General features: G+C 67.1%; 49 protein-coding genes, 1 tRNA gene and 1 pseudogene (1 of these 51 only partly in view). 34 read left to right on the top strand and 17 right to left on the bottom strand.

Annotated features, from left to right (window positions below; translation table 11 throughout):
• The 3 genes and pseudogenes from ACYVJ8_RS02420 to ACYVJ8_RS02410 form a co-directional block, all read right to left on the bottom strand.
• Nucleotides 1-696: the 5' portion of a sulfurtransferase gene (locus ACYVJ8_RS02420; protein WP_460709300.1), read on the bottom strand. Its footprint begins 150 nt before the window's first position; only the first 696 of its 846 coding nucleotides appear in the window; its start codon is at nt 694-696; its stop codon lies beyond the left edge, outside the window.
• A gap of 49 nt (nt 697-745) precedes the next feature.
• Nucleotides 746-1548, bottom strand: a pseudogene (locus ACYVJ8_RS02415) (CoA pyrophosphatase).
• Between the two features lie 101 nt (nt 1549-1649).
• On the bottom strand, nt 1650-2333 hold the full coding sequence (locus ACYVJ8_RS02410) for an FKBP-type peptidyl-prolyl cis-trans isomerase N-terminal domain-containing protein (RefSeq protein ID WP_460709299.1): 684 nt from the start codon (nt 2331-2333) through the stop codon (nt 1650-1652).
• A gap of 191 nt (nt 2334-2524) precedes the next feature.
• On the opposite strand from ACYVJ8_RS02410, the gene ACYVJ8_RS02405 reads away from it, so the two are divergent.
• The 14 genes from ACYVJ8_RS02405 (at nt 2525) to rnt (ending at nt 15821) form a co-directional block, all read left to right on the top strand.
• The gene (locus tag ACYVJ8_RS02405; RefSeq protein ID WP_460709298.1) at nt 2525-3322 is read left to right on the top strand and encodes an enoyl-CoA hydratase/isomerase family protein; all 798 of its coding nucleotides are present in this window, start codon (nt 2525-2527) and stop codon (nt 3320-3322) included.
• 16 nt (nt 3323-3338) lie between these two features.
• The gene (locus ACYVJ8_RS02400) at nt 3339-3716 is read left to right on the top strand and encodes a hypothetical protein (protein ID WP_460709297.1); all 378 of its coding nucleotides are present in this window, start codon (nt 3339-3341) and stop codon (nt 3714-3716) included.
• A complete protein-coding gene (gene nth / locus ACYVJ8_RS02395) occupies nt 3713-4453 on the top strand; it encodes an endonuclease III (RefSeq protein ID WP_460709296.1) in 741 nt (246 codons plus the stop codon). Before ACYVJ8_RS02400 ends, nth begins: the two co-directional genes overlap by 4 nt.
• A gap of 293 nt (nt 4454-4746) precedes the next feature.
• Nucleotides 4747-6045, top strand: coding sequence for an OprO/OprP family phosphate-selective porin (locus ACYVJ8_RS02390; RefSeq protein WP_460709295.1), 1299 nt, complete (start codon nt 4747-4749; stop codon nt 6043-6045).
• A gap of 156 nt (nt 6046-6201) precedes the next feature.
• A complete protein-coding gene (pstS, locus tag ACYVJ8_RS02385) occupies nt 6202-7275 on the top strand; it encodes a phosphate ABC transporter substrate-binding protein PstS (protein WP_460709294.1) in 1074 nt (357 codons plus the stop codon).
• Nucleotides 7276-8022: 747 nt separating this feature from the next.
• The gene (gene pstS / locus ACYVJ8_RS02380) at nt 8023-9087 is read left to right on the top strand and encodes a phosphate ABC transporter substrate-binding protein PstS (protein ID WP_460709293.1); all 1065 of its coding nucleotides are present in this window, start codon (nt 8023-8025) and stop codon (nt 9085-9087) included.
• Between the two features lie 67 nt (nt 9088-9154).
• Nucleotides 9155-10123: a phosphate ABC transporter permease subunit PstC gene (gene pstC / locus ACYVJ8_RS02375; protein ID WP_460709292.1), complete on the top strand. Its 969-nt coding sequence runs from the start codon at nt 9155-9157 to the stop codon at nt 10121-10123.
• Nucleotides 10123-10998 carry a phosphate ABC transporter permease PstA gene (gene pstA / locus ACYVJ8_RS02370; protein WP_460709291.1) on the top strand — a complete coding sequence of 292 codons (876 nt, stop codon included), beginning with the start codon at nt 10123-10125 and terminating at the stop codon, nt 10996-10998. The genes pstC and pstA overlap by 1 nt, the downstream gene beginning before the upstream one ends.
• Before the next feature lie 61 nt (nt 10999-11059).
• Nucleotides 11060-11875, top strand: coding sequence for a phosphate ABC transporter ATP-binding protein PstB (gene pstB / locus ACYVJ8_RS02365; protein ID WP_460709290.1), 816 nt, complete (start codon nt 11060-11062; stop codon nt 11873-11875).
• A 33-nt stretch (nt 11876-11908) separates the two neighbouring features.
• Complete coding sequence (gene phoU / locus ACYVJ8_RS02360) at nt 11909-12613, top strand: phosphate signaling complex protein PhoU (protein ID WP_460709289.1); 705 nt, start codon at nt 11909-11911, stop codon at nt 12611-12613.
• A gap of 258 nt (nt 12614-12871) precedes the next feature.
• Nucleotides 12872-13420: an HvfA family oxazolone/thioamide-modified RiPP metallophore gene (locus tag ACYVJ8_RS02355; protein ID WP_460709288.1), complete on the top strand. Its 549-nt coding sequence runs from the start codon at nt 12872-12874 to the stop codon at nt 13418-13420.
• Between the two features lie 69 nt (nt 13421-13489).
• Nucleotides 13490-14347, top strand: coding sequence for an HvfB family MNIO-type RiPP peptide maturase (locus ACYVJ8_RS02350; protein WP_460709287.1), 858 nt, complete (start codon nt 13490-13492; stop codon nt 14345-14347).
• On the top strand, nt 14337-15107 hold the full coding sequence (locus tag ACYVJ8_RS02345; RefSeq protein ID WP_460709286.1) for an HvfC family RiPP maturation protein: 771 nt from the start codon (nt 14337-14339) through the stop codon (nt 15105-15107). Before ACYVJ8_RS02350 ends, ACYVJ8_RS02345 begins: the two co-directional genes overlap by 11 nt.
• A 63-nt stretch (nt 15108-15170) precedes the next feature.
• On the top strand, nt 15171-15821 hold the full coding sequence (gene rnt / locus ACYVJ8_RS02340; RefSeq protein WP_460709285.1) for a ribonuclease T: 651 nt from the start codon (nt 15171-15173) through the stop codon (nt 15819-15821).
• 190 nt (nt 15822-16011) lie between these two features.
• On the opposite strand, the gene sugE is transcribed toward rnt, so the two are convergent.
• The 3 genes from sugE to rnr form a co-directional block, all read right to left on the bottom strand.
• A complete protein-coding gene (gene sugE, locus ACYVJ8_RS02335; RefSeq protein ID WP_460709284.1) occupies nt 16012-16329 on the bottom strand; it encodes a quaternary ammonium compound efflux SMR transporter SugE in 318 nt (105 codons plus the stop codon).
• Nucleotides 16330-16484: 155 nt separating this feature from the next.
• Nucleotides 16485-17234 (bottom strand): 23S rRNA (guanosine(2251)-2'-O)-methyltransferase RlmB, encoded by a 750-nt coding sequence (gene rlmB, locus ACYVJ8_RS02330; RefSeq protein WP_460709283.1) that lies wholly within the window; start codon nt 17232-17234, stop codon nt 16485-16487.
• A gap of 82 nt (nt 17235-17316) precedes the next feature.
• Nucleotides 17317-19914 carry a ribonuclease R gene (gene rnr, locus ACYVJ8_RS02325; protein ID WP_460709282.1) on the bottom strand — a complete coding sequence of 866 codons (2598 nt, stop codon included), beginning with the start codon at nt 19912-19914 and terminating at the stop codon, nt 17317-17319.
• Between the two features lie 146 nt (nt 19915-20060).
• Here rnr and ACYVJ8_RS02320 point away from each other — a divergent pair.
• The 3 genes from ACYVJ8_RS02320 to ACYVJ8_RS02310 all read left to right on the top strand — a co-directional run bounded on the left by ACYVJ8_RS02320 (nt 20061) and on the right by ACYVJ8_RS02310 (nt 23283).
• A tRNA-Leu gene (locus ACYVJ8_RS02320) sits at nt 20061-20145 on the top strand.
• Nucleotides 20146-20379: 234 nt separating this feature from the next.
• Complete coding sequence (gene parC / locus ACYVJ8_RS02315; protein ID WP_460709281.1) at nt 20380-22623, top strand: DNA topoisomerase IV subunit A; 2244 nt, start codon at nt 20380-20382, stop codon at nt 22621-22623.
• Between the two features lie 3 nt (nt 22624-22626).
• Nucleotides 22627-23283: a thiopurine S-methyltransferase gene (locus ACYVJ8_RS02310; protein WP_460709280.1), complete on the top strand. Its 657-nt coding sequence runs from the start codon at nt 22627-22629 to the stop codon at nt 23281-23283.
• 40 nt (nt 23284-23323) lie between these two features.
• Here the strand turns inward: ACYVJ8_RS02310 and ACYVJ8_RS02305 are convergent, their stop codons facing one another.
• From ACYVJ8_RS02305 to ACYVJ8_RS02295, 3 genes are all read right to left on the bottom strand, one after another.
• Nucleotides 23324-26320 (bottom strand): bifunctional diguanylate cyclase/phosphodiesterase, encoded by a 2997-nt coding sequence (locus ACYVJ8_RS02305; RefSeq protein WP_460709279.1) that lies wholly within the window; start codon nt 26318-26320, stop codon nt 23324-23326.
• 79 nt (nt 26321-26399) lie between these two features.
• A complete protein-coding gene (asnB, locus tag ACYVJ8_RS02300) occupies nt 26400-28094 on the bottom strand; it encodes an asparagine synthase B (protein ID WP_460709278.1) in 1695 nt (564 codons plus the stop codon).
• Nucleotides 28095-28193: 99 nt separating this feature from the next.
• The gene (locus ACYVJ8_RS02295; protein WP_460709277.1) at nt 28194-28331 is read right to left on the bottom strand and encodes a hypothetical protein; all 138 of its coding nucleotides are present in this window, start codon (nt 28329-28331) and stop codon (nt 28194-28196) included.
• A 112-nt stretch (nt 28332-28443) separates the two neighbouring features.
• Between ACYVJ8_RS02295 and ACYVJ8_RS02290 the strand changes: the two genes are divergently transcribed.
• Complete coding sequence (locus ACYVJ8_RS02290; RefSeq protein WP_460709276.1) at nt 28444-30810, top strand: penicillin acylase family protein; 2367 nt, start codon at nt 28444-28446, stop codon at nt 30808-30810.
• Nucleotides 30811-30980: 170 nt separating this feature from the next.
• Here the strand turns inward: ACYVJ8_RS02290 and dapE are convergent, their stop codons facing one another.
• From dapE to map, 5 genes are read right to left on the bottom strand one after another with little or no spacing between them, the layout of a single operon-like run.
• Nucleotides 30981-32108, bottom strand: a complete 1128-nt coding sequence (dapE, locus tag ACYVJ8_RS02285; RefSeq protein WP_460709275.1) for a succinyl-diaminopimelate desuccinylase — start codon at nt 32106-32108, stop codon at nt 30981-30983.
• 10 nt (nt 32109-32118) lie between these two features.
• Nucleotides 32119-32478 (bottom strand): Spx/MgsR family RNA polymerase-binding regulatory protein, encoded by a 360-nt coding sequence (locus tag ACYVJ8_RS02280; RefSeq protein ID WP_460709274.1) that lies wholly within the window; start codon nt 32476-32478, stop codon nt 32119-32121.
• 4 nt (nt 32479-32482) lie between these two features.
• The gene (dapD, locus tag ACYVJ8_RS02275; RefSeq protein ID WP_460710998.1) at nt 32483-33394 is read right to left on the bottom strand and encodes a 2,3,4,5-tetrahydropyridine-2,6-dicarboxylate N-succinyltransferase; all 912 of its coding nucleotides are present in this window, start codon (nt 33392-33394) and stop codon (nt 32483-32485) included.
• Nucleotides 33370-35985: a [protein-PII] uridylyltransferase gene (gene glnD / locus ACYVJ8_RS02270; protein WP_460709273.1), complete on the bottom strand. Its 2616-nt coding sequence runs from the start codon at nt 35983-35985 to the stop codon at nt 33370-33372. The genes dapD and glnD overlap by 25 nt, the downstream gene beginning before the upstream one ends.
• Nucleotides 35982-36758 (bottom strand): type I methionyl aminopeptidase, encoded by a 777-nt coding sequence (gene map / locus ACYVJ8_RS02265; RefSeq protein WP_460709272.1) that lies wholly within the window; start codon nt 36756-36758, stop codon nt 35982-35984. The genes glnD and map overlap by 4 nt, the downstream gene beginning before the upstream one ends.
• Nucleotides 36759-37531: 773 nt before the next feature.
• Between map and rpsB the strand changes: the two genes are divergently transcribed.
• Nucleotides 37532-38332, top strand: a complete 801-nt coding sequence (gene rpsB / locus ACYVJ8_RS02260; protein ID WP_460709271.1) for a 30S ribosomal protein S2 — start codon at nt 37532-37534, stop codon at nt 38330-38332.
• A gap of 140 nt (nt 38333-38472) precedes the next feature.
• The gene (gene tsf / locus ACYVJ8_RS02255; protein ID WP_460709270.1) at nt 38473-39351 is read left to right on the top strand and encodes a translation elongation factor Ts; all 879 of its coding nucleotides are present in this window, start codon (nt 38473-38475) and stop codon (nt 39349-39351) included.
• A gap of 102 nt (nt 39352-39453) precedes the next feature.
• Here the strand turns inward: tsf and ACYVJ8_RS02250 are convergent, their stop codons facing one another.
• Nucleotides 39454-40146, bottom strand: coding sequence for an AIM24 family protein (locus ACYVJ8_RS02250; RefSeq protein WP_460709269.1), 693 nt, complete (start codon nt 40144-40146; stop codon nt 39454-39456).
• A 151-nt stretch (nt 40147-40297) separates the two neighbouring features.
• Between ACYVJ8_RS02250 and pyrH the strand changes: the two genes are divergently transcribed.
• The 13 genes from pyrH (at nt 40298) to ACYVJ8_RS02185 (ending at nt 54133) form a co-directional block, all read left to right on the top strand.
• Nucleotides 40298-41029 carry a UMP kinase gene (gene pyrH / locus ACYVJ8_RS02245; RefSeq protein ID WP_460709268.1) on the top strand — a complete coding sequence of 244 codons (732 nt, stop codon included), beginning with the start codon at nt 40298-40300 and terminating at the stop codon, nt 41027-41029.
• A 65-nt stretch (nt 41030-41094) separates the two neighbouring features.
• Complete coding sequence (locus tag ACYVJ8_RS02240; RefSeq protein WP_460709267.1) at nt 41095-42108, top strand: cation diffusion facilitator family transporter; 1014 nt, start codon at nt 41095-41097, stop codon at nt 42106-42108.
• Between the two features lie 132 nt (nt 42109-42240).
• Nucleotides 42241-42798, top strand: a complete 558-nt coding sequence (gene frr / locus ACYVJ8_RS02235) for a ribosome recycling factor (protein WP_460709266.1) — start codon at nt 42241-42243, stop codon at nt 42796-42798.
• Nucleotides 42799-42854: 56 nt separating this feature from the next.
• Complete coding sequence (gene uppS / locus ACYVJ8_RS02230; RefSeq protein ID WP_460709265.1) at nt 42855-43619, top strand: polyprenyl diphosphate synthase; 765 nt, start codon at nt 42855-42857, stop codon at nt 43617-43619.
• Nucleotides 43616-44467 (top strand): phosphatidate cytidylyltransferase, encoded by an 852-nt coding sequence (locus ACYVJ8_RS02225; RefSeq protein WP_460709264.1) that lies wholly within the window; start codon nt 43616-43618, stop codon nt 44465-44467. The genes uppS and ACYVJ8_RS02225 overlap by 4 nt, the downstream gene beginning before the upstream one ends.
• Nucleotides 44468-44523: 56 nt before the next feature.
• Nucleotides 44524-45696, top strand: coding sequence for a 1-deoxy-D-xylulose-5-phosphate reductoisomerase (locus tag ACYVJ8_RS02220; RefSeq protein WP_460709263.1), 1173 nt, complete (start codon nt 44524-44526; stop codon nt 45694-45696).
• 30 nt (nt 45697-45726) lie between these two features.
• Nucleotides 45727-47106 carry an RIP metalloprotease RseP gene (rseP, locus tag ACYVJ8_RS02215; protein WP_460709262.1) on the top strand — a complete coding sequence of 460 codons (1380 nt, stop codon included), beginning with the start codon at nt 45727-45729 and terminating at the stop codon, nt 47104-47106.
• 121 nt (nt 47107-47227) lie between these two features.
• Nucleotides 47228-49753 carry an outer membrane protein assembly factor BamA gene (gene bamA / locus ACYVJ8_RS02210; RefSeq protein ID WP_460709261.1) on the top strand — a complete coding sequence of 842 codons (2526 nt, stop codon included), beginning with the start codon at nt 47228-47230 and terminating at the stop codon, nt 49751-49753.
• A gap of 16 nt (nt 49754-49769) precedes the next feature.
• The gene (gene lpxD / locus ACYVJ8_RS02205; RefSeq protein WP_460709260.1) at nt 49770-50795 is read left to right on the top strand and encodes a UDP-3-O-(3-hydroxymyristoyl)glucosamine N-acyltransferase; all 1026 of its coding nucleotides are present in this window, start codon (nt 49770-49772) and stop codon (nt 50793-50795) included.
• A 183-nt stretch (nt 50796-50978) separates the two neighbouring features.
• Nucleotides 50979-51437 (top strand): 3-hydroxyacyl-ACP dehydratase FabZ, encoded by a 459-nt coding sequence (fabZ, locus tag ACYVJ8_RS02200; protein ID WP_460709259.1) that lies wholly within the window; start codon nt 50979-50981, stop codon nt 51435-51437.
• An 8-nt stretch (nt 51438-51445) separates the two neighbouring features.
• Nucleotides 51446-52231: an acyl-ACP--UDP-N-acetylglucosamine O-acyltransferase gene (gene lpxA, locus ACYVJ8_RS02195; RefSeq protein WP_460710996.1), complete on the top strand. Its 786-nt coding sequence runs from the start codon at nt 51446-51448 to the stop codon at nt 52229-52231.
• A 10-nt stretch (nt 52232-52241) separates the two neighbouring features.
• Nucleotides 52242-53411 carry a lipid-A-disaccharide synthase gene (lpxB, locus tag ACYVJ8_RS02190; RefSeq protein ID WP_460709258.1) on the top strand — a complete coding sequence of 390 codons (1170 nt, stop codon included), beginning with the start codon at nt 52242-52244 and terminating at the stop codon, nt 53409-53411.
• Nucleotides 53412-53461: 50 nt separating this feature from the next.
• Nucleotides 53462-54133 (top strand): ribonuclease HII, encoded by a 672-nt coding sequence (locus ACYVJ8_RS02185; RefSeq protein WP_460709257.1) that lies wholly within the window; start codon nt 53462-53464, stop codon nt 54131-54133.
• A 3-nt stretch (nt 54134-54136) separates the two neighbouring features.
• On the opposite strand, the gene ACYVJ8_RS02180 is transcribed toward ACYVJ8_RS02185, so the two are convergent.
• Together ACYVJ8_RS02180 and ACYVJ8_RS02175 are read right to left on the bottom strand one after the other, a co-directional pair.
• The gene (locus tag ACYVJ8_RS02180) at nt 54137-54514 is read right to left on the bottom strand and encodes a hypothetical protein (protein ID WP_460709256.1); all 378 of its coding nucleotides are present in this window, start codon (nt 54512-54514) and stop codon (nt 54137-54139) included.
• Between the two features lie 42 nt (nt 54515-54556).
• On the bottom strand, nt 54557-56797 hold the full coding sequence (locus ACYVJ8_RS02175) for a tetratricopeptide repeat protein (RefSeq protein ID WP_460709255.1): 2241 nt from the start codon (nt 56795-56797) through the stop codon (nt 54557-54559).
• 144 nt (nt 56798-56941) lie between these two features.
• Between ACYVJ8_RS02175 and ACYVJ8_RS02170 the strand changes: the two genes are divergently transcribed.
• A complete protein-coding gene (locus ACYVJ8_RS02170; RefSeq protein ID WP_460709254.1) occupies nt 56942-57586 on the top strand; it encodes a hypothetical protein in 645 nt (214 codons plus the stop codon).
• Nucleotides 57587-57671: the final 85 nt, after the last annotated feature.

The raw sequence follows: 57671 nt of genomic DNA, 5'->3' as shown, positions 1-57671 counted from the left end.
TGGCGGGCGCCCTTCCAGGACGGCACGAAACTCGTCGGCCAGTTCCGCAGCCGGCTTGAAGCGTCCGTCGCGCAGATTCTGCGCAAGGGGACGGCTCACTGCGCCGGGCACGTGGCCGTGGACACGGTCCATGAGGTCGTTTTCGCCGCGGAAGCGATCCGCCGGACGCGCATCCAACAGCAACTCGCCGGCATCCAGCGCGGCCTGCACCTGCCCGGCATCAAGCAGGCGCGACGCATCGAACTGCGCCGTGTAGGTCGTCTCACGGCGCCGTACCTGTTCGAAATTCACCGGCAGCCGCAGCTTGTTCCACTGCGTGAAGCCACCATCGAGCACGGCCACCTTCTCGTGCCCCAGCGCGCGCATCAGGAACCAGAAGCGCGCGGCCATGGAACCGTCGCCATCGTCATAGGCGACGATCTGATGATGCGGCGCGATGCCCCAGTGCCCAAGCTTCGCGGTGAAGGTCTCCGCGTCCGGCCAGGGGTGGCGACCATTGCCACTACCGCGCCGGCTCATGTCGGACAGGTCGCGATCCAAGTGCGCATACACCGCACCGGGCAGATGCGAGTGCTCGTAGGCGTATTCGCCCGCCCCGGGGTTGGCCGAGGAATAGCGGCAATCCACGATCACCAGATCCGGGCGATCCAGGGCGGTGGCGAGCGTTTCAGCGGGAACCAGCGTGTTCCAACCCATCGCGAATCCTCCTCAGGAGCGAACGATTGTAGGCCTGGCGCGCGCGGGCTCAGGAGACGGCAGCGAGCCGTTCGCGCAGATTGAGCAGTATGGAGGCGGTGACGCCCCAGATGCGTTGCTCGGGATAGCTGAACTCCCACACCTGGCGCACGCGGCCGCGATGCTCCAGCGAACGGCTGCCGAGGTTGGCCGGATCGAGCAGGAAGGCCAGGGGCACTTCGAAGACCTCGGCCACTTCGTTGGGATCCGGGTGCGCGACGTAGTCGCCGGCGATCGTTCCGACCACGGGCACGACGCGAAAGCCGGTGATCGTGGTGAACGGATCCAGATAGCCCAGCGGCTGCACCTGCGCCGGTTCGACCCCGACCTCCTCGAAGGTCTCACGTAGGGCGGCGGCCACGGTATCGGCGTCCTCCGTCTCCAATCGTCCACCGGGAAAACTCACCTGCCCGGCGTGATGGCGCAGTGCATCCGTACGCCGCGTGAGCAGGACCTGCATGCCGCCCGTGCGCTGGACCAGGCCGACGAGTACCGCCGCTTCGACCAACTCTCGTCCCTCGGGCAACAGATCCACGATGTCCTCGTGGTTCCAGCCTTCACCGGTCGGCATGTCGGCCAGCGGATGCAGCGCCGCGATGATGTGTGCGAGCGGGACGCCGATGTCGGTCACGCTCGCCGCGACTCGCGCTCTGGCAATACCGATTCCATCAGCTGCAGGCGCTCGTCGTCGTTCATCTGCGACCAGCGCGCGATCTCGGCAGTGGTGCGATGGCAGCCATCGCACAGGCCATCCTCGCCCAGCGAGCAGACACCGACACAGGGGCTCAGGACGGCACGGAAATAAGTCGTCATCGTGGCGAGTCTACCGGTGCTTTCGCGGCGCTGGAACGCATTGCGCCGGCTCGAGGCCGGCGCAATGGGTCGAACGCTGGAAAAGACAGCGATCGGACTGATTACTTCACGCTGACCAGCTTGATCTCGAACTGCACCGCCACGTTCGGGGGGAAGCCGGTGCGCGGGTCGGCGCCCATGTACTTGTCGGCAGGCAGGGTGACTTCCCACTTGGAGCCGGCCGGCATCTGCTGCAGCACTTCGCGCATCGCCGCCACTTCGATTTCGCTGACCTTGATGCCCGGGACCTGGCCGGCCGGACGTGCCTGCGTCGGACGCTCGCCGAATGCAAACGGACCGGCCACTTCCAGCTGCACGGTGTTCGCCATGGTCGGCTTGGCGCCGGTACCGGTTTCGAGCACGCGGTACTGCACGCCGCTCGGCAGCGCCTTCACGCCCGTCTTGGCCTTGTTGGCCGCGATGAAGCTGTCGCTCTTGGTCTTGTTGGCGGCGGCGGCCTTCTCCCACTCGGCCTTGGCCTTCTCCTGCTGGCGCTTCTGCATGTTCTGCACGGCGGTGCGCAGCTGGTCGACCGGCACCGACGGCGGCTTCTTCGCGTAGCCGTCCTGCAGGCCCTTGATGATGGTGTTGACGTCGACCTGCTCGCCACTTTCCATGGCGTTGCGGCCCAGGTCGTAGCCCAGCGCATAGCTCAGCTTGCCCTTCTCGGTCGAGGTGTCCTGGGCGACAGCATTGCCGGCGAGGAACAGAGCCGCGACAGCGGCAGCGATCAAACGCAACTTCATTCGTTGAAACCTCATCATGAAAGAAAGCGGCTACGCCGCCCGGCAGTGAAATTCCCTTTTTGCCAACCATGCCGGTTGACCCCGAGGGCGCGCTAGGATAACGGCGCCAGGGCTTAACCGCCACTGACGCCTCCCCTCAGACCCCGATGCCCTCGCGGAGTTCCGCGCGGGCTGCAAATTCCAGCAAATACATGTCCGCAACCACCTCTCAAGCAGCCCCCGTCAGCATCGCCGACCGCGGATCCATTCGTATCATCACGGTCGACCGGCCGGACAAGCTGAATGCCCTCAATGCCGCCACGCTCGACGCCCTTCACGCCGCCTTCGATGCGGCGGCCGGCGATCCGGCCGTGCGCGTGGTCGTGCTGACCGGCGCTGGCCCGAAGGCCTTCGTCGCCGGCGCGGACATCGCGGAAATGAATTCGCTCACGCCGGTGCAGGGTCGCGACTTCTCGCTGCGCGGCACGCGCATGATGCGGCGTGTCGAACGCATGCCCAAGCCGGTGATCGCGATGGTCAACGGCTTCGCGCTCGGCGGCGGACTGGAGCTGGCGATGTGCTGCCATCTGCGCATCGCTGCCGACACGGCGAAGGTCGGGCAGCCGGAGATCAACCTCGGCCTGATTCCCGGCTTCGGCGGCACGCAGCGATTGCTGCGCCTGGCCGGACGCGCCGCGACGTTGGAACTGTGCCTGACCGGCGCCCCCATCGATGCCGCGCGTGCATTGCAGCTGGGGATCGTCAACCGCGTGGTCGCCGCCGCGGAACTGGAAGCGGAAACCATGAAGCTGGCCGAGCAACTCGCGAATTCCGCACCGCTTGCGCTGCGCGGCATGATCGACTGCATCAACATCGGCGGCGAATGCGGGATCGAAGAAGGCCTGGAATACGAATCGGCGCAGTTCGGCCTGGTGTTCTCGACGCAGGACATGCGCGAAGGTACGGCCGCCTTCCTCGAACGGCGCAAGCCGGAATTCAAGGGCGCGTGATCGGCATTCCAGCACGATGATCAGCACTGTCTGCCCCGTGTGTCGGTGCGACGCGCAGTCGCCGCAGCATGCGATCGTCGCCGCACTGTCGGCCGACGATCTGGACGCCGCTATCGAAGCCGGTCTATTGACGGCCGTCGCCTGTGACGGCTGTAGTGCCGCGTGCACGGCACTGGTCGCGAACGCCCGCGACGCGCGACTGCGCGCCTTGGCTGCGCGCGAACGCTACCGCGCGCGACAGGCGCGCCTGCTGCGCCGCGCACAGGAGCGTGCCGCGGCGAGTGCGTTGCCGGCAAGCGCCGCTGAGGTCGATACCAAGCCTGCATTGCCGTCGGCCGCCGCTGCGGCGCTGGCGCGCGCCAAGGCACGCGCTGCGGATCGACGCAAACCATGACGGCGGCGAAGAAGGCCGTCGCAAAACGCGCGCGCAAGAAGACGCCTGCCAAGGCAGCGAAGCCGCGCGGCGGCAAGCGGCTCTCGCCCGCCGAAATCGAGGAACTGTTCGCGCGTCTGGCCGAGCTCAATCCGAAACCGACGACCGAGCTCGAATATTCCACACCGTATGAATTGCTGGTCGCGGTGACGTTGTCGGCACAAGCCACCGACGTCGGCGTCAACAAGGCCACGCGCAAATTGTTTCCGGTCGCCAATACGCCCGAGCGGATCGCCGCACTGGGTGTCGAAGGTCTGAAGCCCTACATCGCCACGATCGGACTGTTCAACACCAAGGCCGCCAACGTCGTGGCCATGGCCCATCAGCTGCTGGAGAAGCACGGCGGACAGGTGCCGCGCGATCGCGCTGCGCTGGAGGCCCTGCCCGGCGTCGGCCGCAAGACCGCGAACGTGGTGTTGAACACCGCTTTTGGCGAGCCGACGATCGCGGTCGACACGCATATCTTTCGTGTCGCCAACCGCACCGGCCTGGCGCCGGGCAAGGACGTGCGGGCGGTGGAAGCCGGCCTGGAGCAGGTCGTGCCCAAGCGCTACCTGCATGACGCCCACCATTGGCTGATCCTGCACGGCCGCTATGTCTGCAAGGCGCGCAAGCCGGACTGCCCGCATTGCGCGATCCGCGATCTGTGCCGGTATCCGGACAAGACGCCGGGGGAGCCGGTGGCGGCTACGCGCTGAGCGGTTTCGCGCTCACCTCCCCTCACCCTGCGTTGCTTCGCAACGCTGTCCCTCTCCCCGCAAGCGGGGCGAGGGATGTCCCTTCTCCTCATGCAGTTCCTTCTCCCCGCTTGCGGGGAGAAGGTGCCCGCAGGGCGGATGAGGGGCGGCGGCGAAGCCGCCACTAGGATCGTGCAAGGCATCCACCCGTCACCCAACGGTAACCCCGAAGAAATAAGTCAGCCCTGTCACATTTACGCAATCTTCACTACTTAGCCTGCGCGGGTCCTCTCCACGCCCTAAGGGCTATTGCCATGAAACTCTCCCGCAGCACCCTGTCCGTTGCTCTGCTGGCCGCGCTGGCGGCGCCGGCAGCCCACGCCGAAGTCGCGCTCGACGTCATCGGCGGTTCGGAAGTCTCGTTCGAAGGCCTCTTCCAGGCCGAAGGCAACTGGTACGACAACGATATCGTCGACCTCAACTCGGCCGGCACCGGCGGCACGGCTGCCAGCGCTGGCGCCAACGGCGACGACAAGGAATTCGGCATTCGCCGCGCCGAGCTGATCCTCAAGGGCAAGGGCCCGGGCAATTACGAATGGGTGATCGGCTACGACGCCAGCTCCCAGAAGTCGGTCACGGTGGCCAATCCGTCGAACAACGGCGCCACCAACCCCACCTCGACCGTCGCGTCCAGCGGCAAGTGGCTTGACGTCAACGTCAAGTACAAGATCGGCGGCGACGCGAACCATTACCTGCAGGTGGGCCAGTTCAAGCAGCCCAACAGCATGGAAGAGCTGTCCAGCACCCGCTTCAACGACTTCATCTCCAAGGCTGCCGTGACCAATACGTACGCCGTGGCGCGCCGCACCGGCGTCGCCTACAGCTACGGTGACGTCAACTGGAGCATCACCGGCAGCTACTTCGGTCGCGAACTCACCCGCAACCTCGCCCACGGCTCGGGCTACGGCGTGCGCGGCACCTGGGCGCCGATCAACGAGACCGGCAACATCCTGCATGTCGGCCTGGCCTACGTCGATTACGACACCGACGCCGATACGTTCCGCCTGCGTTCGCGTCCGGACGCCGACCTCGCCACCCAGCGCCTGGTCGACAGCGGCAACCTGACCGATACCGACAACGTCGGCATCGCCAGCGTCGAAGGCCTGTGGGTGCACGGTCCGATCAAGGTGCAGGGCGAGTACTACACCGCCAACGTGAATCGTTACGGCACGGGCCATGGCGACTACAAGAGCGACGGTGCCTACATCAGCGGCGTCTGGAACATCACCGGCGAGACCTGGGGCTACAAGGCCGGCGTGCCGGTCACCCTGCTGCCGGAAGAACCGGGCCTGGGCATGTTCCAGCTCGGCCTGCGCTACGACACGCTCGACCTGAACGACGGTTCCGGCAACCCGACGACGGGCGCTGTGGCTGGCGTGCTGGGCGGCAAGCAGAACATCTGGACCGCGGGCGTGAACTGGTACTGGCGCTCGAACTTCAAGTTCGCTCTGAACTACGTGATGGTCGACACCACCAAGTGGTCGACCGCCGCACGCCGCGAAGTCGACGACAACCCGAACATCGTCGAAGGCCGCATCCAGTTCTACTGGTAAGCGAGTCACTCTCTCCCTGGAATGCACTTGGGGCGCGGTGAAAACCGCGCCCCTTTCTTTTGCCTGATGCGCGGCCGCCGCCTGAACGAATGGCCTGCACGCCGCCCCTGTCACTCAACTGAAATATTTCAGACGCCGGGCTGTCATCGAATCGTTATGGAATGCGCAGCGAACGGGCCTCGCCCGTCGTATCTCTCCAGGAGCCCATCCGTGTTCAAGACCCTCAAGTTCCGCGTCGCCGCTCTGGCCCTCGCCACGACCTTCGCGGCCAATGCATTCGCTGCCGACGTCACCGGCGCCGGTGCTTCGTTCGTCTACCCCATCATGTCGAAGTGGTCGGCCGAGTACGCCAAGACCACCGGCAAGAAGGTCAACTACCAGTCGATCGGCTCGGGCGGCGGCATCGCCCAGATCAAGGCGGCGACGGTGGACTTCGGCTCGTCCGACGCCCCGATGAAGCCCGATGAGCTGGCCAAGTTCGGCCTGGCCCAGTTCCCGTCGGTGATCGGCGGCGTGGTGCCGGTCATCAACGTTCCGGGCGTGGCTTCCGGCGCGATGAAGCTGGACGGCGAGACCCTCGCCAACATCTTCCTCGGCAAGATCACCAAGTGGAACGACCCGGCGATCGTCGCCCTCAACAGCGGCGTGCAGCTGCCCGACGCCAAGATCACGGTCGTGCACCGTTCGGACGGTTCGGGCACCACCTTCAACTTCGTCAACTTCCTGTCGAAGGTCAGCCCGGAGTGGAAGTCCTCGGTCGGTGAAGGCACCGCGGTCAAGTGGCCGACCGGCATCGGCGGCAAGGGCAATGAAGGCGTCGCCGCTTATGTGAAGCAGATCAAGGGCGGCATCGGCTACGTCGAGCTGTCGTACGCGCTGCAGAACAAGATGGCCTACTCGCGCATGAAGAACGCCGCCGGCAACTTCGTGCTGCCGTCGGACGAAAGCTTCGCCGCCGCCGCCGCGAACGCCGACTGGGCCAACGCTAAGGACTTCTACCTGGTGATGACGAATGCTCCGGGCGAGAAGTCCTGGCCGATCACCGCGACCAACTTCATCCTGATGTACAAGCAGCCGAAGAACGCCACTGGCGCCAAGAACGCCAAGGACTTCTTCACCTGGGCCTACGCCAACGGCGACGCTCAGGCTAAGGCTCTGGACTACGTGCCGCTGCCGGACGCGCTGGTACAGCAGATCCAGGCCTACTGGGCTCAGAACATGAAGTTCTGATCCGGGAGGGATTCCGGAAGACAGAAAAGCGGGCCTTCTGGCCCGCTTTTTCTTTTGAGCATCCATACCAGATCCCCGGCCGGGCAGGCGGCGCCGGTGCGGTCTGCGTGACACGCCGTGAATAGCCCCATCGTTCACCACAGACACGCGCTGCGGCGCGTTCCTCCCTATCGCAACTGCGTTTCACGGGGGCGCGGCTTGGTCGGCGGCATCCATGCCGCCGACAGTCACGCAGAGCCCACCGGCACCGCCTGCCCTCCCACACATAGCTGGCGCATCTACGAAGAAGCAAAGGCAGCTCGCTGCGCTCGCCTCCCCTCATCTGCCCTCCGGGCATCTTCTCCCCGCACGCGGGGAGAAGAAGAGCGCGTGGGCCGAAGCCACGAACTTCACGTTCGCGATTAGCGCTGCCCGCCGGGATGGGGGTGGCGGAGAGCGGACCAGGGATGGTCCGCGGCCCGACTAAAGGCAGGACTGCCGTCCGGAGGGTCGCAGCCACCCCCATCCCGGCGGGTAGCGCGTCCTTCCGAAGCCGACCGCCCGCAGCCGACGTACCAAAAGCAAAGTCCCTGGATCCCCGCCTTCACGGGGATGACGAAGGGAGCTCCGGCCGCTCGACCGGCCGAAACCGCCCCGCAGCGGCCCGCATGACGTTGCCGTTACAGGCCCATGTCATTCCCCTGTAACAAAAACATCATTTCATACCGGCATCGGTGGGCGCCCCACGCCTGCTCATGGACCGTGCCCATGAAGTCCCCTGCCCCCCGCCTCGCCCTGCTCGCCCTGGCCGCCGCCCTGGCGCTGGCCGCATGCAAGCCGGCGAACGCGCCCGCGGGCAAGGACACGGCCGCCGAGGACCCGGCCGGCGCAACGATCCTCGGAGCCGGCGCCAGCTTCGTCTATCCGCTGATGTCGAAGTGGTCGGCCGACTACCACAAGGCCACGGGCGTCAAGATCAACTACCAGTCCATCGGCTCCGGCGGCGGTATCGCGCAGATCAAGGCCGGCACGGTGGACTTCGGCTCGACCGACAAGCCGCTACCTCCCGATGAACTGGCCGCGGCCGGCCTGGGCCAATTCCCCTCCGCCATCGGCGGCGTGGTTCCGGTCGTGCACCTCAAGGGCATCGAGGCAGGAAAGCTGCGCCTCACCGGCCCGCTGCTCGCCGACATGTACCTGGGCAAGATCACCGCCTGGAACGACCCGGCCATCGCCCAGGCCAATCCGGGAGTAACGCTGCCGGCGACCAAGATCAGCGTGGTGCATCGCTCCGACGGTTCCGGCACCACCTTCAACCTCACCAACTATCTGTCGAAGGTCAGCCCGGAATGGCAGGGCAAGGCCGGCGAAGGCACCACGGTCAACTGGCCGGTCGGCATCGGCGGCAAGGGCAACGAAGGCGTCGCCGCCTATGTGCAGCAGATCGACGGCTCGCTGGGCTACGTCGAGTTGGCCTACGCGCTGCAGAACAAGATGAGCTACACCGCACTGCAGAACGCCGCGGGGCAATTCGTGCTTCCTTCCGCCGCGACCTTCTCGGCCGCCGCCGCGAGCGCCGACTGGAAGTCGGCCCAGGACTTCCACCTGGTCATGACCAATGCGACCGGCGCCAACGCCTGGCCGATCACCGCGACCAACTTCATCCTGATGTACAAGCAGCCGCGCGATCGCAAGCGCAGCGCCGACACGCGGGCGTTCTTCAAGTGGGCGTTCGAAAACGGACAGGCGCAGGCCCAATCGCTCGATTACGTCCCACTGCCGCCGCAACTGGTCGCGCAGATCGAGACGTACTGGTCGGTCGAGTTCAAGTGACCCAACAAATGGATCCCGGCTTGCGCCGGGATGACGAGCAGAAGCCAAGAGCGAACAGTCCCACCCCATGAGCGCTACCGCCCTCCCCACCGTGCCGAGCAGCAGCCGCGACGTCGCCGACGCGCGCAACGACAAGCTGTTCCGCTGGATCCTCACCGGCACCGCGCTGTTCGTGCTGATCGCGCTCGCCGGCGCGGCCCTGTCGATGCTGTGGGGCGGCCGCGCCGCGCTGCAGGTGCAGGGCCTGAGCTTCTTCTTCTCCAGCGACTGGAATCCGGTCGAGGACAAGTACGGCGCGCTCGTACCGATCTACGGCACCGTGGTGACGGCGATCATCGCCATGCTCATCGCGGTGCCGGTCAGCTTCGGCATCGCCTTCTTCCTCACCGAAGTCGCGCCGCGCTGGCTGCGCGGCCCGGTCAGCTCGGCGATCGAACTGCTGGCCGGCGTGCCCTCGATCATCTACGGCATGTGGGGCTTCTTCGTGCTGATGCCGGTGATGCGCGAAACCATCGTGCCCTGGCTCAACGACCACGTCGGCACCTGGCCGGTGATCGGACCGCTGTTCCAGGGCCCGCCGATCGGCGCGGGCATGCTCACCTCGGGCGTCGTGCTGTCGATCATGGTGATCCCCTTCATCTCCTCGGTGATGCGCGAGGTGTTCCTCACCGTGCCGACACGCCTGAAGGAATCGGCTTACGCGCTGGGCTCGACCAAGTGGGAAGTGAGCTGGGACATCGTCCTGCCCTACACCCGTTCGGCGGTGATCGGCGGCGTGTTCCTCGGACTGGGCCGCGCGCTCGGCGAGACGATGGCCGTCGCGTTCGTGATCGGCAACAGCGTCGACTTCACCAAATCGCTGCTCGAACCGAGCACCACCATCGCCGCGCTGATCGCCAACGACTTCGGCGAGGCGACGGAAACCTACCGCTCCGCGCTACTGCTGCTCGGCTTCGTCCTCTTCATCGTGACCTTCGTCGTGCTCGCCATCGCCCGCCTGATGCTGGCGCAGCTGTCCCGCAAGGAGGGCAACTGATGAGCGCTCTGATCTCCTCCGCTTCCAGCGGCCTGTACCTGCGCCGCCGCATCGCGAATGTCGTCGCGATCGTGCTGGCCACGGCCGCGGCACTGTTCGGCCTGTTCTTCCTGGGCTGGATCCTGTGGACGCTGATCGCCAAGGGCATCGGCGGCGTCAACTGGGCCTTGTTCACCCAGAACCAGCCGCCGCCGATGGAAGCAGGCGGTCTGAAAAACGCCTTCTTCGGCAGCTTCGTGATGTGCGCACTGGGCATCCTGATCGGCACGCCGCTCGGCATCGCCGCGGGCACCTGGCTGGCCGAATACGGCAACAACCGCAAGCTCGGCACTGCCGTGCGCTTCGTCAACGACATCCTGCTGTCGGCCCCCTCGATCGTGCTGGGCCTGTTCGTCTACGCGGTGTTCGTGATGCAGACCGGCGGCCGGTTCTCCGCGCTTGCCGGTGCGCTCGCGCTCGCTTTCATCGTGCTGCCGGTGGTGGTGCGCACCACCGACGAGATGCTGCGGCTGGTGCCCGCGCAAATGCGCGAGGCGGCGCTGTCCTTGGGCGTTCCGCAGTGGAAGGTGATCGTGCAGGTGCTGTATCGCAGCGCTTCGGCCGGCATCGTGACCGGCATCCTGCTGGCGCTGGCGCGTATTTCCGGCGAAACCGCGCCGCTGCTGTTCACCGCCTTCGGCAACGAGTTCTGGAGCACCGACCTGTCGGGCGCGATGGCCGCGGTACCGCTGGTCATGTACAAGTTCGCCGGCAGCGGCTTCGCCAACTGGGAAGCGATCGCCTGGGCCGGTGCGCTGGTGCTCACGCTGTTCGTGCTCGCCGTCAGCCTGTTCGCGCGCACCTTCCTGCTGCGCAACAAGATCACTCATGACTGAGGACGCCATGGACGTGCTTTCCCCAGCCCCCTCTCCCGTCACCCTTCGAAATACCGCCGCCATGAACGATGCCCGTCTCAATGTAGCCATGCCCGACCGCATCGGGACGGCACCGGCTGCCACGCAGGTGAAGCTCGCAGCGCGCGGGCTGGATTTCTACTACGACAAGTTCCATGCCTTGAAGAGCATCAACCTGGAGATACCGGAAAAGCGCGTAACCGCGCTGATCGGCCCCTCCGGTTGCGGCAAGTCGACGCTGCTGCGCATCTTCAACCGCATCTACGCGCTGTATCCGAAGCTGCAGGCCAAGGGCGAGGTGCTGCTGGACGGGGAGAACATCCTCGACCCGAAGTACCCGATGAACCGCCTACGCAGCAAGGTCGGCATGGTGTTCCAGAAGCCGGTGCCGTTCCCGATGACCATCTTCGAGAACGTCGCCTACGGCATCCGTCACCACGAGAAGCTGTCGAAGTCGGAAATGACCGATCGCGTCGAAAGTGCGCTGCGCCAGGGCGCGCTGTGGGACGAAGTGAAGGACAAGCTGGGCCAGAGCGCCCTGGGCCTGTCCGGTGGCCAGCAGCAGCGCCTGTGCATCGCGCGCGCGGTCGCGCTGAAGCCCGACGTGCTGCTACTCGACGAGCCGACCTCGGCGCTGGATCCGATCTCCACCAGCCGCATCGAGCAGCTGGTCGAAGAGCTGAAGAAGGACTACACGATCGCCATCGTGACCCACAACATGCAGCAGGCCGCGCGCGTGTCCGATTTCACCGCCTTCATGTACCTGGGCGATCTGGTCGAGCACGGTCCGACCGAGACGATCTTTTCGCAGCCGACCAAGCAGCAGACTGAAGATTACATTACGGGTAGGTTCGGGTAAGAAACCGCACCTAGAAGGAAACAGAGAACAGCCATGGGCACCAACATGCACGACCACATCGTTAAGAGCTACGACGACGAACAGCAGCGCCTGCTCGCCGAAACCCTGCGCATGGGCGAGATGGCCGCCGCGCAGCTGGAAGCCGCACTCGACGTGGTCCAGCGCCGCGACGACAAGGCCGCCGAGCGCATCATCGCCAACGACGAAGCGATCGACGCGCTGGAAAGCGAGGTCAGCCACGACGTAATGAAGCTCGCGCTGCGCGGCCCGATGGCGCGCGACCTGCGCCAGATCCTCGCCGCGATCCGCATCGCCGCCGACATCGAACGCATCGGCGACCTGGCGGCCAACGTCGCCAAGCGCTCGCGCGCGCTCAACCTCGCTCCGCCGCTGCCGCACATCGCCGGGCTGCATGCGCTGGGCACGCTGGCCGTGCAGCAGGTCCGCGATGCGATGGCCGCCTACAAGGACAGCGACATCGAACAGGCCCAGCGCGTGCGCGCCCGCGACGCCGAGATCGACATCGCCTACACCGGCCTGTTCCGCGAACTGCTCACTTACATGATGGAAGACGCGCGCAGCATCACCGGCTGCACCCACCTGCTGTTCATGGCGAAGAACATGGAGCGCGTGGGCGACCACGCTACTAACATCGCCGAGAACGTGTGGTTCCTGGTCAAGGGCGACGAGCCCCTGCCGCCGCGCGAGAAGCGCGACGAGTCGATCGCCACGCGCTAACCCTCGCGACTGACCTTTGTTGGCGTCAGGCCGGCGCCAGGCGGCCCCGGGGCTAAATTCCAGCTGAATATGGGCGTGAAGGGCTCCTTCACGCCCTCATCTTTTCTGCCTGCCACCCACTCTTGGGATATGCGCGCACCCGGTCCACCGCGCATTCTTTCGCGACATCCATTTCCAAGGCCGTTGCGTACATACTCGGCCGGCTCGAACCTGCGGCACCGCCCGCCATCCACCCCGCACCCACCAGGAGCGTTGACCATGTCCACCAAGCAGACCAACAAACCGCTAGCCCTCGCCGTCGGCGCCGCCCTTGCCGGTGGCATCGCATTTTCGGGCGCTGCCTTCGCCATGAACGATCTGGCCAGCGGCTACATGGTGAGCGCCAGCCACGCCGCCAGCGAAGCCAAGGCCGCCGACAAGAAGGCCGAAGCCAACTGCGGCGCCGACAAGAAGGCTGCGGAAGCCAACTGTGGCGCTGACAAGAAGGCCGCGGAAGCCAAGTGCGGCGCCGACAAGAAAGCGGCCGAGGGCAAGTGCGGCGAAGGCAAGTGCGGCATGGACGTGATGGACGCGGACAAGGACGGCAAGATTTCGTCCGCCGAATTCGCCGCCAAGCACGACGGCGACAACAGCAAGTTCGCCGCGCACGACACCAACAACGACGGCTTCATCGACGCCAGCGAGATGAAGGCGCACATGGATGGCAAGGGCGGCGAAGCCAAGTGCGGCGCCGACAAGAAGCCCGCCGACGAGAAGGCCAAGATGGAAGGCAAGTGCGGCGAAGGCAAGTGCGGCGGCATGGCCTGATGTGACCCGCGACGGGAGAGTCCTGCACTCTCCCGTCGCAACTTTCTTCGATCGACGCGACGCTTTCCGATGCGCTCCCTTTCGCCACGAAGTGCCGGCCTGGGCCTGCGGCGTGCGCTGCTCGATGCATTGCGATCCGCGCCCGCGGGCGACTTCGACTTCCTCGAATGCGCGCCTGAGAACTGGATCGGCGTGGGCGGCCGCTATGGCGACGCCCTCGAGGAACTCACGGCGAAGCACCCGCTCGTCTGCCATGGCCTCTCGCTCTCGCTAGGCGGCTTCGCACCGCTGGACGAAACCTTTCTTTCGCGCGTGCGGCGCTTCCTCGACCGCCACCACGTCGCGCTGTACAGCGAACACCTGAGCTACTGCGCCGACGACGGCCAGCTCTACGACCTGCTGCCGATTCCTTTCACCGAGGAAGCCGTGCATCACGTCGCCGCGCGCATCCGCCAGACCCAGGACATCGTCGGACGCCGCATCGCCGTGGAGAACGTGTCGTACTACGCCGCACCCCATCAGGCGATGCGCGAGATCGACTTCATCAACGCCGTGCTCACCGAAGCCGACTGCGACCTGTTGCTGGACGTCAACAACATCTACGTCAACGCGATCAACCATCGCTACGACGCCGAAGATTTCCTGGCCCGGCTTCCCACGCAGCGGGTCGCCTACATCCACGTCGCCGGCCACTACGACGAAGCCGAAGATCTGAAGGTCGACACGCACGGCGCGCCGGTGAAAGACGCGGTCTGGAAACTGCTCGGCTCCGCCTATGCGCGCATCGGCGCACGGCCTACGCTGCTCGAGCGGGATTTCAACATTCCGCCCTATGCCGAGCTGCTGGGCGAGCTTGGCACCGTTCGCGCCGTCATGGATGCGCACACGGGCGCACCGATCGAAACGCAAAGCCGCCATGCCCGCTGAGTCCGGCTCCGCACCCGCGCGCCTACGCGAGCAGCAACTCGAGCTCACCCGCCACCTGCGCGATCCCGAGCACGTCGCGGCGCCAAGCGGCATCGAGGATCGCCGCCTCGCGATTTACCGCGAGCTGCTGTTCAACAACATCGAAAGCCTGCTGTCCGGCAACTTCCCGGTGATCCGCACGCTGCTGGGCACGACACGCTGGAAAGCGCTGGTGCGCGATTTCTATCGCGATCACCGCAGCCAGACGCCGCTGTTCCCGGAGATCGCGCGGGAGTTCCTGCGCTATCTCGAATCGTTGCCACAGCTGGACCCACCCTTCCTCGGCGAACTCGCGCATTACGAGTGGGTGGAACTGGCGCTGCAGATTTCCGAAGCGACGACCGCCGAGGTCGCGCACGATCCCGAAGGCGATCTCCTTGCCGACTCGCCGCTGGTCTCGCCTCTGGCCTGGCCGCTGGCCTATCGCTGGCCCGTGCACCGCCTGGCGCCGGACTATCAGCCGGCGACGCCGCCCGAGCGGCCGACGCTGCTGCTGTTGCGCCGCGAAGCCGATGGCAACGTGCGCTTCTCCGAACTGAGCGCGCTGGCGTTCCGCCTGCTGGCCCGATTCGACGAAAGCCCGGCGTTGAACGGCCGCGAACAGCTTCGCGCCCTGGCCGCGGAAGCCGGCGTGGAGGCGGACGAGGCCTTCATGGCGCAGGGGGCGAGCCTGCTGGAGCAGATGTGCGCGAACGGCACGCTGCTGGGCACGCGGCGGTAATCGTTCCGCACGGCTTGCGCAATTGGGCGACGAGACGCCGTCCGGCCCGGCTAAACTGCGTGGATGCAAGAAGCCGCGAAATCCTCCGCCTCACCCCTCTCTACCCGTTTCCGCGGCTTTCTCCCGGTCGTAGTCGACGTCGAGACCGGCGGCTTCGACTGGAACCGGCACGCCCTGCTCGAGATCGCGGTGGCGCCCATCGATATCGACGAGAACGGACAGTTGTTCGTCGGTGGCGTCACCAGCAGCCACGTCATTCCCGCGACGGGCATGGATATCGATCCCAAGTCGCTGGAAATCACCGGGATCATCCTCGACCATCCGTTCCGCGATGCGAAGCCGGAACGGGCCGCACTCGACCTGGTCTTCGCTCCGGTACGCGAGGCCATGCGCAAGCACGGTTGCCAGCGCGCGATCCTGGTCGGACACAACGCCCATTTCGATCTCAACTTCCTCAATGCGGCGATCGCGCGCGTGGGCCACAAGCGCAGCCCGTTCCATCCCTTCAGCGTGTTCGACACGGTGACCCTGGCGGGCGTGGCCTACGGCCAGACCGTCCTGTCCCGCGCGGTGCAGGCGGCGGGACTGGAATGGCGCAATGAAGATGCGCACTCGGCCTTCTACGACACGGAGCGGACGGCGCAGCTGTTCTGCAAGATCGTCAACAGTTGGCCGATGCTGAAGCTGCCTGCGGCGGGGCAGGCATCGCCGTAAGCGGGCGGACGAGTGGCATAGGCTCGATGAGTTGAAGCAGCGCTTATGCAGCGCTGCTTCGCTCGCCCCCCATCCGCCCCTTCGGGGCACCTTCTCCCCGCGCGCGGGGAGAAGGAGTAGCTACCCCTCGCCCCGCTTGCGGGGAGAGGGACCGCGTCGCGCAGCGACGCAGGGTGAGGGGACGTGCGAACTACGGCGTCGCCAGCTTCAACCCGATCAATCCAAGCACGATCAACACCACACTGCCGACCCGCAACGCATTGAGCGGCTCATCGAACAGCACGATCCCCAAAATCACCGTACCGACGGCGCCCACGCCCACCCACACGGCATAGGCCGTACCGACGGGTAGCGACTTCATCGCGACACCCAGCAATCCCAGGCTAACCGCCATCGCGGCGACAGTGCCCACGGAGGGCCACAAGCGCGTGAAGCCTTCGGTGTATTTCAAGCCGATCGCCCAGGCGATTTCGAACAGGCCGGCGAGAACGAGGATGATCCAGGACATTGCAGTGCTCCCATCGTAGGCGGGGCCGTCCCCGGAATGAGATGGAGCGGCGGGGTCGTCCCGGCCCTCCTCTGGCTACACGAGCCAGATAAGTCAGTGCCGCGCCGGCGGCTGCGAACAATAAATCGCCAGCGCGTCTTTGGTACGCCCAGCCCTCAGACCCTGCGCTGTCGCGCCGCCTCGAACAACACAACGCCCGAAGCAACCGACACGTTGAGGCTTTCCACGTCGCCGGCGCCCGGCATCGGAATCTTCACCAGCTGATCGCAGTTCTCGCGCGTGAGCCGGCGCAGGCCGTCGGCTTCGCCGCCCAGCACCAGGGCGACGTTGCCGCGCAGATCGAGCGACCAGAACGACGCCTCGGCTTCGCCGGCCAACCCATAGATCCACACGCCCATCTGCTGCAGATCGCGCAGCGTGCGCGAGAGATTGGTCGCCGGAATCACCGGAATGCTGTCCGCCGCGCCGGCCGAGGTCTTGCGCACGGTCGCATTGACCTGCACCGCCTTGTCCTTGGGGAAGATCACCGCCGTGGCGCCCGCCGCCGCCGCACTGCGCAGGCAGGCGCCGAGGTTGTGCGGATCCTGCACGCCGTCGAGCACCAGCACCAAGGCCTTGCCTTCGGCGGCCTCGATCAGGCCCTGCAGGTCGTTCTCGCTATAGGTCTTGGCCGCGGCATAGCGCGCGACCACGCCCTGATGGCGCAGGCTGCCGACGACGCCGTCCAGCGCCTGCGTGGCGACGCGGCGCACGTCGATGTCTTTGCGGCGCGCGTTCGCCTCGATCTCGGTCAGGCGCGGATTCTTCGCCCCGGCTTCGATCAGGACTTCGCGTACGTTGTCGGCGTCGTGTTCGACGGCGGCCGACACCGCGTTGATGCCGGCGATCCATTGTTTTGTGCTCATGGGCGCATTGTCCCCTGCTCTTGCGCGCCGGGAAAGCCATCCGGCGCGCCAAGAGGGGCCCAGGCCCGGCGCCCGCGATGGATCAGTACTTCTGCTTCACCCGCTTCGCCGGCTTGCCGCGGGGCGGCAACGGCTTCGCCCCACGCTCTTCGACCAGGCGGAAGTCGATACGCCGGTCTTCCACGCTGGCCTTGAGCACGATGATCTCGACGCGGTCGCCCAGGCGGAACTCGCGGCCCGTGCGTTCGCCGGTCAGCGTCTTGCGGATCGGGTCGAAGTGGTAGAAGTCGCTGGGCAGCTGGGTCACGTGCACCAGGCCATTGACCTTGGAATCGTCCAGCTCGATGAACAGACCGAAGCTGGTGACGCCGCTGATCACGCCCGGGAACTGACCGCCCACGTGCTGTTCCATCCACGCGGCGCGGTAACGCTCGTCGACCTCGCGCTCGGCTTCGTCGGCGCGGCGCTCGCGCTCCGAGCACTGCAGGGCCAGCGCGGTCATTTCGCGCGGCGAATAGAAGTCGACCGGCTTGCCGTGGTGCAGCGCGTGCTTGATCGCGCGATGCACCAGCAGGTCCGGATAGCGCCGGATCGGCGAGGTGAAGTGCGCGTATGCCTCCAGCGCCAGGCCGAAATGGCCGACGTTGTCCGGCGAATACACCGCCAGCGACTGGCTGCGCAGCAGCACCGACTCCAGCAGCGCCGCATCCGGCCGCTCGCGGATCTTCTTCAGCAGCACGGTGAAATCCTTCGGCTGCACCTTCGCCCATGGCGGCATGCGCAGGGTGAATTCCTTGAGGAATTCCTGCAGGTCCGCGTACTTCTCTTCCGGTGGACGCTCGTGGATGCGGTACGGCGCGGGCACCTGATGCGAGAGCAGGAACTTCGCCGCTTCGACATTGGCCGCGATCATGCATTCCTCGATCAGCTTGTGCGCGTCGTTCCGCTGCAGCATGCCGGCCTGCACGACTTCGCCCTGCGCGCCGAGCACGAAACGCACTTCCGAGGATTCGAATTCGATCGCGCCGCGGCGTTCGCGCGCCTTGGCCAGAATTCGGTAGAGCTGGTGCAGGTGTTCGACTTGCGGCAGCACGGCGCTGCCGATCTGCGTGCGCGCTTCGGCCTGGGTCTCCTCGGGCACGTCGCCGACCGCATTCCACACCAGCGTGTAGGTGAGGCGCGCGTGGGAATGCATCACCGCCTCGTAGAACTTCGAGCGGGTCACCTCGCCGTTGCGATCGACCTGCATGTCGCAGACGAAGCACAGACGGTCGACCTTCGGGTTCAGCGAGCAGATACCGTTGGACAGGGTCTCCGGCAGCATCGGCACGACGAAGCCGGGGAAATACACCGACGTGGCGCGCTTCTGCGCTTCGTCGTCCAGCGGCGAACCGGGCCGCACATAGTGCGAGACATCGGCGATCGCGACGACCAGGCGGAAACCGTCGCGATTGGGCTCGCAATACACCGCATCGTCGAAATCCTTGGCGTCCTCGCCATCGATGGTGACTAGCGGCGTGCCGCGCAGATCGACGCGTCCCTGCGCGGTCGCCGCATCGACGGTGAGCGGTACCGTGGCGGCTTCGTTCAACACCGGCTGCGGAAATTCGTGCGGCAGCTCATGCCCGTGGATCGCGGCCTGCACCGCCAGCGAGGCGGTCAGGCGCTCGCCCAGCACGGTCAGCACGCGGCCGATCGGTGGCCGCCACGAATCGGGGGCCTGGGTGATCTCCGCCACCACGAGCTGGCCGTGCTTGGCCTCGCCGCGCGCGTCCGGCGGGATCTGCAGGTTACGCTGGATGCGGCGGTCATCGGGCACGACGTAGCTGATGCCCGATTCGATTTCGAAGCGGCCGATCAGCCGGTTGAGGCGCCGCTCCAGCACTTCCACGATCGCGCCTTCGCGGCGGCCGCGCCGGTCCATGCCGGTGACGCTGGCGAGCACGCGGTCGCCATGCATCGCCTTGCGCATCTCCAGCGGCGGCAGGAACAGGTCGTCGCCGCCGCCCTTATCCGGGCGCAGGAAGCCGAAGCCGTCCGGATTGGCGATGACCGTGCCGGCGATGAGGTCCAGCCGTTCGACGGGCGCGAACTCGCCGCGCCGGTTCAGCAGCAGCTGCCCATCGCGAAGCATGGCGGCCAGGCGCTTGTTCAGTGCATCGAAGCGATCCGGCGCCGCCAGGTCGAGCCGCTGCGCCAGCGCATCGGCCGCCATCGGACCCTCGCCCAGCAGGCGCAGAATCAGCTCGCGGCTGGCGATGGGCTGCTCGTAACGGCTGGCTTCACGGTCGGCGTGCGGGTCGTTGAAAGCGCCCGTCTCGAGTTGATCGCGTTCGCGTTGATCGCGTTCGAATTGACCGGGCCGGATGGCTCCTGGCTGAATCCCGCCACGGGCTGGTGGCCTGGCCGCCTTCTTGTTGGGCTCGAAGGTGTCCGACCTGCGCGCTTCGCCCTTGGACGTTTCGCTCTTGGACGAGCCGGTCCTGGACGTGCTGGCCTTGAAGCCGCGCGGCGGCGGCTCCGGCATCCACGCCGGGCGCGGCGCCGCGCCTTGGGGGCGTGGCGCGCCCTTCTTCCCTGTCGTGCCGGCCGCCTTGGCCGGGCCTCCCGCGCGGCTCGGGCCGGCGCTGCGGCCGCTGCCCGCCGCGGTCTTGCGACCGCCCGTGGTCTTCTTTTTCATCGCCTCATGGTCGCACATCACCATGAAGACACGGTCGCCATGAATGGAGCGCGGCCCCGCTGCGGGAAGCGTGTAACAAGTCGTTGACAAGCGCGCCGCCGCAACGCAACATACGCGCCCTCGCACGGCTCAACGCCGCAAGCGAAGCCCAGGTGGCGGAATTGGTAGACGCACTAGTTTCAGGTACTAGCGGGTAAAACCGTGGAGGTTCGAGTCCTCTCCTGGGCACCAACGATTTTGAGAAAAGCCTCGCAGAAATGCGGGGCTTTTTCTTTTCCGGTGCGCCTGGCCTTTTGCCGATATTGCCGCCACGACGGGCCTGTCCAGGCGGGCGGTGGTTGGCGCCCGGTTCAAGGCATTAAGCCGCCAGCGACCTTGTACCGGTAATGCGCGCTCGCGCGGGCGCGACGCCGCCCCGCCGTTAGAATCCCCTTCAGATTTTCATTCCAGGCCTCGCACCACTCCATGAGCGATACCGTCCGTCCGGTCTTCCACGGCTTCGAACAGATCCCGCTGCGCGAATACGCCGAGCGCGCCTACCTCGACTACTCGATGTACGTGGTCCTCGACCGCGCCCTGCCCTTCCTCGGCGACGGGCTCAAGCCGGTGCAGCGCCGCATCATCTATTCGATGAGCGAGCTGGGCCTCAACGCCGCCTCCAAGCCGAAGAAATCCGCGCGCACCGTCGGCGACGTCATCGGCAAGTACCACCCGCACGGCGACAGTGCCTGCTACGAGGCGATGGTGCTGATGGCGCAGCCGTTCTCGTATCGCTATCCGCTGATCGAGGGCCAGGGCAACTTCGGTTCCAGCGACGATCCCAAGTCGTTCGCGGCGATGCGCTACACCGAGGCCAAGCTCACGCCCATCGCCGAAGTGCTACTGGGCGAACTCGGCCAGGGCACGGTCGACTGGGATCCCAACTTCGACGGCACTCTGGAAGAGCCCACCTGGCTGCCCGCGCGCCTGCCGCACCTGCTGTTGAACGGCACCACCGGCATCGCGGTCGGCATGGCCACCGACGTGCCGCCGCACAACTTGAACGAAGTCGTCAGCGCCTGCGTGCGCCTGCTCGACGATCCGGACGCGACCACGCGCGATCTGTGCGAACACATCCTCGGTCCGGACTATCCGACCACCGCCGAGATCATCACGCCGCGCAGCGAGTTGATGGCGATGTACGAAACCGGCCTGGGCAGCGTGCGCGCCCGCGCCGTGTTCCAGCGCGACGGCGCCAATATCGTCATCACCGCGCTGCCCTACCAGGCCTCGCCGAGCAAGGTGATCGAGCAGATCGCCACGCAGATGCGGGCGAAGAAGCTGCCCTGGCTGGAAGACATCCGCGACGAGTCCGACCACGCCAATCCGACCCGCATCGTGCTGGTGCCGCGCTCCAACCGCGTCGACGTCGAGCAGTTGATGGGCCATCTGTTCGCCACGACCGACCTGGAGAAGAGCTTCCGCGTCAACCTCAACGTGATCGGCGAAGACGGCCGCCCGCAGGTGAAGGGGCTCAAGACGTTCCTCGGCGAGTGGCTGAAGTTCCGTACCGAGACGGTGACGCGCCGCCTCAAGCACCGCCTCGACAAGGTCGAGCGCCGTCTGCACCTGTTGGAAGGCTTGCTGATCGCCTTCCTCAATCTGGATGAAGTCATCCGCATCATCCGCAGCGAGGACGAGCCCAAGCCGGTGCTCATCTCCCGCTTCAAGCTGAGCGACGATCAAGCCGACTACATCCTCGAGACCAAGCTGCGCCAGCTGGCGCGCCTGGAGGAAATGAAGATCCGCGGCGAGGAATCCGAACTCGACGCCGAGCGCGATCGCATCATCGCCACGCTCGACAGCAAGGCCAAGCTGAAGAAGCTGGTGAAGGACGAGCTGCTCGCCGACGCGAAGAAGTTCGGCGACGCGCGCCGTTCCCCGCTGGTCGCGCGCGAAGCCGCGCAGGCGCTGTCGGAGACCGAACTGGTCGCCAGCGAACCGATGACGATCGTTATCAGCGAGAAGGGCTGGGTGCGCGCGGCCAAGGGTCACGAGGTCGATGCGGCCTCGCTCAGCTATCGCGATGGCGACGGCCTGCTCGCCGCGGCGAAGGGCCGCAGCACGCAGCAGGTGGCGTTCCTCGATTCCACTGGGCGTTCGTATTCGACCGTGGCGCATACGCTGCCGTCGGCACGCGGCAACGGCGAGCCGCTGACCGGCCGCTTCGCGCCAGCGCCCGGCGCGTCGTTCCAGGCGCTGGCGACGGGCGACAACGAGACCAAGTTCGTGCTCGCCTCCTCGCACGGCTATGGCTTCATCACCCGCTTCGAAAACCTCACCGGCCGCAACAAGGCCGGCAAGGCGATGCTGTCGCTGACGCCGAACGCGAAGGTGCTGCAGCCGGCGCAGGTCGCTACCGGCGAGAAGGACCGTGTGGTCGCGGTGACCAACGTCGGCCACCTGCTCGCCTTCCCCGTGTCGGAACTGCCGGAACTCGACAAGGGCAAGGGCAACAAGATCATCGACATTCCCAAGGCCAAGCTCGGCACCGAGCGCGTCGTCGCCGTCGCCGTGGTGCCGCAGGGCGGCACGCTGGTGGTGAAGTCCGGCACGCGCACGATGTCGCTGTCGTTCAAGGATCTGGAGGAGTACATCGGGGCGCGGGCGACGCGGGGTGGGTTGTTGCCTAGGGGCTGGCAGAAGGTCGAAGGACTGGAAGTCCAATAACCAATGCAACCCGACTTCTGGCTCCAACGCTGGCGCGACAACCAGATCGGCTTCCATCAGGACAAGCCGACGCCGCTGCTGCTCAAGCACTGGCCGGCGATCGGCATGCCGGTAGGGGCGACGGTCTTCGTGCCCCTGGCGGGCAAGTCGCTGGACATGGTGTGGTTCGCGTCGGAGGGCTACCGCGTCTTCGGTGTCGAGCTTTCGCCGCTGGCGATCAAGCAGTTCATTTCCGAACACGGCGTCGTCCCCGAAGTACGGGAGTCGAAGTACGGCACGCATTACATCGCCGGCAGTGTGGAGATCGTCCAGGGCGACGCGTTCGCCCTGGATGCGCAGGCCCTGCAGGACTGCAGCGTGGTCTTCGATCGCGCCGCATTGATCGCGCTACCGCCGGAGCTGCGCCGCCGCTACGTCGATGAGGTGTACGCGCGCCTGCCGCAGGGCTGCCGCGGCCTGCTGATCACGCTCGAGTATCCGCAAGGCGAAAAGCAGGGGCCGCCCTTCAGCGTGACCGAAGCCGAAGTGCGTGAGCTGTACGAGCCGCAATGGCACGTCGAAGTGCTGGAACGCCGCGACATCCTCGCGCAGCAACCGGCCTTCATCGAGGAAGGCGTCACCGCTCTGGATACCGTGGTCTATCGGCTGATCCGCCGCTGACCGCACGCTGCGGACAGCGATCGCGGACCGGCCGTCCGCATCAGTGCGCGCGCTGCGCCGCCCATTCCGCCGCCGGGCGCGCGCGCGAGAACAGGAAGCCCTGCCCCAGCTCGCAACCCATTTCCAGCAGGCAGTCGCGCTGCTCGTCGGTCTCCACGCCCTCGGCGATCACGTCCATGCCCAGCGTGCGCGCCATCGCCAGCACAGCGCGCACCACCGCCGTGCTGCCGCCGCGTTCGTTTTGTTGCAATGCGCTCACGAACGAGCGGTCGATCTTGAGCGCCTGCAGTGGGAACCTGTGCAGATAACTCAGCGACGAGTAGCCGGTACCGAAGTCGTCCAGCGCCGCGACGACACCCGATTCGCGCAGCTCTTCGAGCGTGACGCGCACCTGCTCGGGATTGTCCAGCAGGGCGCCTTCGGTCACTTCGAGACGGATCCGATCGTGGGAGAGCCGGTAGGTATCGAACAGCTCCAGCATCTGCCCGGCCAGCGTCGGCGAGCGGAAGTGCCGCGGCGAAACGTTGAGGGTGACGTAGCTGTCGTCGTCGCCGAGCATGCCGATCTCGCGGCAGGCCTGCTCGAACAATTGCCAGTCGATCTGCTCGACACTGCCGTTCTCCTCCGCCACGTCCAGGAACTCGCCCGGCGCCACCAGGCCGCGGCGTGGATGCCGCCAGCGCAACAGCGCTTCGTAGCCCACGACATGACGATCGGATAGCCGCACGATCGGCTGGAAGTGCGGCTCGAATTCGTAGCGCTGGATGGCGCGGCGTAAGTCGTTCTCCAGCTCCAGCAGTTGCAATGCCTCGCGGTGCAGACGCTCGTCGAATATCTCGAAGCGTTGCCGGCCATGCGCCTTGGCCCGGTACATGGCGACGTCGGCGTCGCGCAGCAACTCTTCCGCACGACGGTAGCGCGAGTGACCCAGGGCGATCCCGACGCTCGCCGAGGTGAACAGCTCCTTGCCGTTGATATGCATCGGCTCGCTCAGCGCCTCGATGGCGCGTTGCGCGACATGGCAGGCCTCTTCCGGCAGGTTGACGTCCTCCAGCAGCACGGCGAACTCGTCACCGCCCAGCCGCGCGACGACGTCGAAGGGACGCACGCACGCGGCCAGCCGTGCGCCGGCCTCCTTCAGCATCTCGTCGCCGGCGAGATGCCCCACGCTGTCGTTGATCACCTTGAAGCGGTCCAGGTCCAGGAACAACACCGCGAATCGATGGTTCGGATTGCGCACCATGCGCGCCAGCGCGCGCTCCAGCGCCTCGTACAGGAAGCTGCGGTTGGGCAGCCCCGTGAGCGAGTCGTGCATGGTCTCGTGCATCAGTTGCTGCTCTGCACGCTCGCGCTCGCGGATCTGCTCGCGCAGTTCGCCCACGACCTTGGCCAGTTCGCGGGTGCGGTCCATCACCCGATGCTCGAGTTCGGACTGCGCCTGCTTGCGGTCCAGCGCGGTGAGGATGTGCTGGGCGACGTAAGCGAGCAGCGCGCGATCTTCCTCGCCGTAGCGTTCCGACGCGTCGTAGCTCTGCACCAGGACGGCGCCGCGGACGACGCCTTCGGACACCATCGGCACGCCGAGCACGTCTTCCGCCACCGCGCCGAAGAACACGCCTTCGGGAATGCCCAGTTGCCGGGTGACCTGCACCGGATGCCCCATCACCGCGCGGCCGCTGCGGATGACGCCGAGCGTGATCGTGCCCTGCATGTCCGGTTCGGCGATGTCGGCGCCGGTGTCGAGAATGCCGGGATCCTTCTCGTCCGCGTGGTAGATGACGCGCAGCGTTTCGCGCTCGGCATCGTGCAAGGCGATGATGAGGTTGCGCGCGTACATCAGCTCGGCGACCACCAGGTGGATGCGCCGGAGCATCTCGTTCATGTCGAGATCGGTGCTGGCCAGGTCGGCGATGCTGTAGAGCGCCGCCTGCAGCTTCTCGCCGCGCTGGCGCTCTTCGACTTCCGCCATCAGCGCGCGGGTGCGGTCCTCGACGCGGTTGTTGAGCTCTTCCTGCGCCTGCTTGCGCCGCAGCGCCGTAAGAATGTGCTGGGCGACGAAGCCAAGCTGGGCGCGATCGGCGTCGCTGTAGCGCACGGCGCGGTCGTAGCTCTGCACGACCATGGCGCCGCGCACCACGCCATCCGACATCATGGGCACGCCCAGCCAGTCGGCGCTGTCGGGGCCGAATTCGCCGGCCGGGCCCAGCCCGAACTGCTGCCGCAGTTGCACCGACGGCCCCATCGCCGGCAAGCCGCTGCGGATCACCGCGAGAGTGAGGCTGTCGCGCAGACGCGCGGCGGGAACCTCCTCGCCGACGGCCACGCCATGCATGCCCTTTTCATCGGCGACGTAGACGAAGCGCACGGCATCGCGCTCCGGCTCGTACACGGCGATCAGGAAGTTCGCCGCATACATCAGGCCGGCCACGACGGCGTGCGTGCGCCGCAGCATTTCCTTCATGTCGAGCTCGCTGCTGGCCAGGTCGGCGATCGAATACAGCGCCGTCTGCAGTTGCGCCGCCTTGCCCAGGCGGCCGGTCGCGTGGTGCGCGGCGACCAGTTCGACTTCGGCGCGCATGCGCGCGGCAAGCAGGGTCAGGAAATCGATCAGCCCTGCCGGCTCGCCGCCGGGCTGCGCGCAGGCCTCCGGCCATTCGCCCAGGAACACCGCCCGCGCGTAGTTCAACGGATAGGCGATGCGCATCCAGCCGGCGGCATTACCGTTGCCGACGATGCGGGTCTGGCCGGCGACGCTCGCCCGGCGCTCCAGGGCCTCGTCGATGAGCCGGGATTCCTCCAGCGACAAGGGCGTCGTCGGCCACTGGTGGCGGCGCAGCTTGCCTTCGGTCGTGGTGCCCGATACCCAGACCAGGCGCGCGTCGCGGCAGCCGAACGAGGTTTCGGCCAGGCGCAGCACGACGGCGTCGACCTCCCCCGGCCGGGTGGGCGGTTCCGGAATCGAGGCGCCCTCGAGCACGCGCACGGCCGGCGCTTCGGAACGTCCGAAACCATTCGGCGTGTGCACAGACCGGGCCATACGGAATATTCAACGCTGCAAGGCGCATCGAGCGGCCGTTCGGCGGAGGGCGCGCACGCACCGGGCGCGCCGCTCCGGCTCAGGCCAAGGCCGCCTGGTGCACGTCCACTACCGCGCGCCCCGACGGGTCCGCCATCTTCGCGAAGGCCGCATCCCAGGCGATCGCCGCCGGCGATGAGCAGGCGATGGATTTGCCGCCCGGCACCGTCTGCGCGCACGCCACGCCCGGGAAGAACTGCTCGAAGATGTGGCGATAAAGATACGCCTCCTTGCTCTGCGGCGGGTTGACCGGGAAGCGGCTGGCCGCGGCGGCGAACACGCGGTCACTGACCTGCGCTTGCGCGTGCGCCTTCAGCCCGTCGATCCAGCCGTAGCCGACGCCGTCGCTGAATTGCTCCTTCTGCCGCCACAGGATCGCGTCGGGCAGATAGCCCGCGAACGCTTCGCGCAGGATCGCCTTCTCGATCGGACGCGCGCTATCCGGACCGGGACGCGCCATCTTGAAGCGCGCGTCCATGCGCATGGCCACGTCGAGGAATTCGACGTCGAGGAAAGGCACGCGCGGCTCCACGCCCCAAGCCATCATCGACTTGTTGGCGCGCAGGCAGTCGTAGTTGTGCAGAGCGTCGAGCTTGCGCACGGTTTCTTCGTGGAACTCGCGGGCGTTCGGTGCCTTGTGGAAGTACAGGTAGCCGCCGAACACTTCGTCGCTGCCTTCGCCCGACAGCACCATCTTCACCCCCATCGCCTTGATCCGCCGCGCCAGCAAGAACATCGGCGTAGAGGCGCGGATGGTGGTGACGTCGTAGGTTTCGATATGGCGGATGACCTCCGGCAACGCGTCGAGCCCTTCCTCGAAGGTGTAGGTGAAGCCGTGATGCACGGTTCCCAGCGCCGCGGCCGCGACCTGCGCCGCGGCGAGGTCCGGCGAACCTTCCAGGCCGATGGCGAACGAATGCAATCGCGGCCACCACGCTTCGGCCTGGTCGTCTTCTTCGACACGACGGCGCGCGTAGCGCGCGGCGACGGCGGCGACCAGCGAGGAATCGAGCCCGCCCGACAGCAGCACGCCGTAGGGCACGTCCGACATCAGCTGGCGGTGCACGGCGCGCTCGAAGGCTTCGCGCAGCTCCTGCCTCGCGACTTCGATGTCCTGCGTTGCGGCATGGTCGCGCCAGGGCCGTGCGTAGTAGCGCACCAGTTCGCCGCGCGCGCTGTCGTAGTAGTGGCCCGGCGGGAATTGCGCCACATCGGCGCAGATATCCGCCAATGCCTTCATTTCCGATGCCACCCACAGCCGGCCGTCGTCATCGTGCCCCCAGTACAGCGGACACACGCCGATCGGATCGCGGGCGATCACGTAGCGCTGCCGTGCGCGGTCCCACAAGGCGAAGGCGAAGATTCCGTTCAACGCGTTCAACCAGGCGCCGATGTCGTCACTGTCGCGGTACAGGGCGCTGATTACTTCGCAGTCCGAGCCGGTCTGGAAGGCGTAGGGCGTGACCAGCTGACGTTCCAGTTCGCGGTGGTTGTAGATCTCGCCGTTGACGGCGAGGACCAGCTCGCCATCCGCCGAACGCAAAGGCTGCGAGCCGCCCGCGGGATCGACGATGGCCAGGCGTTCGTGGACCAGGATGGCGCCGTCGTCCTGATGCACACCGCTCCAGTCGGGGCCGCGGTGGCGCTGCCGTTGCGAGCGTTCGAGGGCGCTGCGGCGCAGGAGGTGGAAGTCGTCGCCGGCCTGCAGGCCGAAGATGCCGAGGATGGAACACATGGGGAGACTCCTGATGGGGTTCTGGTGCCGAAAACGACGAAGCCCGCGCTTGCGGCGCGGGCTTCGTGAGCGATCGGGGCGGTTATTTTCTAACGCGCGCTAATCGCCGGCCCGCGGGAGGCTGGCGTTATTGCGGTTGTTATTGATCTGCTGGGCGTTGACCTGGCGCGCCGGATAGGCCGAACGCACGCGGCCGCGATCGGCGGCGATGGGCATGCGGGCGGAAGCGGAGGTCATGGCCCGATCCTGCTTCACCGCGTCGCGACTTGCAAGCGAATGTTTCGCCTGCAACGACCACGCGCCTCTAGGCTAAGCTGCGGCGCGGAGCAGCCTACCTGCGGGAGCGCACATGCTGAAATGGACCACGCGGAAGTGGATCGGGCGCAGCCTGCTCGCCCTTTTGATCTTGCTCATCGTCCTGGCACTGACCGCGTGGTGGCTGCTGCGCGGCAGCCTGCCCCGGCTGGAAGGTGAACTGTCCCTCACGGGCCTGTCGGCGCCCGTCACCGTCCAGCGCGATTCGCTCGGGGTCGTCACCATCGAAGCGGCGAACGCGACCGACGCCATGCGTGCGCTGGGTTACGTGCACGCGCAGGAGCGCTACTTCGAAATGGATCTGCTGCGGCGCACCGCCGCGGGCGAGCTGGCCGAGCTGTTCGGGCCGATCGCCGTGGACGTCGACAAGGAACATCGCGTGCACCGCTTCCGTGCCCGCGTCGAAGCCGACCTGGACCAGATCGTCGGGACGCATCGCAGCCAGATGCAGGCCTACGTCGACGGCGTCAACGCCGGCGTGCGCGATCTCAAGGTCCGCCCGTGGCCCTACCTGTTGCTGCGCACGCAGCCCAAGCCGTGGAAGCTGAGCGATTCGCCGCTGGTCGCCTACGCGATGTACTTCGACCTGCAGGACGGCGGGAACGCGCGCGAGCTGGCGTTGTGGAAGATGCGTCCGCACATGCCGCCCGCGCTCTACACCCTGCTCACGCGCGACGGCAGCCGCTGGGATGCGCCGCTGACCGGGCCCGCGCGCGGCGATGCCGTGTTGCCGGGCGCGGACGAAGTCGACCTGCGCAAACTGCCGCATCCGCCGCAGGCCGGCGACGCCGAGCCCACGCCGCGCGTGATCGGCAGCAACAACTTCGCCGTGTCCGGACAGCTCACGCGCGACGGCCGCGCGATCGTCGCCGACGACATGCATCTGGGACTGCGCGCGCCGAATATCTGGTTCCGCGCGCAACTGCGCTATCGCGACGAGCACGCGCCGGGCGGCCGTGTCGACATCGGCGGCTTCACCCTGCCCGGCTTCCCCTTCACCGTGGTCGGCAGCAACGGACACGTGGCCTGGGCGTTCACCAACAGCTACGTCGATACGCTCGACTGGGCGGTGCAGGACATCTGCGGCGACACGCCGAAGCCGGCCTGCGTCCCGGCCACGCACCATCGCGAAAAGATCGCAGTCGCCGGTGCCGAGCCGGTCGATTTCGACATCGAGGAAACCGCGTGGGGCCCGGTCATGGCGCACGACGCGCGCGGCCGCGCCCTGGCGCTGCGCTGGGTCGCGCACGTACCCGGCTCGCTGAACCTCAACCTGGTCGACATGGCACGAGCGCGCGATCTGGCCAATGCCGTGGAAATCGCGCGGCGCTCGGCGATTCCCGCGCAGAACATGCTGATCGCCGACAGCCAGGGCGCGATCGGCTGGCGCTGGCTGGGACCGATCCCGATCCGCGCGGCCGCTTGCGACGCCACCCAGCCGATCGAAAACACGCAGTCGTGCCCGCCGTGGCCGATCAGCACGTCGCGCGCACCGCTGCTGGTGCCTACACAGGGCCGCTTGTGGACCGCGAACAACCGCGTCGTCGGCGATGAGGTCCTGCGTCTGGCCGGCGACGGCGGCAGCACGCTGGGTGCGCGCGCGAAGCAGATTCGCGACGACCTGTTCGCGAAACGGCAATGGAGCGAGCGCGATCTGCTGGCGGTGCAGCTCGACGATCGCGCGCTATTCCTGCGGCCATGGTGGCAACTGCTGCGCGAGGAAGCGGAACGCAGCCACCAACCTGCACTGCGCGAGCTCGCCGATGGCGCGGCGACGTGGCAGGGCCGGGCCAGCATCGACTCGGTGAGCTATCGCATCGTCCGCACCTGGCGCAAGGCGGTGACCGATCGCGTGCTCGACGGCCTGACCGGCCCCGCCCAGGCCGCGCTCGGCAAGGATTTCGTCATGCCGGGGCTGCAGGAGCAGGAAGGTTTCGTGTGGCCGCTGGTGACGCAACGCCCCGCGCATCTGCTGTCGCCGCGCTACCCGGATTGGGACGCGCTATTCGAAGACGCGGCACGCCAAGTGCGCGATCAACTGGCCGAGCAAGGCCCGCTGAGCGCGCGCACCTGGGGCGAACAGAACACCGCGAAGATCTGCCATCCGCTCGCGCGCGCGCTGCCGGGTTTTGTGCGCGGCACGTTGTGCATGCCGTTCGAGCCGCTGCCGGGCGACGTTGCGATGCCGCGCGTGCAGGCGCCCGACTTCGGCGCCTCCGAACGCATGGTGGTGGCGCCGGGTCACGAGGCCGACGGCATCATCCATATGCCTGGCGGACAGAGCGGACATCCGCTGTCGCCGTTCTGGGGCGCGGGGCATGAGGATTGGGTGCACGGGCGGGCGACGCCGTTCTTGCCGGGGGCGGCGAGGTATACGCTGCAAATCCGGCCGGCGAAGTGAGGCATCGGCTGACAAATTTCGACGCGGCGTGACGTCCCCTCACCCTGCGTCGCTCCGCGACGCTGTCCCTCTCCCCGCAAGCGGGGCGAGGGGTTGCTACTCCTTCTCCTCGCGTAGCGGGGAGAAGGTGCCTCGCAGGGGCGGATGAGGGGCGCTTTTGCTCTACGGGTTTACGCCAACATCCGCGCAATCAACTCCAGATACAGATCCGGCAACACCTCCAGATCCGCCACCGCCACATGCTCATCCACCTTGTGGATGCTCGCGTTGACCGGCCCGATCTCGATGCACTGCGCACCCAATGGCGCGATGAAGCGCGCATCCGACGTGCCGCCGCCGGTGCTTTCTTCCGGCGCCTCGCCGCTGAACTTCGCCAGCACGTCGCGTGCGTTCGCTCGCAACAGCCCTTCCGGCGTATGGAACGGTTCGCCGCCGCGATGCCAGTGCACGTCGTACTCCAGCCCATGCGCGCGCAGCACCGCCTCGCATTCCTGCTCCAGTTGCGCGGCACGCCAGTTCGGGTTGAAGCGCAGGTTGAACAGCACGCGCAGCTCGCCGGGAATGACGTTGTTGGCGCCGGTGCCGGCGTTGATGTTGCTGATCTGCAGGCTGGTGGGCGGGAACGTCTCGTAGCCGTCGTCCCAGCGCTGCGATGCGAGTTCGGTGAGCGCGGGCATCGCCTGATGGATCGGGTTGCGCGCCTTTTCCGGATAGGCGACGTGGCCCTGGATGCCGCGCACGGTCAACGTTGCCGACAGCGTGCCGCGACGGCCGACGCGCAGCAGGTCGCCGAGCTTGCGCGTCGACGAGGGTTCGCCGGTCACGCACCAGTCGATGCGTTCGCCGCGCTCGCGGAAGAGGTCGGCGACCTTGCGGACGCCATCGATCGCATCGCCCTCCTCGTCCGAAGTCAGCAGCAGGCCGACACGGCCGCGATGCTCCGGGTGCGTGGCGACGAAACGCTCCAGTGCGATCACGAAAGCCGCGACGCTGCCCTTCATGTCCGCGGCACCACGGCCGTACAGCAGACCATCGCGCACTTCCGGCACGAAGGGGTCACTCGCCCAGGCCTCGCGCGGGCCCGGCGGCACGACGTCGGTATGGCCGAGCAGCACCAGCGTCGGCGCGCCTTCGCCGTGCGTCGCCCACAGATTGTCGACGTCGCCGAAGCGCAGGTGCTCGCAGCGGAAACCCGCACGTTGCAGACGCTCGGCGATGAGTTGCTGGCAGCCGGCGTCGTCGGTGGTGATCGACGGCCGGGTGATGAGTTCCTTGGTGAGATTGACGACTTCGCTCATTCCGCCGCGCTCACTTGCCGATGCCGAAACGCAGCTTGAAGGCGTTGTCGCTGAAGCCCTGCGTGACCGCACCGTCGTCGGTGACCACGACCGGGCGGCGGATCAGCTGCGGGTATTCCTTGAGCAGCAGTTTCCACTCCGCGTCCGAACCAGGCGTCCTGCGGTTCTCCGGCAACGTGCGCCAGGTGGTGGAGGATTTGTTGATCATCGCGTCCCAGCCGCCGAGCTTGTCCCTCCACGCGAACAGCGTCTCCGGTGACTGCCGGTCGTCGCGGTAATCGACGAAGCTATGCGCGATGCCGAAGCGGTCGAGCCACTTGCGCGCCTTCTTGCAGGTGTCGCAGTTGTTGAGGCCGTAGAGGGTCGTCATGCGGTTACTCGGCCAGACCACGCAGCAAATCGTTGATCGAGGTCTTCGAACGCGTCTTCGCATCCACCTGCTTGACGATCACCGCGCAGTACAGCGAGTGCGAGCCATCTTTCGCCGGAAGCTGGCCGGACACCACGACGCTGTACGGGGGCACCGAGCCGTAGGTGATTTCGCCGGTCATGCGGTTGTAAACGCGCGTGCTCTGGCCGAGGAACACGCCCATGCCGATCACGCTGTGGTGGCCGACGACAAAACCTTCCACCACTTCCGAACGCGCGCCGATGAAGCAGTGATCCTCGATGATCGTCGGGGACGCCTGCAGCGGTTCCAGCACGCCGCCGATGCCGGCGCCGCCGGACAGATGGCAGTGCTTGCCGACCTGCGCGCACGAACCCACCGTCGCCCAGGTGTCGACCATCGTGCCCTCGCCGACATGGGCGCCGATGTTGACGAAGCTCGGCATCAGCACCACGTCCTTGCCGATATGCGCGCCGCGGCGGGCGATCGCCCCCGGCACCACGCGTGCGCCGAGCTTGCGGAAGTCGCTCTCGTGATAGCCGGCGAAGCGTGCGGGGACCTTGTCCCAGAACGGCGCCGGCTGCGCGTCGACCAGTTGCATCTCGTTGACGCGGAAATACAGCAGCACGGCCTTCTTCAGCCATTCGTTGACCTTCCAGCCGCCCTTGCCGTCGGGTTCGGCGACGCGGAACTCGCCCTTCTCCAGGCCTTCGATCACGCGCTCCACGGTCGGGCGCGTGGAGCCGTCGATCTCGTCGATCGTCAGCATCGTGCGGCGCTCGAAGGCGCTCTCGACCATGAACTTCAGTTCGTCCACCCCCGGCCCCTTCGGCGTGGTCTTCTTCGCGACCTTGCGGGCCGGCTTCGTTGACGTCATTGCTTTTCTCCATCGAGGCAGGCGAGCAGCGCGGTGCGCAGTGCCTGCTGTTGCGTTTCGTCCAGCGGTTGGTCGCGCTGGTCGGTGATCTGGAACACGTCCTCGGCGCGCTCGCCGAAGGTGGCGATGCGCGCATCGTGCACGCGCAGCTGCTGCTGGCGCAGCACCTGGGCGACATCGGCAAGCAGGCCGGGGCGGTCGTTGCAGACCAGGCTGAGCATGGTGCGGCCCGCCTTGCCGCCGGCGACGTCGCCGAAACCGATCTGCGCCGCGATGCGGAAATGGCGCAGATGGCGCGGCTGCGTGCGTCGCGTCGGACGGATGCAATCGAGCGACCCGGCGAGCGCCTGCGCGAGCCGTCGCTCGACGTCTTCCGCCATCGCCGTGTGGCGCAGATCGCTCGGCACGACTTCGAAGCTGTCGAAAACCATGCCATGCGGGCCATCGAGTACACGCGCCTGCTGAATGGCGAGGCCAGCGCGATCGAGCGTCGCCACGATCGCGGCGAACAGACCGTCGCGATCGGGCGAATGCACGAACACTTCCAGCGCGCCCTCGTCGCCACTTACCGGGCGCGCGCGCACGCAGCCTTCGCCGACGGCGACTTCGCGCAGCGACGCGGCTTGCCAGGCGATCTGGTCGGGACGGCTACGTTCGAACCCGACCTGCGGCATGCGCGCGAACAGCGCGTCGACGTCCGCGTCGCTGCTGCCGAAGGCGGTCAGCGTGGCCCGCGCCTCGGCCCGGGTTTCTTCGCGGCGTTCGTCGGCGGCGACCGGGTTTTCCAGGCCGCGGCGCAAGGCCAGGCGCGTCGCCGTGTACAGATCGGCCAGCAGCCGGTCCTTCCACGCGTTCCACAGCTTCGGCGAGGTACCGGCGATGTCGGCGCAGGTGAGCAGATACAGATGATCGAGCCGCTCACGGTCCGCCACCCGCGTGGCGAAACGATGGATCACCTCCGGATCGGCGATGTCCTGCTTCTGCGCCGTCACCGACATCAACAGATGCTGGCGCACCAGCCATTCGACCAGGGCGGTGTCGCCTTCGGATAGTTCATGCGCTGCGCAGAATTCGCGCGCATCGACGGCGCCCAGTTCGGAGTGATCGCCGCCGCGGCCCTTGGCGATATCGTGGAAGAGGCCCGCAAGCAGCAACAGTTCCGGTTTGCGCAGACGCGGCCAGACCTGGTGCGCGAGGCCGAAGCGTTCGTCCTGTGCGGCTGAAGCGAACGAGGCGATGTTCTGCAGCACCGCCAGCGTGTGCTGATCGACCGTGAACACATGGAACAGATCGAACTGCATGCGCCCGGTGACCTGGAAGAACGCCGGTATCCAACGTCCGAGCACGCCCAGGCGCGCCATTCGCGAAACCGTGGCCACCGCGTTCGGCCCACGCAGCAGGCGCATGAACCGCTGACGCAATTCCGGTGCGGCATCGAAGAACGGCGGGATGCGGCCCAGCGCTTCCGCCAGCGCACGCGCCGTCTGCGAATGCAGGCCGCGCACGTCCGCGTTGCCCGCCCAGGCCGCGAACAGCAGGAACAGCTCGTCCATGTCGCGCGGCCACTGCGCATCGCGCGCGGCGAGATAACCGCGACGCAACTCGAACAGGTCATCGAGCGGTTGCGGTTCGCCCTCGCCCTCCAACTGCTCCTCGAAGCGTTGCAACAACCGGTCGCCGATGCGCAGGATGCGCGCGGCGGCGCGGTAGAACTCCTGCATCATCTGCTCGACCGCGAGATTGTCCGCGTTGTCGACGTGGCCCAGGCGCGCGGCCAGCAGCTTCTGGTAGTCGAAGCGCAAGCGTTCTTCGCGCTTGCCGGCGACCAGATGCAGGCCGAAGCGAAGTCGCGAAAGCACGCGGCGCTCGCGCTCCAGCGTGGCGAACTCGTCGGTGCCGAGCTGGCCGATCGCCATCAGCGAATCCGGATCCCAGGTGCCGATGATGCGCAGCGCGACCCAGCGCAGGGTGTGCAGATCGCGCAGGCCGCCTGGGCCTTCCTTGATGTTCGGTTCCAGGTTGTCGGCGGTGTCGCCGAAGCGGGCATGGCGTGCGCGCTGTTCCTCGCGCTTGGCGGAGAAGTAGTCGCGCGCCGGCCAGATCAGGTTGGGCGAGACGGCGTGGGCCAGTTGCGAAGCGGCATCGAGATCCGCGGCGAGCATGCGCGCTTCGAGCAGCGCGGTGAGCACGGTGATGTCGTCGAGCGCCGCGCGCGTGCATTCCTCGGCCGAGCGCACGGCATGGCCGACCGGCAGGCCGGCGTCCCACAGCAAGGTGAAGAAGCGCGCCAGCGCGTCCGCGTGCGCGGCCTGCGCCTGCGCATCGCCGAACACCAGCAGGTCGATGTCGGACTGCGGGAACAGCTCACCGCGTCCGTAACCGCCCACGGCGAACAACGACAGCGCCGCATCCTGCGGCAGGCAGTGAGACCAGGCTTCGCGCACGACCGCGTCGACCTTCTGCGCGCGCGCGGCGAGCAGACGGTCGATGTCGCCGTTATCGTCGAAGCGCGCGGCCAGGGCGGCATCGCTTTCGGCGATCGCGCTACGCGTCGCCGCAGCCCATTGCGCGTCGGCGACCGGATCGATCTGGGCGGCCGCCGGCGTGCTCACAGGTCGTTGTCGTCGCCTGGCAGCCGCGTAAGGATCTCGACGCCGGTGTCGGTCACGGCAACCGTGTGCTCCCACTGCGCGGACAACTTGCGGTCCTTGGTCACGACGGTCCAGCCATCCGGCAGCAGCTTGGTGTGGCGCTGGCCTTCGTTGATCATCGGTTCGATGGTGAAGGTCATGCCGGGCTTCAGCACCAGGCCTTCGCCCGGGCGGCCGTAGTGCAGCACCTGCGGGTCTTCGTGATAGACCTTGCCGATGCCGTGGCCGCAGTACTCGCGCACTACGCTGAAGCGCTCGCCTTCGGCATAGTGCTGAATGGCGTAGCCGATGTCGCCGAGCGTGGTGCCCGGCTTGACGGTGCGGATGCCGCGGAACATGGCCTCGCGGGTCACGTCGATCAGGCGCTTGGCCATCACCGACGGGGTGCCGGCGATGTACATGCGGCTGGTGTCGCCGTGCCAGCCGTCCTTGATGACGGTGACATCGATATTGATGATGTCGCCGTCCTTGAGGACTTTGGCTTCGCTCGGGATGCCGTGGCAGATGACGTTGTTGACCGAGGTGCAGATGGTCGCCGGGAACCCCTTGTAGCCGACGTTGGCCGGGATGGCGTTCTGGACCTTGACGATGTGGTCATGGCAGACGCGGTCCAGCTCGGCCGTGGTCACGCCGGGCTTCACGTAGGGGGCGACGACCTGCAGCACTTCGGCGGCCAGGCGGCCGGCGACGCGCATCTTCTCGATCTCGTCCGGGGTCTTGATGGTGATAGGCATGCGCGAATTATCGCCCATGTAGGGCGGTCCTTGGTTTGCTGGCCGCAGAACGAAGCGGCATGAACCGGCGTTAGGCCTTTGGAGCTCTGCTTCGGAGGGACGCGCTACCCGCCGGGATGGGGGTGGCTCCGACCCTCCGGACGGCAGTCCTGCCTTTAGTCGGGCCGCGGACCATCCATGGTCCGCTCTCCGCCACCCCCATCCCGGCGGGCAGCGCTAACCGCGAGCGTGACGTTCGCCGCTTCGGCCAGGCGCTCTTCTTCTCCCCGCGTGCGGGGAGAAGATGCCCGAAGGGCAGATGAGGGGGCGAGCGCAGCGAGTTGCCTTTGCTTCTTAGTAGAAGCGCCCGCGATGTGTGGGGGCAGGCGGCGCTGGTGGGTAGGCGCGACTGTCAGCGGCATGGATGCCGCTGACAAGCCTCCATGGACGGATTCACGGCGTGTCGCGCCTGCCCACCGGCGCCGACTGCCCGCCCGGTGAACGGGCCTTTGCTCGAGCCTTCCCCCAGACCCAAGGCCCAGCCCACGAGGTTGCCCCAACCCGCCCACTCCGGCATAATCCCGCGGCTCTGCGGCCAGTCCGCAGGCCGCTACGCCCGCGACAGAGGCGAATTCACACCCGCTGCCACAGCCCGTGCCGGGGTGTCCTTGGGGTCTTCGGACCGCAAGGATCTGGACACGGAGCAGCGGGGAGGCCCAACCCCGGAACCGTTGCCTTCAATGGCAAGCCGCATCCATTCCAATCGCGGCCCGGTTCTCTATCGGAGTATTGCAATGCCCCAGATCACCATGCGCCAGATGCTGGAAGCCGGCGTCCATTTCGGCCACCAGACCCGCTACTGGAACCCCAAGATGGGTCCGTACATCTTCGGTGCCCGCGGCAAGATCCACATCATCAACCTCGAGAAGACCGTTCCGCTGTTCAACGACGCGATGAACTTCATCTCGGGCGTCGCTCAGAAGCGCGGCGTCATCCTGTTCGTCGGCACCAAGCGCTCCGCGCGCGACGCGATCAAGGAAGAAGCCGAGCGTTGCGGCCAGCCGTTCATGACCCAGCGCTGGCTGGGCGGCACCCTGACCAACTTCGCCACCGTGAAGAAGTCGGTCGCCCGCCTGAAGGAACTGGAAGCCGCTGAAACCGACGGCACCTTCCAGAAGCTGGTCAAGCACGAAGTGCTGACCCTGCGCCGCGAGCGCGAAAAGCTGGAAGCCTCGCTGGGCGGCATCAAGGAAATGAACCGCCTGCCCGACGCCCTGTTCGTGATCGACGTCGGCCATGAAGACATCGCCATCAAGGAAGCCAAGAAGCTCGGCATCCCGGTGATCGCGGTCGTCGACACCAACTACGATCCGGAACTGGTCGACTACGCCATCCCGGGCAACGACGACGCCATCCGCGCCGTGCAGCTGTACGCCCGCGCCGCCGCCGACTCCGTGCTGGAAGGCAAGGCCGCCGCTCCGCAGGCCGCTTCGGTCCGCGAAGAAGAGTTCGTCGAAGCCGCCGAAGGCGAAGACAAGGGCGCCCGCCGCGCCCCGGCCAAGAAAGCCGGCAAGAAGGCCGAAGCTGCCGAGTAAGACGCACGTAATGCGGCCGCGCCATGCTGCGCGGCTGCATTGCGCAGTGTGTTTGTGCAGGCCGCTTCCTGCACGCGCCATTCCGGCGGGCCTGCTGGCCAAAAGCAGAGCCCGCCCTACAAATCTTTTGAGGTAACCCCATGGCAGAAATCACCGCTTCCCTGGTCAAGGAACTGCGCGAGCGCACCGGCGCCGGCATGATGGAGTGCAAGAAGGCGCTCACCGAGAACAACGGCGATATCGACGCCGCCGCCGAATGGCTGCGCAAGTCGGGCCTCGCCAAGGCCGACAAGAAGGCCAGCCGCGTCGCCGCCGAAGGCCGCGTGGCCGTCGCCCAGAACGGCGGCAAGGCCGTGCTGGTCGAGATCAACTCCGAAACCGACTTCGTCGCGAAGGACGGCAACTTCATCGCGTTCACCGACGCCGTCGCACAGGCCGCCCTGTCCGCCGGCGCCAAGGACATCGACGCGGTGAAGGCCGCCAAGCTGCCGTCGGGCGAAACCGTCGAGGAAGCCCGCGCCGCCGCCATCGCCAAGCTCGGCGAGAACATCCAGGTCCGCCGCGTCGTCACCGTCGACACCGCCAACAACGTCGCTGCCTACGTGCACGGCGGCAAGATCGGCGTGCTGGTCGAGCTCAAGGGCGGCGACGCCGAACTGGCTCGCGGCATCGCGATGCACGTCGCCGCGATGAACCCGCCGTACAACAAGGCCGCCGATGTGCCGGCCGAGTTCGTGGCGAAGGAAAAGGAAATCGAACTGGCTAAGATGTCCGAGAAGGACAAGCAGAAGCCGGCCGAGATCCTCGAGAAGATCATCAGCGGCAAGATCGCCAAGATCGTCAACGAAGTCACCCTGTACGGCCAGCCGTACGTGCTGAACTCCGACCAGAGCGTCGAGCAGGCGGTGAAGGCCGCCGGCGCCGACGTGATCGGCTTCCAGCGCCTGGTGGTCGGCGAAGGCATCGAGAAGGTCCAGGAGGATTACCTGGCCGAAGTGCAGAAGGCGATGCAGGTCTAAGCGACCGCGTTTTCGCTTCGACAAAAAACCCGCGAGAAATCGCGGGTTTTTTCTTGTTGCCATTTTTTTCGGGCAATGGGTTTTCGTACCCGGATCGCGCACTCAACCGTTCTGCTGGAAGTAAACCTCTTCATACGGCTGCACGACCACCCAGCCCTGGCCCGAGAACTTCAGCTGGATGCTCTCTCCCGAGCCGCGCCCGAACAGCGTGCCCAGCGAAATGTCGGTGACGATGTCCGGAGTTAGCGTGCCGGACCAGGCCACGGTCGCGTTGGGGTCCGTGAACACGGGTTGGTCCGGCGTCACCGCCAGCGTCAGCGGTTCGTAGTGCGAAGTGATCGCGACCACGCCATTTCCCGCCAGACGCATATTGAACAGTCCGCCCGACATCATGCCGGACACCTTGCGCATCATCTTGATGTCGGACTGGATGCCGTCCTCGTAGGCCAGTACATCGTTGCCGTTGACACAGATCGCTTCGCCGCCCAGGCGCAGCAGCGTGATCTTCTTGCCCGCATCGGCGATATAGACGCGGCCGTTGCCCTCCACCTTCATCATCTGCGTGCCTTCACCGCTGACGGCCTTCTTCAGCAGATTGCCCAGGCCCTGCTCCAGCAAGCCCTGGCGAGTGAACTTGACCCCGCCGAGGTAGGCCACCATCGAGCCCGCCTTGGCCCAGATCCGGCCATTCAACTTGACCTCGAGCAGATGCGAGCTTTCCAGCTCGAACGTCTCGGGACTGAGGTCCTTCTGCTTCGACTGCTCCACAAACTCGCTCAAATTCGTTATCGCCACTTCGACACCTTCTTGGAAGCCTGCCGGCTGCAGGCACCCGGATCGTATGGGAAGCGTCCTTCAAACCGTTTGACACTTCCGGCTCGGGCCGTCAGCCATCGGCTACAATTCCGCCGTTTGCTCCCGCGCCGCCAACCCCCGAGGTCGCCCCATGTCCCAGCTCGCCTATCGCCGTGTCGTGTTGAAACTGTCCGGCGAGGCGCTGATGGGTAACGAGGACTACGGCATCGACCCGCTCGTCCTCAATCGTCTGGCTCACGAAGTCATCGAGGCGCAGCAGGCCGGCGCGGAAATCGCGCTGGTGATCGGCGGCGGCAACATCTTCCGCGGCGCGGGCCTCGCGGCCGGCGGCATGGACCGCGTCACCGGCGACCAGATGGGCATGCTCGCCACGGTGATCAACGCGCTCGCCATGCAGGACGCGCTCGAGAAGCTCGGCGCGAAGTGCCGCGTCATGAGCGCGATCAAGATCAACGACGTGTGCGAGGACTACATCCGCCGCCGCGCCGTGCGTCATCTGGAGAAGGGCCGCATCGCCATCTTCGCCGCGGGCACCGGCAACCCCTTCTTCACCACCGACTCGGGCGCCGCGCTGCGCGCGATCGAAATCGGCGCCGACCTGCTGCTCAAGGCGACCAAGGTCGACGGCGTCTACGACAAGGACCCGAAGAAGCACACCGACGCGGTCCGCTTCGAAAAGCTCAGCTACGACGAAGTCATCGCCCGCAACCTGCAGGTGATGGATACCGCCGCGTTCGCCCTGTGCCGCGACAGCGACCTGCCGCTGCGCATCTTCGACATGAGCCAGGCGGGCGTGCTGCTGCGCATCCTGCGCGGGGAAACCATCGGCACGCTGGTGCAAGGCCGCAACGCCGGCCTGTGACCGAAAACGTGAGCGCCGACCCCGCGCAATAGTGTTGCGCCGGGTCAGCGTGACAGGATCGCGCCATGGGCCTGGGACATCATCACGACCACGACGGACACGGGCATGGCCATGGGGTCAGCGCGACGCGCGCTTTCGCCATCGTCACCCTGATCAATCTGGCGTATACCGCACTGGAAGCCGGCTACGGCTTCGCCACCAATTCGCTGGCACTGCTGTCGGATGCGCTGCATAACCTGGGCGACGTGCTGGGACTCGCACTCGCCTGGGGCGCCGCGGCGATCGCCAAGCGTCCGCCGACCGCGCGCCATACCTATGGCTGGCGCCGCGCCACCTTGCTGTCGCCGCTGGCGAATGCGCTGCTGTTGGTTGCCTTCTCCGGCGCGCTCGGCTGGGAAGCGATCCGCCGCTTCTCCGCGCCGCCGGAAATCCCCGCGCTGCCCGTCATCGTCGTCGCCGCGCTCGGCATCCTGGTGAACCTCAGCGCGGCGTGGTTCGTGCGCGAAGGCCACGAGCACGATCTCAACCGCCGCGGTGCCTTCCTGCATCTGATGGCCGATGCGGCCGTGTCGCTGGCCGCCGTGCTCGCCGGTGCGGGCATGTGGTGGCTGGGCTGGGAATGGCTCGACCCGGTGACCGCGCTGCTGATCGGCGTAGTGATCGCGGTAGGCGCCTTCGGCTTGCTGCGCGAAAGCTTCGACGCGGCGATGGACGCGGTGCCGCGCAGCATCGATCAGAACGAAGTACTGGCCTTTCTCGCCGCGCAGCCCGGCGTGGGCGCGGTCCACCATCTGCACATCTGGTCGCTCGGCGCCGGCGAGATCGCGATGACGGCGCATCTGGTGCGGCCGGACGACCGCGATCACGACGCCTTCATCGATCACGTCAACCACGAGCTCGATCACCGCTTCGGCATCAACCACCCCACGCTGCAGGTCGAACGCGGCATGGGCTGCGAGCACGATCGCCACGACCGCGCGCCGCACGGCGACATGTCCCACGATGGCGCGGCTCACGACGAGGCGGCTCACGACGGCAGCACATCGCACCGCCACCAGCCGCACTCGCATTCGCACTGACACCCGCGGCCTGGCTGGCGCGCCTTACGGCCCGACCACCGCATTTCGGCCAGCCCGCCTCGCCACCGCTATAATCCCGCGCCTATCGAAGCGCCCTCTGGCGCGCCCAGTCACATACCCCCGGAGCCGGCGATGCTCAACGACATCAAGAAAGACGCCCAGAACCGCATGGCCAAGAGCGTCGAAGCCCTGCGTCACGACCTGGTGAAGGTCCGCACCGGCCGCGCGTCCACCGCGCTGGTCGACACCATCAAGGTCAACTACTACGGCTCCGACATGCCGCTCGGCCAGGTCGCCAGCGTGGCCGTCGCCGATGCGCGTTCGCTGACCATCACGCCGTGGGAAAAGGCCATGGTGGGTGCGGTCGAGAAGGCCATCCTCGCCTCCGACCTCGGCCTCACGCCGAATACCGCCGGCACCGTGATCCGCCTCAACCTGCCCGCGCTCACCGAGGAGCGCCGCAAGGAACTGACCAAGGTGGTGCACAGCGAAGGCGAAGACGCGAAGGTCGCGATCCGCAATATCCGCCGCGACGCCAACAGCCAGGTCAAGGAACTGCTGAAGGAAAAGAAGATCACCGAAGACGAAGTCACGCGCACCGAGGGCGAGATCCAGAAGATCACCGACAGCGCGATCAAGGACGTCGAGGACGTGGTCAAGGCCAAGGAACAGGAACTGATGGCGGTCTGAGCGCGCCGTCGGCTCCCGCCGACCGCCGCCATCGCGTACCGCCCCGGCAATAACGAATGCTGCCCTCGGATACCGCTTCAGCGCCCGTTCCCCGCCATCTCGCCGTCATCATGGACGGCAACGGCCGCTGGGCGCAGCGTCGCCGCCGTCCGCGCATGATCGGTCACCGTGCCGGTGCGCGCGCGGTCGATGTCTGCATCGACTTCTGCCTCGACACCGGCATCCAGGCGCTGACCCTGTTCGCGTTTTCCAGCGAGAACTGGGGCCGGCCCGAAGAGGAAGTCGGCGCGCTGATGAAGCTGTTCCTGGGCGCGCTGGAGCGCGAAGTCGACGAGCTCGACCGCCGCGGCGTGCGTATCCGCTTCATCGGCGAGCGCGATCGCTTCGCCGAAGCGATCCGCGCACGCATGGAAGCGGCCGAAACACAGACCGCCGGCAACACCCGGCTGCAACTGAGCATCGCCGCGAGCTATGGCGGACGCTGGGACATCGCCCAGGCCGCCCGCTCCCTCGCGCGCGAAGTCGCCGCCGGTCGCCTCGATCCCGACGCCATCGACGAGGCCATGCTGGGAGCGCGTGTAGCGTTGGCCGATGTGCCCGCACCCGATCTTTTCATCCGCACCGGCGGCGACACGCGGGTGAGCAATTTCCTGCTGTGGCAGCTGGCCTATACCGAGCTTTGGTTCACCGAGACGTTGTGGCCGGACCTCGATGCCGCCACACTGCGGCGCGCCCTCGACGACTATGCCAGCCGTGAGCGCCGCTTCGGCCTGACCGGCGAACAGGTCGCACGCACGCCGCCACGAGAGAACGACGCATGACCAAAACCCGCCTGCTGGCCGCCCTGATCATGGCGCCGATCGCGATCGCCGCGATCCTGCTCCTGTCCACGCCCTGGATCGTGGCGCTGGCGGCCGTGATCTTCCTGGCCGGCCTGTGGGAATGGTTCGAGCTGGCCGAGATCGAAGACACCCTCGCCCGCACCGTGCTGTTGGTCGCGCACATGGCCTTGATGGTGGCCATCGTCTGGGCGTCGCGGTCCGCTTCGGGCTTCAGCTATGTGCTGTTCCAGCTCGCCAGCTTCATCGGGGTGATCTGGTGGCTGTTGGCGCTGCTGTGGTTGCGCCAGTACGACTTCGCCAGCAATCACCAAACCTGGGCACGCTTCTTCAAGCTGGCCGCGGGTGCGCTGGCGGTGATCCCGGCCTGGTGCGCGCTGGCCTGGATCCATGCGACCGAGCCCAACGGCCACATCTGGCTGTTCACGGCCCTGGCGATCGTGTGGGCGGCGGACAGCGCGGCCTACTTCGCCGGACGCCATTTCGGCGGCACGGTATTCAAGGGCCGCAAGCTCGCCCCGCGCGTTAGTCCCAACAAGACCTTAGAGGGTCTGGCGGGCGGCGTCCTGGCCGGTGTGCTGATCGGCATCTGCGGTTCGCTGCTCGCCGGCGCCTCCGCCGCGCAGGTGCCGCTGGTCGCGCTGGTGGCGCTGGTGGCCACGCTCGCCTCGGTGATCGGCGATCTCTACGAAAGCCTGCTCAAGCGCCACGCGGGTGTGAAGGATTCGGGCCACCTGATCCCCGGCCACGGTGGCATCCTGGACCGCATCGACGGCGTGCTCGCCGCCCTGCCCGTATTCGCCATCGGCAAGGCGATGTTCGGCTTCTGAAGCCTGCCGCCCCGCGGCCTTCGGGCCACGTGGCACGACGAAATGATGTGACCCCGATGTCCCAGCTCCCCACCCGCAACGTCGCCGTCCTGGGCGCCACCGGTTCGATCGGCGCCTCGGCGCTGGATGTGATCGCGCGCCATCCCGCACAACTGCGGGCGACCGTGCTGGCGGCGGGAAGCAAGGTCGATGCGCTGCTGGCGCTGTGCCGCACGCATCGCCCGCTGCATGCCGTCATCGCCGACCCGGCGCAGTTCGCCGCGTTGCGCGACGGCCTGCGCGACGCCGGTCTGGACACGCAGGCGCACGCGGGCGAAGCGGCGATCGAGGCACTGGCCGCCAGCGAGCATTGCGACACCGTTGTCGCAGCGATAGTCGGCGCCGCCGGGCTGACCTCGACCCTGGCGGCGGCGAAGGCCGGCAAGCGCCTGCTGCTGGCGAACAAGGAATCGCTCGTGCTCGCCGGCGAACTGTTCATGCGCACGGCGCACGACAGCGGCGCGACGATCGTGCCGATCGACAGCGAGCACAACGCGATCTTCCAGTGCCTGCCCGACGCGCATGCACGTGCCGGCCTCAAGCGCATCGTGCTGACCGCGTCCGGCGGGCCTTTCCGCGGCCGCGGCCGCGCAGAACTCGCCGCGGTCACGCCCGAACAGGCCGTGGCCCATCCGAAGTGGTCGATGGGACCGAAGATCTCAGTCGATTCGGCCACGCTCATGAACAAAGGGCTGGAAGTCATCGAGGCCCATCACCTCTTCGCGGTGCCGCGCGAACGCATCGACGTGCTCGTGCATCCGCAGAGCCTGGTGCACTCGCTGGTCGAGTTCATCGACGGTTCGACCCTGGCCCAGCTCGGCCTGCCCGACATGCGCACGGCGCTCGCGGTGGGTTTCGGCTGGCCGCAGCGCATCGCTTCGGGCGTAGCGGGACTGGATTTGCTGCAGCACGGCCGGCTCGACTTCGAGGCTCCCGACCTCGCCGCATTTCCCTGCCTGCGCCTCGCCTTCGAAGCGCTGCAGGCCGGCGGCACGGCGCCGGCCATGCTCAACGCGGCCAACGAAGTGGCCGTTTCAGCCTTTCTTCAGCGGCGGATCGCTTTCCTGTCGATTCCCGCGCTGGTGGAAGACACCCTCAATGCCCTGCCCGCCACTGCCGCCGACTCGCTCGATGTCCTGCGCGAAGCCGACGGCGCCGCGCGGCGCCACGCCGCGGCGGCGATGGGCTAATGGGATGGACAGCGGTCGTCGGGGGGCGCCATGAATGAAATAGCAGGCTCGATCTGGTGGTTGCTGGTGAGCCTCGGCGTGCTCGTCACCTTCCACGAATTCGGCCACTACTGGGTCGCCCGTCGCTGCGGGGTCAAGGTGCTGCGCTTTTCGGTCGGCTTCGGCAAGCCGCTGTGGCTGCGCCGCGGCAAGGACGGTACCGAGTACGCGATCGGCGCCATTCCGCTGGGCGGCTACGTCAAGATGCTGGGCGAACACTCGTTCGAAGCGCAGGACGTCGAGCGCCCGCCTACGCCGGAAGAGCTGGCGCAATCGCACGACCGCCAGCCGGTGTGGAAGCGCATGGCGATTTCCTTCGCCGGCCCGGCGGCGAACCTGATCCTGTGCGTGGTGCTGTTCTGGGGCATGTTCGTGATCGGACGCCCCGACTATGCGCCGGTGATCGGCCAGACCGCCGGCATGGCCGCCAGCGCCGGGCTGCACAAGGGCGACGAGGTGCTGACCGTCGCCGGCCGCCCGACGCCGACCTGGAGCGAGGTCAGCATGGGCCTGCTCGGCGCCGCCCTGGACCGCAAGGACGCGGCCGTGCAGGTGCGCGAACCGGATGGCCAGGCCAGCACGCACACCCTGCCCCTCTCGAAGCTTCCGCGGAACTTCGACGAAACCCGCGCCCTGCAGGCAATCGGGGTGCGCGGGCGGCACGAAGTCGCGATGCCCGTCATCGACAAGGTGACGCCGGGCAAGCCGGCCTGGGGCGTGCTCGCCGAAGGCGATCGCATCACCGCCATTGACGGCGAGCCGGTGTTCTCCAGCCAGGATGTCATCCAGCTGGCGCAGCGCCTGGGCCAGCAGAACCGCGAAGCGATGGTCGAAGTGGAACGCGACGGGGACCGGCTGGCGCTGCCGCTGAAACCCGCGCTGCAGATCATGGGCGACAACAAGCAAGGCTGGGGCTTCGGGCTCAGGCTGGTCTCTCGCGAACCCCCACGGGATGCCGTGCTCCGCTACGGCCCCCTGGCCGCGGTCCCGGCCGCGTTCTCGGAAACTGCGCACCAGACCCGCGAGTTGTTCGCCACCTTCAGCCGCGCCTTCAAGGGCACGGTGTCGGCGCGCAACACCGTCGCCGGGCCGATCACCATCGCGCGCGCCAGCAACTATTTCGCGCAACAGGGGCCCGCGCACTTCCTGATGCTGCTCGCCCTGCTGTCGCTCAGCCTGGGCATTCTGAATCTGCTGCCGATCCCAATCTTGGACGGCGGTCACCTGCTGTATTACCTTATCGAGCTGGTCAAAGGCAGCCCGGTCAGTGAGCGGGTGATGGCCGCCGGCAACGTGGTCGGTCTCGCCTTGATCGTCGGGCTGATGGGCCTGGCGTTCTACAACGACATCGTGAACAACCTGGTGCGGTGATGAATATCGCCACGCCAGGGAACCAGTTCAGGGCGGACTTGTCCGACCAACGATTCGCCGACCACCCTGCTTCGCCCGCGGCGCCCGAGCACGGCTCCCGCATCCCCAACCGGACTGAATGATGACGCGACTCCCCAATCGCCGCCTGCTTGCCCTTGCCCTCACTGCAGCGATGGCGCCGGCGTTGCCCGCGCTGGCACAGTCCACGGATCCGTTCGCGCCGCCCGCTACCGCTACTCCGCCCGCCGACACCGTTCCGCTCGCGTCGGCCGGTGCGTTTACCGTCAGCGACATCCGCGTGGACGGCCTGCAGCGCATTTCCGCGGGTACGGTCTTTACCTATCTGCCGATCGAGCGCGGCGACACCGTCGATTCGACCAAGGCAGCCGCGGCGATCCGCGCGCTGTACAAGACCGGTTTCTTCGAGGACATCCACCTGGATCGCCAGGGCGACATCCTGGTGGTCACGGTGCAGGAGCGTCCGGCGATCAACAAGCTGACCGTCACCGGCAACAAGGACATCCAGTCCGAAGACCTGCTCAAGGGCCTGAAGGAAAACGGCATGGCCGAAGGCGATACGTTCAATCGCCTCGTCCTCGACAAGATGGGCCAGGAGCTCACCCGCCAGTACCAGAACCGCGGCAAGTACAACGTCGAGATCACCCCGACCGTGTCGCGGCTGGACCGCAACCGCGTCGACGTGACCATCACCGTCAAGGAAGGCAAGGCCGCGCGCATCCGCCACATCAACCTGATCGGCAACGAGAAGTTCGCCGACAAGGACATCGTCGACACCTGGGAGTCGGCCGAGCACAACTGGCTGAGCTGGTACCGCCGCGACGATCAGTACTCGCGCGAAAAGCTCTCCGGCGACCTCGAGAAGCTCAACAACTACTACCTCGATCGCGGTTACGTCGACTTCAACATCGACTCGACCCAGGTGGCGATCAGCCCCGACCGCAGCGACATGTTCATCACCGCCGGCGTCACCGAAGGCGACCAGTACAAAGTCTCGTCGGTGCAGCTGACCGGCGACACCGTGCTGCCGAAGGAAGAGCTGCAGAAGCTGGTGCTGGTGAAGGAAGGCCAGATCTTCTCCCGCCGCCTGCTGGAAATCACCTCCGACGCGATCACCGCCACCCTGGGCAACGTCGGCTACGCGTTCGCGCAGGTCAATCCGGTTCCGGACGTGGATCGCGACGCCAAGACCGTGGGCATCAGCCTCCAGGTCGTTCCGGGTCCGCGCGTCAACGTGCGCAACGTCGTCTTCAAGGGCAATACGCGCACCAGCGACGAGGTCATGCGCCGCGAGATGCGCCAGTTCGAGGGCAGCTGGTATTCGCAGGCGGCCATCGACCGCTCGAAGATCCGCCTGCAGGGCCTGGGCTACTTCGAAACCGTCGACATCGAAAGCAAGCCGGTCGACGGCACCAACGATCAGGTCGACGTGGTCGTCAACGTCAAGGAAACCTCGTCGGGCAGCTTCGTGTTCGGCCTGGGCTATTCGCAGCTCAGCGGCCTGACCACGCAGGTGCAGTTGACGCAGGAAAACTTCCTCGGCACCGGCAACCGCGTTTCGGTGCAGGCGCAGCGCAGCAGCTACCAGTCGCGCTACGACTTCTCCTTCCTCAATCCGTACTTCCTCGATAACGGACTGTCGCTCGGCTACAACCTGTGGTGGCGCCAGTTGGACTACTCCGACTTCGGCACCGCGCAGTACAACAGCGACAGCGGCGCGGCGCAGGTGGTGTTGGGCTTCCCGATCACCGAGACCGACACGGTCACCGGCCTGTTCGGCGTCGACACCAACAAGATCAACGCGTTCCGCGGCAGCACGCCGGAATCGATCATCGATTACATCGATGCGCTGGACCACAGGACCTTCCACTCCTGGCGCGCGGAGATCGGCTGGAGCCGTAACTCGCTGGACAATCTGCTGACGCCGTCGCGCGGCATGCAGCAGCGCGTGTGGCTGGAAACCACGCTGCCGGGCTCGACCGTCGAGTACTACAAGCTCAACTACAGCATCTCCAAGTTCTGGCCGCTGTCGCGCCATTTCGTGCTCAACACGCGCGCGGAACTGGGCTATGGCGACAGCTACGGCGATGCGGTGAATCGCAACATCTGCTTCACCGCCGGCAGCTGGTCGGACACCAACAACGACGGCACGCTCGACACCTACACGCCCGGACCCGCGCCGAGCGAGCCGTGCCTGGCTTCGTCGACGGACTTCGTGAAGACCGTCAGCGCCGACGGCCTGCCCTTCTTCGAGAACTTCTACGCCGGTGGCGTGCGTTCGGTGCGCGGTTTCCGCGACAACACGCTGGGTCCGCGCCAGGCGCCGTTCCAGGGCAGCAACTACCTGCAGCCGGTCGGTGGCGCGGTGAAGACCACCGGTTCGCTCGAAATGTACTTCCCGACCCTGCTCGATACGCCGGCGGCGCGCGCCTCGGCCTTCATCGACTTCGGCAACGTCTACAAGGACCTCGACACGTGGGATGCGGGCGAGCTGCGCGCGTCCACGGGCATTGCGCTGATGTGGCGTTCGCCGATGGGACCGATCTCGATCAGCTACTCCTTCCCGCTGCGCAAGGAAGAAGAAGACGAACTCGAGCGTCTGCAGTTCACGTTCGGCGGATCGTTCTAAGCGACGCAGGCCGGACGTGGCCACCGTCTCCTATAGCGCCGCCGAACTCGCCGAGCGCTTCGGCCTGCAACTGCAAGGAGACGGCGCCGTGCGCGTGCACGGCGTCGGCACGCTGGCGCGGGCGCAGGCCGGGCAACTGGCCTTCCTCGCCAACAGCAAGTACCGCGGCCAGCTGAGCGAATCGCAGGCCAGCGTGGTCACGCTGCGCGAAGAGGATGCGGCGGGGCACGCCGGCACCGCGCTCATCGCGCGCGATCCTTATGCCGCGTTCGCGAAGATGTCGGCGCTGTTCGAACCCAAGCCGGCCTATCCCGCGGGTATCCACCCGTCGGCGGACATCGCCGGCGATGCCCAGGTCGATGCCTCAGCGCACGTCGGCGCCTTCGTTTCCGTCGGCGCGCGCAGCCGCATCGAAGCCGGCGCCGTGGTCGGCCCCGGTTGCGTCATCGGCGAAGACTGCATCGTGGGTGCCGGCAGCCAGCTGATCGCGCGCGTGACCCTGGTCGCGCGGGTGCGCATCGGGCAGCGCGTGACGGTGCATCCGGGCGCCGTGCTCGGCTCCGCCGGCTTCGGCCTGGCGATGGAAGCGGGCAAATGGTTGAACGTTCCGCAGCTGGGCGGCGTCGTCGTCGGCGACGACTGCGAGATCGGCGCCAACACGACGATCGATCGCGGCGCGATCGAAGACACGGTGCTCGAGGAAGACGTGCGCCTCGACAACCAGATCCAGATCGGCCACAACGTCTTCATCGGCGCGCACACCGCGATGGCCGGATGTGCGGCGGTTGCGGGCAGCGCCCGCATCGGCCGCTACTGCCTGATCGGGGGCGCGGCGGGCGTGCTCGGCCACCTCGAGATCTGCGACAAGGTCATGGTCACGGCGATGAGCCTGGTGACCCATTCCATTCGCGAGCCCGGCGAGTATTCGTCGGGCACGCCGCTGATGGACAACCGCAGCTGGCGCAAGAACGCGGCCCGCTTCAAGCAGCTCGACGCCCTCGCCCGCCGGATCGGGCGGCCCGCGGGCGAACGTGAAGACTAGCCTCGCTGTCGCTTGAGGCGCCGCACCGCGGTGCTGCAGCGACGGGTTCTCCGGATTGCGACCCAGGCCCGGGCCTTCGCCGGCGCCAATCACGGTAAGCTTGGCGCCATACGGACGCGCATGTGGCAGTGAAGCCGGGATAATTGCCGATTCGCTGCACGCTTCCGTGCGCCAGGAAAGACTATGACTCAGCCCGTGCAACTCCCGGTCGACATCGCCGGCATCCAGAAGCTGCTGCCGCACCGCTATCCGTTCCTCCTGGTCGACCGCGTGGTCGAGCTGGAGCCGCACAAGCGTGTGCTTGCGTACAAGAACGTCAGCTGCAACGAGCCCTTCTTCAACGGCCACTTCCCGGGCCACCCGGTGATGCCCGGCGTACTGGTGATCGAAGCGCTGGCGCAGGCCGGCGGCCTGCTCACGCAGCTGTCCGGTGCCAACAACGAAGGCAGCCTGTTCTACCTGGTGAAGGTCGACAACGCGCGCTTCGCCAAGATGGTGGTGCCCGGCGACAAGCTGGAGCTGGAAGTCACGCTCAAGCGCCTCATCCGCAACATGGCCCTCTACGTCGGCACCGCGCGCGTGGACGGCCAGGAAGTCGCCAGCGCCGAAATCCTCTGCGCCGAGGTCAAGAAAGAGGCATGACCACCGCGATGTCCGCGCCCGCCATCCACCCTACGGCCGTCGTCGAAGCCAGCGCGAAGCTCGGCGCCGGCGTGCAGGTCGGGCCGTTCTGCTACATCGGCCACGAGGTCGAGGTCGGCGACAACACCAGCTTCGGCCCGCATTGCAGCGTGCAGGGTCCCACGCGCATCGGCCGCGACAATCGCTTCCATGGCCATTGCGCCATCGGTGGCGAACCGCAGGACAAGAAGTACGCGGGCGAACGCGTGGCGCTGGCGATCGGCGACCGCAACGTGTTCCGCGAGTTCTGCACCGTGAACCGCGGCACCGGCGGCGGCGGCGGCAGCACCAGCGTGGGCAACGACAACTGGTTCCTCGCCTACACCCACATCGCGCACGACTGCCATGTCGGCGACAGCTGCGTGTTCTCCAACAACGCCACCCTGGCCGGCCACGTCACCGTGGGCGATCACGTGATCCTCAGCGGCTTTGTCGGCATCCACCAGTTCTGCCGCATCGGCGCGCATGCGTTCATCGGCATGGGCGCCTTCGTCAACGGCGATGTGCCGCCGTACCTGATGGTCGCGCAGGAAGGCTACGGCAAGCCGCGCGGCATCAACAGCGAAGGCCTCAAGCGCCGCGGCTTCGACAGCGAGCGCATCGGCGCGATCAAGCGCGCCTACCGCGCCCTGTACATGTCCGGCGCCACGCTGGAAGAAGCACGCGCGCGCCTGGCCGAGATCGCCAGCGACAGCGCCGACGTGCGCGCCTTCCTCGCCTTCATCGAAAGCGGCGAACGGCCGCTGCTGCGCTGAGGATCGCGTCATGCGCATTGCTCTCGTCGCAGGCGAAGCCTCCGGCGACCTGCTCGGTGCCGGGCTGATCGCTGAACTCCGCAAGCGTTATCCCAACGCGCAATTCGCCGGCATCGGCGGCGACGGCATGCGCGCGGCGGGCATGGACACCTGGTTCGACGCGTCCGAGCTTGCGGTGATGGGTCTGGCCGAAGTGCTCAGGCACTTGCCGCGCCTGCTGCGCCTGCGTCGCGAGCTGCGCCAGCGCGTGCTGGCGTGGCAGCCCGATGTCTTCGTCGGCATCGACGCGCCGGACTTCAACCTCGGCGTGGAAAAGTGGCTGAAGAAGCGCGGCATCCGCACCGTGCATTACGTGAGCCCGTCGGTGTGGGCATGGCGCGAGAGCCGTGCCGCGAAGATCGGCCGCTCCGCCGCGCGGGTGCTGTGCCTGTTCCCGATGGAACCGCCGATCTATGCGAAGCATCGCGTCGACGCGCGCTTCGTCGGCCACCCCTTGGCCGACGAGATGCCACTGGATCCCGACAAGCTGGCGATGCGCGAGCAATTGGGTATCGATCCGGACCGTCCGGTGCTCGCGCTGCTGCCCGGTTCGCGCGTAGGCGAAGTCGAACGGCTTGCGGCGACCTTCCTGTCCGCCGCGACGCGCGTGCTCGAGGACGTGCCCAACCTGCAGATCGTGGTGCCGATCGCGAATTCGCCGACCCATCTGGCCTTCCGCCGCGTGCTGGCCGCGCATCCGGACCTCGAGCGGCTGCGGCACGCACTGCGCATCCTGGTCGGCAACGCACGCCGGCTGATGATCGCCAGCGACGTGATCCTGCTCGCCTCAGGCACGGCGACCCTGGAAGCCATGCTCGCCAAGCGGCCGATGGTCGTCGCCTACAAGGTCGCCCCGTTGACCTACGCGCTGGTCAAAGGCTTGGGCCTGCTGAAGACGAAGAACTACTCTCTGCCCAATGTGCTCGCCGGCGAACGCGTCGTGCCCGAACTGATGCAGGGCAACTGCACGCCCAAGAAGCTGGCCGATGCCACGCTGGCGATGCTGTCCGATCGCGAGGCGATGGCCCGCATCGAACCGCGCTTCCGCGAACTGCACCTGCAGTTGCGCCAGGACGCGTCGTCCAGCGCCGCCGCCGCCATCGCCGAGCTGCTGCCGGCGCGCACGGTTCCGCTTGCGTGAACACGCGGCGCGCGCGCACGCTGCGCTCGCGCCCGACCGGACCGCCGCCGATGTCATCCGACTCCTTCCCGCCCGCCGAACTACTGCCCAAGGCATCGTCCGACGAAGCGTGCGCCGTGGCGGCCGGACCCATCCGCATCGCCGGCATCGATGAAGCCGGCCGCGGCCCGCTGGCAGGACCGGTAGTGGTCGCCGCGGTCGTGTTCGCTCCCGGACGTACACCGGTGAACGGCCTGGACGACTCCAAGCAGCTGGATCCCGAACGTCGCGAAGTGCTGTACGACCGCATCGTCCAGCGCGCGCTGGCGTGGAAGATCGAGTTCGTCGACGTCGAGGAAATCGACCGCATCAACATCCTGCAGGCGACGCTGACCGGCATGCGCCGCGCCCTCGAAGGCGTGGCGCATGTGGCCGATGCCGCGCGCATCGACGGCAACATCGTCCCGCCCGGCCTGTGCCGGCCCGGCGAAGCGTGGATCGGCGGCGACGCGCGCGATCGCACGATCATGGCCGCCTCGATCCTCGCCAAGGTCGCGCGCGACCGCTACATGCGCACGCTGCACGAGCAGTGGCCGCATTACGGCTTCGCCGAGCACAAAGGCTATTCCACGCCGGCGCACCTGGCCGCGCTGAAAACGCACGGCCCGTGTCCGCATCACCGCCGCAGTTTCATGCCGGTGCGGTTGGCGCAGGCGGATCTGTTTGCAGCCGATCCGGCCTGAGCGCTACGCGTTGCTCTTGGGCCCGATGATCACGTCGGGATCAACTTCCACGCCATTCACGCTGATGCCGTAGGAATAACGGCCGTCGGTTCCTCCCGCCGTCATCTCCAGCAGGTGCAGGTTGCCGCTTTTCTGGTTCGCTTTCTGCACGACGCGGTCTTCGGTCCACATCAGCTTGAGGATGATCTCGAAGGGCTGCTCGCAGCTCCAGATGATCTTGCCACCCTGACGAACCCATGCGCTGTCCGGCTGCGCCTTCGGCTTGTTTGTAGCGGCATCGAACTCGATGGTTATCGGGGCGGTTGCCGGCGGTTCGTTGCCACCTCCACTCGAACCCTTGTTGAGCACCATTCCCATGGTTGCGAACGACAACAGATTCATCGTGCTTCTCCTTGCGGGGCGCCCGTCCGTTGGGCCGGGGGATCAGCGGGCGGGCTTGGCCGCCGGCTGCGATTTCGGAGATGACGCTTGCGTTGCCTCGAACAGCGGACGCAGCAGCGGCGAAGCGACGATCCGCGGCGTATTGACGCCGCCGTCGCAGGCGCGTTGCAGCCAACCGCGCGCACCCGCCTCGTCGCCTAGTTGCGCCAGCGACTGTGCGGCCCAGAAGGCGACCTCGCCCTGTTCGACCTTCAGCGCCTCGGCGCGCGCGATCAGCTGACGCGCCTCGCGCTCCTGTCCGAGATTGGCGCGATACCAGGCCAGCACCGCGATCGCGTGCGCATCGCTGGGTTTGATGTCGACGTACTCCTGCGCCATACGCGCGGCACGGTCGTAGCTGGCGCGCGCCTGCGCGGCGCCGTTGGGTAGCGCGGCCAGCGCATCGCCCAGGTTGCCCCAGGTGCGGTAGTCGCTGTCGTCCAGCTGCGCGGCACGGCGGTACAGGTCGGCGGCATCGGCATAGAGGCGCTGCTCGTAACGCAGCGTGCCAAGGTTGGTGAGCGCCGGATAGTTCGGTTTGATCGCCAGCGATCGCGTATACGCATCGGCCGCGCGCACATTGTCGCCATTGACCATGTACAGGCCGCCCAGGCTGCTCCAGACATCCTCGTCGTCCGGCGCCAGCGTTGCGGCGGTCGCGAATCCCTCGATCGCCTTGGGCATGTCGCCGCGGAGGTAGTACTCGAATCCCAGGCCGCGGTAGATGCTCGGATCGCCGGGCCGCGCCTGCAGCGCGCGTCCGAAGTAGTCGAGCGCGAGGTCGTTGTGGCCCTGCGCGGACTCGGCGCGCGCCAGGCCGAGGTAGACATCGGCGCGCAGCGCCAGCGCGTCCAGCGCCTTGCGGTAGTGTTCGATCGCCTGCGCGTTGTCGTTGCGTGCGCGATACAGATCGCCCAGGGCCAGGCTCACTTCGCGCAGGTTCGGATCCATGCTGGCGGCGCGCTGGCAGGCGGTTTGTGCGCGATCGAAGGCGGCCGCGTCGTGCGCGCTTTCGAAGCCGATGATTTCCGCTCGGCAGACGCCCGCCTGCGCGCGCGCGAAACTCGGATCGGCGGCCAGGGCTTCGTTGAAGAAGCCGATCGAGCGCGCGCTGTTCGATTGCGAGTCCTTCTCGTCACCGCTTTGCAGTTGCTGCACGCCATGCAGGTAGGCGTCGTACGCCGCCACACTGGCCGTGGGGGCGAGCCGGCGCGTCAGGCTCTGCGTGTCGCGCGGCAATGCGCCCAGCAGCGACTGCACCACGTCGCGCGCCAGCTCGCTCTGCAGCGCGAACACGCCGGTAAGTTCGCGTTCGTAGCTGCCCGACCACAGGGTGTAGCCGGTCCGTGTGTCGGTCAGGCGGGCGTTGACGCGTACCTTGCGTCCTTCGCGGCGCACGTCGGCATCGAGCACCGTCGCCACGCCGAGCAGGCGGCCGAGCCGGCGTGCGTCCGCGCGCTGCGTCCCGCAGGCGCTGCGCACGCGGCAGGCGGCCACCTTGAGTCCGGGCACGCCGGCCAATGCGCTGTGCAGCTCCGAGGCCAGGCCTTCGGCGAAGTAACTGTCGCGCTTGTCCTCACCCAGATTGGTGAACGGCAGGACCGCGATCGAGGGCTCCGCAGGCAGTGACGGCGTCTGCTCCTGTTGTCGCCATCCCAACCAGGCGACGACCGCGACGACGGCCAGGAATGCGAGCGCCGCCAGCACCAGCGGCGGCCGCCACCGCCGCTTGCGTAGCGCCGCCCGCCTGCTTTCCCTGTCGGCTTCGACGATGTGCGCAGCGCGATCCAGGCGATGGGTGTCACCCGCCGCAGGTGCCGGCAGCGACGCGGCCGGAGCCGGTTCTGCTGCAGGTGCAACCAGCGCGCGCGCGGGCGGTCCTTCCGCTTCCGGCCACGACTTGAGCTCGCCGATGAAGCGGTAGCCCAGCCCGTGCTGGGTCTGGATGTACTGCGGCCGGTGCGAATCGTCGTCGAGCACATGGCGCAGCTGCGCGACCGCGCGGGTGAGCACACCCGGGGTGACATGCCGATGGCCCCAGACGGCATCGAGCAGATCGTCGTGCCGCACCAGTTCACCGGCGTGACGCAACAGGTGCAGCAGCACCGCGAAGGCCTTCGGCTCCAGCGCCTGCAGCTCGCCGTCGCGGGTCAGCGTGTAGGCGGACGCATCGACCAGAAACGGGCCGAAGCGGTAGCCATCGCCCCCGTTTCGTGCGCTCGCGGTGTGGCCTCCGGCATCCATCAGGGAAACCTCATGAATGCCACGACATCGTCACGCAAAGCTGCGGCACGCGTCGTGCCAGCGTCATGACCCGGTTGCCGCGCGGACGGAAGCTGCCCCCACGCCGAATACAGGCGTGTCCCAATCCCCCACGGAGCCTTTGCCATGAACGCCATGCTCACTGTCGCGATTCCGTTGCCTGCCATCCTCGACCAGCCGTCGCCGATCGGGCCCGGACGCCGCCACTGCATCGACAACGTCCATTTGACTGCGGCCTCTGTCGACCGCTTCAACGCGCTGCTGACCCGCCTGGGCCGCCAAGCCGCGCCGCTGGACTGCGACCGGCTGGCCACCGCCGCGCGCGAGTTGCGCGACGTCTCGGGTGCGGGCGAGCCGGCCTGCATCCAGCAACGCATGAAGCGGCTCGAGGCGGCCGCCCGCATGCTCGACGACCAACAGTGGGAACCGGTCGACGAAGCCGGCAACATCGCCGCACTGATGTTGCATTACGCCACCGGGCGCTACCAGCTGCTGCCCAACTCGCTGCCGACGGTGGGGCATCTGGACGACGCCATTGCCGTGGAGGCGGCCTGGCCGTCGATTCAGGAAGAGGTCTTCGACTTCGTCGACTACTGCCGGGTGCGCTCGCTGGAAGCCATGCTGCGCGGCCGCGACATCGGCGCCTTCCACTTCAGCCGCGGCGACTGGCAGGCGGCACGCCAGGCCGAGTACGTCCTGGAAAAGCAGCGCCGCTGCATTCGCGAAAACAGCTACGTGCCGCAACGGGAAACACGCTTCCTCGTCCATTGAGGACGCCGTATGGAACCGGACCACGAGGCCGCCCACGGGCGGCCTCGCTGTATCCGGGGGCAGCCCGCTGAACCGGCAGGTCGGC

It is taken from the genome of Lysobacter terrae (assembly GCF_054782215.1).
This window is presented reverse-complemented; position numbering and strand designations above follow the sequence as displayed.

Coding starts and splice junctions, on each gene's coding strand:
- lpxA (WP_460710996.1), top strand. CDS start 51,446: ATGTCCGCGCCCGCCATCCACCCTACGGCCGTCGTCGAAGCCAGCGCG.
- map (WP_460709272.1), bottom strand. CDS start 36,758: ATGCCTATCACCATCAAGACCCCGGACGAGATCGAGAAGATGCGCGTC.
- ACYVJ8_RS02220 (WP_460709263.1), top strand. CDS start 44,524: ATGTCCCAGCTCCCCACCCGCAACGTCGCCGTCCTGGGCGCCACCGGT.
- rpsB (WP_460709271.1), top strand. CDS start 37,532: ATGCCCCAGATCACCATGCGCCAGATGCTGGAAGCCGGCGTCCATTTC.
- ACYVJ8_RS02180 (WP_460709256.1), bottom strand. CDS start 54,514: ATGAATCTGTTGTCGTTCGCAACCATGGGAATGGTGCTCAACAAGGGT.
- frr (WP_460709266.1), top strand. CDS start 42,241: ATGCTCAACGACATCAAGAAAGACGCCCAGAACCGCATGGCCAAGAGC.
- ACYVJ8_RS02175 (WP_460709255.1), bottom strand. CDS start 56,797: ATGGATGCCGGAGGCCACACCGCGAGCGCACGAAACGGGGGCGATGGC.
- ACYVJ8_RS02225 (WP_460709264.1), top strand. CDS start 43,616: ATGACCAAAACCCGCCTGCTGGCCGCCCTGATCATGGCGCCGATCGCG.
- ACYVJ8_RS02240 (WP_460709267.1), top strand. CDS start 41,095: ATGGGCCTGGGACATCATCACGACCACGACGGACACGGGCATGGCCAT.
- rlmB (WP_460709283.1), bottom strand. CDS start 17,234: ATGAGCACAAAACAATGGATCGCCGGCATCAACGCGGTGTCGGCCGCC.
- pstA (WP_460709291.1), top strand. CDS start 10,123: ATGAGCGCTCTGATCTCCTCCGCTTCCAGCGGCCTGTACCTGCGCCGC.
- phoU (WP_460709289.1), top strand. CDS start 11,909: ATGGGCACCAACATGCACGACCACATCGTTAAGAGCTACGACGACGAA.
- sugE (WP_460709284.1), bottom strand. CDS start 16,329: ATGTCCTGGATCATCCTCGTTCTCGCCGGCCTGTTCGAAATCGCCTGG.
- pstB (WP_460709290.1), top strand. CDS start 11,060: ATGAACGATGCCCGTCTCAATGTAGCCATGCCCGACCGCATCGGGACG.
- ACYVJ8_RS02390 (WP_460709295.1), top strand. CDS start 4,747: ATGAAACTCTCCCGCAGCACCCTGTCCGTTGCTCTGCTGGCCGCGCTG.
- pstC (WP_460709292.1), top strand. CDS start 9,155: ATGAGCGCTACCGCCCTCCCCACCGTGCCGAGCAGCAGCCGCGACGTC.
- ACYVJ8_RS02410 (WP_460709299.1), bottom strand. CDS start 2,333: ATGAAGTTGCGTTTGATCGCTGCCGCTGTCGCGGCTCTGTTCCTCGCC.
- bamA (WP_460709261.1), top strand. CDS start 47,228: ATGACGCGACTCCCCAATCGCCGCCTGCTTGCCCTTGCCCTCACTGCA.
- tsf (WP_460709270.1), top strand. CDS start 38,473: ATGGCAGAAATCACCGCTTCCCTGGTCAAGGAACTGCGCGAGCGCACC.
- ACYVJ8_RS02400 (WP_460709297.1), top strand. CDS start 3,339: ATGATCAGCACTGTCTGCCCCGTGTGTCGGTGCGACGCGCAGTCGCCG.
- pstS (WP_460709294.1), top strand. CDS start 6,202: ATGGAATGCGCAGCGAACGGGCCTCGCCCGTCGTATCTCTCCAGGAGC.
- ACYVJ8_RS02280 (WP_460709274.1), bottom strand. CDS start 32,478: ATGACGACCCTCTACGGCCTCAACAACTGCGACACCTGCAAGAAGGCG.
- fabZ (WP_460709259.1), top strand. CDS start 50,979: ATGACTCAGCCCGTGCAACTCCCGGTCGACATCGCCGGCATCCAGAAG.
- ACYVJ8_RS02185 (WP_460709257.1), top strand. CDS start 53,462: ATGTCATCCGACTCCTTCCCGCCCGCCGAACTACTGCCCAAGGCATCG.
- ACYVJ8_RS02305 (WP_460709279.1), bottom strand. CDS start 26,320: ATGGCCCGGTCTGTGCACACGCCGAATGGTTTCGGACGTTCCGAAGCG.
- ACYVJ8_RS02355 (WP_460709288.1), top strand. CDS start 12,872: ATGTCCACCAAGCAGACCAACAAACCGCTAGCCCTCGCCGTCGGCGCC.
- dapE (WP_460709275.1), bottom strand. CDS start 32,108: ATGAGCGAAGTCGTCAATCTCACCAAGGAACTCATCACCCGGCCGTCG.
- pstS (WP_460709293.1), top strand. CDS start 8,023: ATGAAGTCCCCTGCCCCCCGCCTCGCCCTGCTCGCCCTGGCCGCCGCC.
- ACYVJ8_RS02350 (WP_460709287.1), top strand. CDS start 13,490: ATGCGCTCCCTTTCGCCACGAAGTGCCGGCCTGGGCCTGCGGCGTGCG.
- ACYVJ8_RS02295 (WP_460709277.1), bottom strand. CDS start 28,331: ATGACCTCCGCTTCCGCCCGCATGCCCATCGCCGCCGATCGCGGCCGC.
- parC (WP_460709281.1), top strand. CDS start 20,380: ATGAGCGATACCGTCCGTCCGGTCTTCCACGGCTTCGAACAGATCCCG.
- rnt (WP_460709285.1), top strand. CDS start 15,171: ATGCAAGAAGCCGCGAAATCCTCCGCCTCACCCCTCTCTACCCGTTTC.
- ACYVJ8_RS02310 (WP_460709280.1), top strand. CDS start 22,627: ATGCAACCCGACTTCTGGCTCCAACGCTGGCGCGACAACCAGATCGGC.
- pyrH (WP_460709268.1), top strand. CDS start 40,298: ATGTCCCAGCTCGCCTATCGCCGTGTCGTGTTGAAACTGTCCGGCGAG.
- nth (WP_460709296.1), top strand. CDS start 3,713: ATGACGGCGGCGAAGAAGGCCGTCGCAAAACGCGCGCGCAAGAAGACG.
- ACYVJ8_RS02345 (WP_460709286.1), top strand. CDS start 14,337: ATGCCCGCTGAGTCCGGCTCCGCACCCGCGCGCCTACGCGAGCAGCAA.
- rseP (WP_460709262.1), top strand. CDS start 45,727: ATGAATGAAATAGCAGGCTCGATCTGGTGGTTGCTGGTGAGCCTCGGC.
- lpxB (WP_460709258.1), top strand. CDS start 52,242: ATGCGCATTGCTCTCGTCGCAGGCGAAGCCTCCGGCGACCTGCTCGGT.
- asnB (WP_460709278.1), bottom strand. CDS start 28,094: ATGTGTTCCATCCTCGGCATCTTCGGCCTGCAGGCCGGCGACGACTTC.
- rnr (WP_460709282.1), bottom strand. CDS start 19,914: ATGAAAAAGAAGACCACGGGCGGTCGCAAGACCGCGGCGGGCAGCGGC.
- ACYVJ8_RS02405 (WP_460709298.1), top strand. CDS start 2,525: ATGTCCGCAACCACCTCTCAAGCAGCCCCCGTCAGCATCGCCGACCGC.
- uppS (WP_460709265.1), top strand. CDS start 42,855: ATGCTGCCCTCGGATACCGCTTCAGCGCCCGTTCCCCGCCATCTCGCC.
- ACYVJ8_RS02170 (WP_460709254.1), top strand. CDS start 56,942: ATGAACGCCATGCTCACTGTCGCGATTCCGTTGCCTGCCATCCTCGAC.
- ACYVJ8_RS02290 (WP_460709276.1), top strand. CDS start 28,444: ATGCTGAAATGGACCACGCGGAAGTGGATCGGGCGCAGCCTGCTCGCC.